50 protein-coding genes and 1 tRNA gene are annotated in these 57,671 nt (G+C 45.0%); 28 read left to right on the top strand and 23 right to left on the bottom strand.

The genetic code is table 11. The features are described 5' to 3' along the window. Window positions 1-170: 170 nt before the first annotated feature. A complete protein-coding gene (locus tag QUA25_RS10615; RefSeq protein ID WP_333037416.1) occupies window positions 171-539 on the top strand; it encodes a Lin0512 family protein in 369 nt (122 codons plus the stop codon). Between the two features lie 461 nt (window positions 540-1,000). Here QUA25_RS10615 and QUA25_RS10610 read toward each other — a convergent pair whose 3' ends face one another. Together QUA25_RS10610 and QUA25_RS10605 are read right to left on the bottom strand one after the other, a co-directional pair. Further along, a complete protein-coding gene (locus tag QUA25_RS10610; RefSeq protein ID WP_333037415.1) occupies window positions 1,001-1,840 on the bottom strand; it encodes a DUF4142 domain-containing protein in 840 nt (279 codons plus the stop codon). 71 nt (window positions 1,841-1,911) lie between these two features. Beyond that, complete coding sequence (locus QUA25_RS10605) at window positions 1,912-2,898, bottom strand: hypothetical protein (protein ID WP_333037414.1); 987 nt, start codon at window positions 2,896-2,898, stop codon at window positions 1,912-1,914. A 1,152-nt stretch (window positions 2,899-4,050) separates the two neighbouring features. On the opposite strand from QUA25_RS10605, the gene QUA25_RS10600 reads away from it, so the two are divergent. Further along, window positions 4,051-4,293, top strand: a complete 243-nt coding sequence (locus QUA25_RS10600) for a ChaB family protein (RefSeq protein WP_333037413.1) — start codon at window positions 4,051-4,053, stop codon at window positions 4,291-4,293. 223 nt (window positions 4,294-4,516) lie between these two features. Here the strand turns inward: QUA25_RS10600 and QUA25_RS10595 are convergent, their stop codons facing one another. Next, window positions 4,517-5,149, bottom strand: a complete 633-nt coding sequence (locus QUA25_RS10595; RefSeq protein WP_333037412.1) for a hypothetical protein — start codon at window positions 5,147-5,149, stop codon at window positions 4,517-4,519. Between the two features lie 248 nt (window positions 5,150-5,397). Here QUA25_RS10595 and QUA25_RS10590 point away from each other — a divergent pair, with 248 nt between their 5' ends. Further along, on the top strand, window positions 5,398-6,117 hold the full coding sequence (locus tag QUA25_RS10590; RefSeq protein ID WP_333037411.1) for an SAM-dependent methyltransferase: 720 nt from the start codon (window positions 5,398-5,400) through the stop codon (window positions 6,115-6,117). A 181-nt stretch (window positions 6,118-6,298) separates the two neighbouring features. On the opposite strand, the gene QUA25_RS10585 is transcribed toward QUA25_RS10590, so the two are convergent. The 4 genes from QUA25_RS10585 to QUA25_RS10570 form a co-directional block, all read right to left on the bottom strand. Continuing rightward, a complete protein-coding gene (locus QUA25_RS10585; protein ID WP_333037410.1) occupies window positions 6,299-7,399 on the bottom strand; it encodes an iron-containing redox enzyme family protein in 1,101 nt (366 codons plus the stop codon). Between the two features lie 172 nt (window positions 7,400-7,571). Beyond that, window positions 7,572-8,186, bottom strand: coding sequence for a rhodanese-like domain-containing protein (locus tag QUA25_RS10580; RefSeq protein WP_333037409.1), 615 nt, complete (start codon window positions 8,184-8,186; stop codon window positions 7,572-7,574). Continuing rightward, a complete protein-coding gene (locus tag QUA25_RS10575) occupies window positions 8,176-8,946 on the bottom strand; it encodes a sterol desaturase family protein (protein WP_333037408.1) in 771 nt (256 codons plus the stop codon). Before QUA25_RS10575 ends, QUA25_RS10580 begins: the two co-directional genes overlap by 11 nt. A 23-nt stretch (window positions 8,947-8,969) precedes the next feature. Beyond that, window positions 8,970-9,605, bottom strand: a complete 636-nt coding sequence (locus QUA25_RS10570) for a type IV pilin-like G/H family protein (protein WP_333037407.1) — start codon at window positions 9,603-9,605, stop codon at window positions 8,970-8,972. 575 nt (window positions 9,606-10,180) lie between these two features. On the opposite strand from QUA25_RS10570, the gene QUA25_RS10565 reads away from it, so the two are divergent. The 3 genes from QUA25_RS10565 (at window position 10,181) to QUA25_RS10560 (ending at window position 11,569) form a co-directional block, all read left to right on the top strand. Next, the gene (locus tag QUA25_RS10565; protein WP_333037406.1) at window positions 10,181-10,375 is read left to right on the top strand and encodes an IS4/Tn5 family transposase DNA-binding protein; all 195 of its coding nucleotides are present in this window, start codon (window positions 10,181-10,183) and stop codon (window positions 10,373-10,375) included. A 17-nt stretch (window positions 10,376-10,392) separates the two neighbouring features. Then, a complete protein-coding gene (locus tag QUA25_RS29455) occupies window positions 10,393-10,602 on the top strand; it encodes a hypothetical protein (protein WP_442923235.1) in 210 nt (69 codons plus the stop codon). Window positions 10,603-10,663: 61 nt separating this feature from the next. Next, window positions 10,664-11,569, top strand: coding sequence for an IS4 family transposase (locus tag QUA25_RS10560; protein ID WP_445242187.1), 906 nt, complete (start codon window positions 10,664-10,666; stop codon window positions 11,567-11,569). Between the two features lie 121 nt (window positions 11,570-11,690). Here the strand turns inward: QUA25_RS10560 and QUA25_RS10555 are convergent, their stop codons facing one another. Then, window positions 11,691-13,493 carry an AAA-like domain-containing protein gene (locus tag QUA25_RS10555; RefSeq protein ID WP_333037405.1) on the bottom strand — a complete coding sequence of 601 codons (1,803 nt, stop codon included), beginning with the start codon at window positions 13,491-13,493 and terminating at the stop codon, window positions 11,691-11,693. A 175-nt stretch (window positions 13,494-13,668) separates the two neighbouring features. Here QUA25_RS10555 and QUA25_RS10550 point away from each other — a divergent pair, with 175 nt between their 5' ends. The 8 genes from QUA25_RS10550 (at window position 13,669) to QUA25_RS10515 (ending at window position 21,384) form a co-directional block, all read left to right on the top strand. Then, the gene (locus QUA25_RS10550) at window positions 13,669-14,214 is read left to right on the top strand and encodes an NfeD family protein (protein ID WP_333037404.1); all 546 of its coding nucleotides are present in this window, start codon (window positions 13,669-13,671) and stop codon (window positions 14,212-14,214) included. Window positions 14,215-14,275: 61 nt separating this feature from the next. Further along, on the top strand, window positions 14,276-14,836 hold the full coding sequence (locus QUA25_RS10545; protein ID WP_333037403.1) for an SPFH domain-containing protein: 561 nt from the start codon (window positions 14,276-14,278) through the stop codon (window positions 14,834-14,836). Between the two features lie 116 nt (window positions 14,837-14,952). Continuing rightward, complete coding sequence (locus QUA25_RS10540; protein ID WP_333037402.1) at window positions 14,953-15,471, top strand: type IV pilin-like G/H family protein; 519 nt, start codon at window positions 14,953-14,955, stop codon at window positions 15,469-15,471. Window positions 15,472-15,578: 107 nt separating this feature from the next. After that, the gene (locus tag QUA25_RS10535) at window positions 15,579-16,106 is read left to right on the top strand and encodes a type IV pilin-like G/H family protein (RefSeq protein ID WP_333037401.1); all 528 of its coding nucleotides are present in this window, start codon (window positions 15,579-15,581) and stop codon (window positions 16,104-16,106) included. Between the two features lie 101 nt (window positions 16,107-16,207). Beyond that, window positions 16,208-16,741, top strand: a complete 534-nt coding sequence (locus tag QUA25_RS10530) for a type IV pilin-like G/H family protein (protein ID WP_333037400.1) — start codon at window positions 16,208-16,210, stop codon at window positions 16,739-16,741. Between the two features lie 107 nt (window positions 16,742-16,848). After that, on the top strand, window positions 16,849-17,376 hold the full coding sequence (locus QUA25_RS10525) for a type IV pilin-like G/H family protein (RefSeq protein WP_333037399.1): 528 nt from the start codon (window positions 16,849-16,851) through the stop codon (window positions 17,374-17,376). Between the two features lie 10 nt (window positions 17,377-17,386). Further along, window positions 17,387-20,200 carry an AAA-like domain-containing protein gene (locus tag QUA25_RS10520; RefSeq protein ID WP_333037398.1) on the top strand — a complete coding sequence of 938 codons (2,814 nt, stop codon included), beginning with the start codon at window positions 17,387-17,389 and terminating at the stop codon, window positions 20,198-20,200. A 125-nt stretch (window positions 20,201-20,325) separates the two neighbouring features. Beyond that, window positions 20,326-21,384, top strand: a complete 1,059-nt coding sequence (locus tag QUA25_RS10515; RefSeq protein ID WP_333037397.1) for a potassium channel protein — start codon at window positions 20,326-20,328, stop codon at window positions 21,382-21,384. 338 nt (window positions 21,385-21,722) lie between these two features. On the opposite strand, the gene QUA25_RS10510 is transcribed toward QUA25_RS10515, so the two are convergent. Both QUA25_RS10510 and pyk read right to left on the bottom strand, forming a co-directional pair. Then, a tRNA-Thr gene (locus QUA25_RS10510) sits at window positions 21,723-21,794 on the bottom strand. 94 nt (window positions 21,795-21,888) lie between these two features. After that, window positions 21,889-23,676 carry a pyruvate kinase gene (gene pyk, locus QUA25_RS10505; RefSeq protein ID WP_333037396.1) on the bottom strand — a complete coding sequence of 596 codons (1,788 nt, stop codon included), beginning with the start codon at window positions 23,674-23,676 and terminating at the stop codon, window positions 21,889-21,891. A 432-nt stretch (window positions 23,677-24,108) separates the two neighbouring features. Here pyk and crtR point away from each other — a divergent pair, with 432 nt between their 5' ends. Further along, on the top strand, window positions 24,109-24,999 hold the full coding sequence (gene crtR / locus QUA25_RS10500) for a beta-carotene hydroxylase (protein WP_333037395.1): 891 nt from the start codon (window positions 24,109-24,111) through the stop codon (window positions 24,997-24,999). A gap of 159 nt (window positions 25,000-25,158) precedes the next feature. Here the strand turns inward: crtR and aroH are convergent, their stop codons facing one another. Next, on the bottom strand, window positions 25,159-25,584 hold the full coding sequence (gene aroH, locus QUA25_RS10495; protein ID WP_445242186.1) for a chorismate mutase: 426 nt from the start codon (window positions 25,582-25,584) through the stop codon (window positions 25,159-25,161). A gap of 239 nt (window positions 25,585-25,823) precedes the next feature. Then, on the bottom strand, window positions 25,824-26,642 hold the full coding sequence (gene sppA / locus QUA25_RS10490) for a signal peptide peptidase SppA (RefSeq protein WP_333037394.1): 819 nt from the start codon (window positions 26,640-26,642) through the stop codon (window positions 25,824-25,826). Window positions 26,643-26,988: 346 nt separating this feature from the next. Here sppA and QUA25_RS10485 point away from each other — a divergent pair, with 346 nt between their 5' ends. Beyond that, window positions 26,989-28,062 carry a DMT family transporter gene (locus QUA25_RS10485; protein ID WP_333037393.1) on the top strand — a complete coding sequence of 358 codons (1,074 nt, stop codon included), beginning with the start codon at window positions 26,989-26,991 and terminating at the stop codon, window positions 28,060-28,062. Between the two features lie 13 nt (window positions 28,063-28,075). Here the strand turns inward: QUA25_RS10485 and QUA25_RS10480 are convergent, their stop codons facing one another. From QUA25_RS10480 to QUA25_RS10465, 4 genes are read right to left on the bottom strand one after another with little or no spacing between them, the layout of a single operon-like run. Next, the gene (locus QUA25_RS10480) at window positions 28,076-28,495 is read right to left on the bottom strand and encodes a PIN domain-containing protein (RefSeq protein WP_333037392.1); all 420 of its coding nucleotides are present in this window, start codon (window positions 28,493-28,495) and stop codon (window positions 28,076-28,078) included. Next, window positions 28,492-28,791 (bottom strand): hypothetical protein, encoded by a 300-nt coding sequence (locus QUA25_RS10475; RefSeq protein ID WP_333037391.1) that lies wholly within the window; start codon window positions 28,789-28,791, stop codon window positions 28,492-28,494. Before QUA25_RS10475 ends, QUA25_RS10480 begins: the two co-directional genes overlap by 4 nt. Window positions 28,792-28,842: 51 nt before the next feature. Next, window positions 28,843-29,514, bottom strand: a complete 672-nt coding sequence (locus QUA25_RS10470) for a phage tail protein (protein WP_333037390.1) — start codon at window positions 29,512-29,514, stop codon at window positions 28,843-28,845. A 1-nt stretch (window position 29,515) separates the two neighbouring features. After that, the gene (locus tag QUA25_RS10465) at window positions 29,516-30,625 is read right to left on the bottom strand and encodes an AAA family ATPase (protein ID WP_333037389.1); all 1,110 of its coding nucleotides are present in this window, start codon (window positions 30,623-30,625) and stop codon (window positions 29,516-29,518) included. A 47-nt stretch (window positions 30,626-30,672) separates the two neighbouring features. On the opposite strand from QUA25_RS10465, the gene QUA25_RS10460 reads away from it, so the two are divergent. The 3 genes from QUA25_RS10460 to QUA25_RS10450 all read left to right on the top strand — a co-directional run bounded on the left by QUA25_RS10460 (window position 30,673) and on the right by QUA25_RS10450 (window position 36,565). Then, entirely contained in the window at window positions 30,673-31,521 is an 849-nt protein-coding gene (locus tag QUA25_RS10460; RefSeq protein WP_333037388.1) for a M20/M25/M40 family metallo-hydrolase, read from the top strand. Window positions 31,522-31,698: 177 nt separating this feature from the next. Next, complete coding sequence (locus QUA25_RS10455; protein ID WP_333037387.1) at window positions 31,699-35,412, top strand: hydantoinase B/oxoprolinase family protein; 3,714 nt, start codon at window positions 31,699-31,701, stop codon at window positions 35,410-35,412. 37 nt (window positions 35,413-35,449) lie between these two features. Next, window positions 35,450-36,565, top strand: coding sequence for a three-Cys-motif partner protein TcmP (locus QUA25_RS10450; protein WP_333037386.1), 1,116 nt, complete (start codon window positions 35,450-35,452; stop codon window positions 36,563-36,565). Here the strand turns inward: QUA25_RS10450 and QUA25_RS10445 are convergent. Continuing rightward, window positions 36,543-37,331 carry a phage Gp37/Gp68 family protein gene (locus QUA25_RS10445; RefSeq protein WP_333037385.1) on the bottom strand — a complete coding sequence of 263 codons (789 nt, stop codon included), beginning with the start codon at window positions 37,329-37,331 and terminating at the stop codon, window positions 36,543-36,545. The genes QUA25_RS10450 and QUA25_RS10445 overlap by 23 nt on opposite strands. A gap of 217 nt (window positions 37,332-37,548) precedes the next feature. Between QUA25_RS10445 and QUA25_RS10440 the strand changes: the two genes are divergently transcribed. After that, the gene (locus tag QUA25_RS10440; protein WP_333037384.1) at window positions 37,549-38,196 is read left to right on the top strand and encodes a sigma-70 family RNA polymerase sigma factor; all 648 of its coding nucleotides are present in this window, start codon (window positions 37,549-37,551) and stop codon (window positions 38,194-38,196) included. A 112-nt stretch (window positions 38,197-38,308) separates the two neighbouring features. Next, window positions 38,309-38,629: a 2Fe-2S iron-sulfur cluster-binding protein gene (locus QUA25_RS10435; RefSeq protein WP_333037383.1), complete on the top strand. Its 321-nt coding sequence runs from the start codon at window positions 38,309-38,311 to the stop codon at window positions 38,627-38,629. Between the two features lie 200 nt (window positions 38,630-38,829). Here QUA25_RS10435 and treS read toward each other — a convergent pair whose 3' ends face one another. Continuing rightward, window positions 38,830-42,210: a maltose alpha-D-glucosyltransferase gene (treS, locus tag QUA25_RS10430; protein ID WP_333037382.1), complete on the bottom strand. Its 3,381-nt coding sequence runs from the start codon at window positions 42,208-42,210 to the stop codon at window positions 38,830-38,832. Window positions 42,211-42,638: 428 nt separating this feature from the next. Between treS and QUA25_RS10425 the strand changes: the two genes are divergently transcribed. Next, on the top strand, window positions 42,639-42,869 hold the full coding sequence (locus QUA25_RS10425) for a photosystem II protein, Psb35-related (RefSeq protein ID WP_333037381.1): 231 nt from the start codon (window positions 42,639-42,641) through the stop codon (window positions 42,867-42,869). 185 nt (window positions 42,870-43,054) lie between these two features. Here the strand turns inward: QUA25_RS10425 and QUA25_RS10420 are convergent, their stop codons facing one another. Continuing rightward, a complete protein-coding gene (locus tag QUA25_RS10420) occupies window positions 43,055-45,994 on the bottom strand; it encodes an AAA family ATPase (RefSeq protein ID WP_333037380.1) in 2,940 nt (979 codons plus the stop codon). Window positions 45,995-46,269: 275 nt separating this feature from the next. On the opposite strand from QUA25_RS10420, the gene QUA25_RS10415 reads away from it, so the two are divergent. The 3 genes from QUA25_RS10415 to QUA25_RS10405 all read left to right on the top strand — a co-directional run bounded on the left by QUA25_RS10415 (window position 46,270) and on the right by QUA25_RS10405 (window position 50,735). Continuing rightward, window positions 46,270-47,688, top strand: a complete 1,419-nt coding sequence (locus tag QUA25_RS10415) for an MBOAT family O-acyltransferase (protein WP_333037379.1) — start codon at window positions 46,270-46,272, stop codon at window positions 47,686-47,688. Between the two features lie 5 nt (window positions 47,689-47,693). After that, window positions 47,694-48,683 (top strand): DUF459 domain-containing protein, encoded by a 990-nt coding sequence (locus QUA25_RS10410; protein WP_333037378.1) that lies wholly within the window; start codon window positions 47,694-47,696, stop codon window positions 48,681-48,683. A gap of 276 nt (window positions 48,684-48,959) precedes the next feature. Beyond that, window positions 48,960-50,735, top strand: a complete 1,776-nt coding sequence (locus tag QUA25_RS10405) for a hypothetical protein (protein WP_333037377.1) — start codon at window positions 48,960-48,962, stop codon at window positions 50,733-50,735. A gap of 94 nt (window positions 50,736-50,829) precedes the next feature. Here QUA25_RS10405 and gloA read toward each other — a convergent pair whose 3' ends face one another. From gloA to QUA25_RS10385, 4 genes are all read right to left on the bottom strand, one after another. Then, window positions 50,830-51,258, bottom strand: a complete 429-nt coding sequence (gloA, locus tag QUA25_RS10400) for a lactoylglutathione lyase (protein ID WP_333037376.1) — start codon at window positions 51,256-51,258, stop codon at window positions 50,830-50,832. A 110-nt stretch (window positions 51,259-51,368) separates the two neighbouring features. After that, entirely contained in the window at window positions 51,369-51,881 is a 513-nt protein-coding gene (locus QUA25_RS10395) for a cupredoxin domain-containing protein (RefSeq protein ID WP_333037375.1), read from the bottom strand. 19 nt (window positions 51,882-51,900) lie between these two features. Beyond that, window positions 51,901-54,156: a heavy metal translocating P-type ATPase gene (locus QUA25_RS10390; RefSeq protein ID WP_333037374.1), complete on the bottom strand. Its 2,256-nt coding sequence runs from the start codon at window positions 54,154-54,156 to the stop codon at window positions 51,901-51,903. Between the two features lie 35 nt (window positions 54,157-54,191). After that, complete coding sequence (locus tag QUA25_RS10385) at window positions 54,192-54,386, bottom strand: heavy-metal-associated domain-containing protein (protein ID WP_333037373.1); 195 nt, start codon at window positions 54,384-54,386, stop codon at window positions 54,192-54,194. A 319-nt stretch (window positions 54,387-54,705) separates the two neighbouring features. Between QUA25_RS10385 and QUA25_RS10380 the strand changes: the two genes are divergently transcribed. The 3 genes from QUA25_RS10380 to QUA25_RS10370 all read left to right on the top strand — a co-directional run. Further along, window positions 54,706-55,428, top strand: coding sequence for a DUF305 domain-containing protein (locus tag QUA25_RS10380; protein ID WP_333037372.1), 723 nt, complete (start codon window positions 54,706-54,708; stop codon window positions 55,426-55,428). 348 nt (window positions 55,429-55,776) lie between these two features. After that, window positions 55,777-55,974: a hypothetical protein gene (locus tag QUA25_RS10375; protein WP_333037371.1), complete on the top strand. Its 198-nt coding sequence runs from the start codon at window positions 55,777-55,779 to the stop codon at window positions 55,972-55,974. A gap of 213 nt (window positions 55,975-56,187) precedes the next feature. Then, the coding region (locus tag QUA25_RS10370; RefSeq protein ID WP_333037370.1) for an efflux RND transporter periplasmic adaptor subunit at window positions 56,188-57,671 on the top strand (1,484 nt) is incomplete at its 3' end.

Below are 57,671 nucleotides of genomic sequence, written 5' to 3'. Positions count from 1 at the left end.
TGCTTACAGTTGGATTTTTTTTAGACTGGTATTATTCTTTTGTTGTTATAGCGATTGATAAAATAATATCAAAAGCCGTCTATTAGGTTGATAATTGTTTGGGGAAAGAGTGCGATCCTCTTCGAGGGCTTCGCTAACGACTACAAACAAAAATCCATCAAGGGGCAACTATGGCACGTAAATGTTTCATCATCGAAATGGGGATGGGGGTAGACCAGCACGGGCAGGAACCGACTGTAGCCTGTGCCAGGGCTGTACGGAATGCGATCGCCCACAATGCTTTGCTGGGGGTCTGGGAAGTGGCGGGTTTGACTGACCCGAATCAGATGATTGTTGAGGTTAAGGTGGCTGTTCCTTACCCGGAACAAGTGCGGGAACAGGAGGTGTTGGCGGTGCTGCCTTTTGGCAGCAAAACTCTGATTGTGGAGCAAGGAGGCATGATTGTGCCAGGAAGGGCGATCGCCTCTCTGAATGATAAAAATGATGAAATGCTAATCGCTGTGGCGGCTGTGAGTGTTTTTGTGGAAACTGAGGGCTAATTAATTTTGTGTAGTTTGAATAAATCGCCCGATCGCACTTGCTTGTTTCCGCGATCGGGCGATCGAACGCCTGTCTGTTAAAAAATGATTAATTTAGACTAAGTTGTAGCGTGTGTCAGAGATATGGCATGAAATATCGTAGAAAATCTGAGGCTTTAAGGCACCCTATAACTTAGTCTGTTCAACGGTAAGGTTTATTTGCGCCTACCTAGTTAATTTTGAAGTTTTAATGGATAATTTTTAAGTGTTCAGACGACCAGGTATGTAAGCAATCCAGCAAAACCCTACGATTAATAACAGCCACGTCGCTGTAATATTGCTGCCCAACAACCTGCGGAGAAAATCTTCCATTGTTCTCAAAAATTATAGAGTTTAAAAGAATCTATTGCTGTTCCCTCTCTGCTCGGCAAAGATAGAGTGCGATTGGCTTTTAGGCGATCGCACTCTACCTCCTGTACCTCCTATTGGGGCTGGCTGGTATCTGCCAACATTTGGTTAACCATTTGCAAGTGCGCCTGAAGGTTCGGCAACTTCTGGGTGGCCCAAGCCTTCAAGTCGGCATCTTGTCCCTGTTGAGATTGAGCCTGAAACAGAGAAATAGCCTGATTGTGGCTCTCGATCATAGCCTGCTTGTAAGCAGTGTCAAAACTTCTACCGGAGAGTCCCGAAAGTCGCTCCATCAAAGCTGTGTTCTGGCTGCTCATTTCGGTTGGCAGTTTTACGCCTTTTTGCGTTGCTACCTGCATCAGTTCTTGATTAGCCTGGGTGTGTTCGTCAACCATTTCTTGCCCGTATTGTTTCACACTAGCACTAGAACCGCGCTGCACTGCCAATCTGCCGAGTTCCACTTCGAGCATACCAAGTTGACCTGCTTGCATGACAAAGTTTCTGTCTTGGCTGCTGAGAGAATTAGGCGAAGTTTCGCCACCTGTTGGAGTGTTGGGAGAACGGCTGGGAGTGTTGTTGATGGGGCTATTTGGAGAACGGCCGGGAGTGTTGTTGCTGGGGGTAGTTGGAGTGTTGGGAGAACGGCCGGGAGTGTTGTTGGTGGGGGTATTTGGAGTGTTGGGAGAACCGCCAGGATTGTTGTTGTTAGGATCTGTAACAGAAGGTCCCGGAGAATTAGGATCGTTTAAGTCGCTATCAGCAAGCTCAAAAACTCGATCGCCCGACTGGTTGAAGCCGTGAGTCTGGCGGTTTAATTCTGCGAATCCCGGCACAGCTATCAAGGAACTAACGCCGGCAATTCCGGCAACTGTTACCAATTTTTTGAACAAACTTTTGCGATTGAGTGAAGTCATGAATTTCTAAGCCTCTAAGTTGTTTTCAAAAGTACATGAAGCGAAGCTATCCCCTAGGGAATCGCCCGAAACTACCGATGGGATGGTGTACTGCCTTTCCGAAACAAGTTGATCAAACCAAAGGCGCCCAAGGCACCCAGCCACCCGAAATTGTTGGGGCTATCGCGCCGAGCACTCAAAACTCCAGAATTAGTATCAGCCGGCGTCGATGTGGTATCGGTTGTACCGGTTGTACCCGTTGTGCCCGTGCCTGTCGTACCGGTTGTACCCGTTGTGCCGGTGCCTGTTGTACCGGTTGTACCCGTTGTGCCCGTGCCCGTCGTATCGGTTGTACCGCTTGTACCCGTGCCAGTCGTACCAGTTGTACCCGTTGTACCCGTTGTACCCGTTGTACCCGTGCCAGTCGTACCGCTTGTACCGCTTGTACCGCTTGTGCCGGTGCCAGTGGTATCGGTTGTACCGCTTGTACCCGTGCCAGTGGTATCGGTTGTACCGCTTGTACCCGTGCCAGTCGTACCCGTTGTACCGCTTGTACCCGTTGTATCGGTGCCAGTCGTACCGCTTGTACCGGTTGTATCGGTGCCACTCGTACCCGTTGTACCGCTTGTACCCGTTGTATCGGTGCCAGTCGTACCAGTTGTACCCGTTGTACCCGTTGTATCGGTGCCAGTCGTACCAGTTGTACCCGTTGTACCGGTTGTATCGGTGCCAGTCGTACCGCTTGTACCCGTTGTGCCCGTGCCAGTCGTACCGCTTGTACCCGTTGTACCCGTGCCAGTCGTACCGCTTGTACCGCTGGTACCGCTTGTACCGATGCCACTCGTACCGCTTGTACCGGTTGTATCCGTGCCAGTCGTACCGGTTGTACCGCTTGTACCCGTGCCAGTTGTACCGGTGCTTGTACCGCTTGTACCGCTTGTACCTGTGCCAGAACCGCCACCAGCACCGCCGCCAGCACCGCCCGACTGGGCTGAAGCAGGCACTGCTAAGGAAACCGTTGCTAAACCTAAAGTACAAGCGCTTGCTAAAACAACTTTCAACAATTTAGAAGATTTCATGGTAATGCTTGCTTTTGCATAGAGTGCTGCGATCGCTTGTGATGCCAAAACCGCAGGGTCAAATTGACAGCGTAACGTGCAAATTTTCTAACCTTCGCTGCGGAATAATGAAGGTAAGGGAACATATTTAGTCCCGTTTCCTGGATTGTTTCCCACGGAAAAATTAGACCGCCGCGTTAACAGTTTATAAGCTATTAGGTATCGTTCAAGTTCGCCATTCATCTTTAGGAATATTTGACAAAATGGCTTTTTATTTCAGGTGGTGGATGAAATTTGATTGAGCGGCCGACTAGCTCAATCAAAATTTGTGTACGGGGGATAAAAAGCGGGTTGATCTGAAAAATTTTGGGTTGAGTAACGAGACATATACGCATCAACCGGGTTTCTGAGACAAGCGGGCGGTTGTTCCTATAAATTTTCTCCGGTGGCTGGTGCTTTGAGAGAGAAATTATTGATTTTCTCACCGTCAATTTTGGGTTGGGCCTACGCCATAGGAGTTAGTTTTAAAATTTTTTGAGCGCTATTTTTCCTTAACTTGCTGCTGGCAATTTGGGCGCTGACAGAATACCGCTCAAACTTTCCCCGAAACTAAATTATCTCAAAACGCCCGATCGACCGTTTTGATTCGCCAAAACACCTGCGACGGCGCAACAGCAGGGCTTTGGACTGGATTTTGACTAGCCTAAAATAGGAAGGCGAACTGAGGGCTATCCAAGTCGAACCCGCACGAGATTACATTAACCAGCGGCGGCGCACTCGTCAGAATTGCTTGAGAGTGCGATCGGCTAAACTCTGATATAGTAAAGCCCACACTATGCCAGATAGCGCTTATTTTCTAACACATTTCACAAGCAGATATCAAGTATGCTGTATCGAATTATTGCCAGAATTGGCTATCTAATGTTCATCGCTTTTTCTAAATTCGCAAGTGAAAAAGCCGAAATCATATTAATGACTGTTTCAGAAAAGAAATTACCCAAACACGGCTGAACCAGCAACGGCAACTCAATTCTATAAGCAGTTCAAAAAAAATAATATTACATCTGTCGTCGGTATGAAAAAAAATGTGGTTTAAAACTGGCTTTTAGAGAGAGGAAAGGAGTGGGTTCTAGTATATAAGATTTAATTTGTGTTTAATAATTAGAGGTCATTATGCCAGAACAACAATTTGATACCTTACCTTCAGAAGCACAAGAACTCCCCCAAGGAGCGAAACAAATTTTTCAGGCCGCTTTTAAGAGCGCTAGTGAAGATGGAATGAGCGCCGATGGTGCTGCTAGCGTTGCTTGGAACAGCGTAAAATCTGAATACGTTCAAGGCGAAGGTGGTACGTGGCATCACAAGGGCGACGATACTAACCAAACCCGCAAATCTGTACAGTCTGGTGGCAATTAGTTATCAGCCATCAGTAATATCGTGTCCGCTAACATAACCCCTATCCGTTGTTTAGTGAGGGCTTCATTCCTCAAATTTTGAGGAGAAGGAAGAATCCTCACTATCAACCAATTGCAGTGACGTTATTCTAGCGGGCATGAGATCATCAGTCATTAGCAATGTACTCATCACTTTTGGTTAATGCTTTACCTTGATACCTGTGGGAATCGCGGTGGTACAGAAGTTAACGCAGTTTGTTAACCGGCTGGGCCATATCCCATTGCAATTCGGCTAAAACGAGCAAGCTAAATACCATTACGGTTCCCGTAAATAGGAAAGACCAACTGCCCGTGAAAGGCAAAATTAAAATCCCCAACAGGTGAAGTAAACTTGCAGCTAAAAGCGCGCGCGATCGCACTGCAAATCCCGTCCCCAAATACCCAATTCCGCTCATTCCCAACCACAGGGGACAGAGATTCGCCAACACTTTTCCCCAACTGAGAAAAATTGCTAAATCGGTTAGCAGCAATCCTAATAACATTAGTATTACCCAACCGTAAAGCACCCAAATCAGGCGTTCTATTTTGACCCAAGAGTATGTCATGCTTACCATTGCGGCTGTACCTACGAGGCTAAGCGCTGACCACAAACCTGCTTGCAGCATCCAACTCACAGAAAAAAATTGTGCTGTCCCGAATATGGGTATCAACAGCAAGCTCCACAGCAAGCAAGTTCGATCGAGACAAGTATAAAATTGCGAATAAAATCGATCTTTGCCAAGGGGAAACTGAACCTGCCACAGCCCTTCTAACTCCTGAACCTCGATGTTAAGCTGTTTCCGGCGCAGAGGCGGAACTGAATAATTAAAAAAGGTCATATCTGACACTATTAAAATTTACAATTATTAGCTTAGGTACTATCTCACCAGCAATCGCTCTAATTGCAATCTGTCAATCGGATTAATCTAGTTAATTGGATAATCTGCCGGCAGTAATAGTTATTAGATCGCACCAGATAACACAGGAAGAGATAGATTGCACAAGTTGATAAAATAGCTCTTGCGACAGATGGCTGGAATATTACTTATTCGATACTTTGAAAATAGTCAACTTTGTTACAGAATTTATGCTCACTTCATCCCATCCTCTGAAACAGGTATTCCACTGCCCGGAAGAATCGGATTTTTACGCGCACTGCTTGGAAAGTTTAGTGTTAAATGCTAGTGACAATTCTCGACTTATCGTAGAGTTTGGTTCAGGAGAGGGAAGTCCAGTTATTAAGTCTTTGTTGAGAAGTGATTTTGATGGGACAATACAGGGATTTGAGCTAAATAATGTAGCTTGGAAAATTGCTCAGTCTCAAATTAAGGAATATCAACTGAGCGAAAAATATACGGTCAACAATTGCTCTTTTTTTGATTCGCCTTTATACGAGTCGGCGGATTGTGTCATCTCAAATCCGCCTTACTTGCCGGCGGTGGATGATAAGATTTACCAGCCGCTGTTGCACGGTGGGAGTGATGGTTCGACAATTGCTAAGAAACTTTTATCTTTGGGCTGCGATGAAGTTTTGCTGATGGTTTCTAGCTATTCTAATCCTGTGGGTTTGATCGATTATGCCTTGGATCGAGGCTACTCGGTTGCGAATTTTGAAATTGCACCTTTAACTTTTGGCTATTATAGTTCGGAACCCAAAGTGAAAAGCGCGATCGCCACTCTCAGAGAACAGGGAATGGCTTTTTATTCGGAAAACATCTATCTGTTGGCTGGAGTTTTGTTTAAGAAGCACCAAAAGTCGCAAAGAGATTTGTCGATCGAGCTAATTCAGTTAATGACAGCATTTTAAAATACAGCGCTGGTAGCGTGCCTCTGAGATGTTGCACCATTGTCAGCAACAGGCAAGATGCCTGTTCCACAAGAAATAAACTCTTTGTGGAACAGGCATCTTGCCTGTTCCTCAAAAGCTTATTGAGAACGGTGCAAGATCTAGGGTGCATCAGTCTCTGACCCACCCTACGATATAGCTGTTAATTGTGTTCTGTGGCTTGGATCGATCGCACCACAGCAGCGCCAGCCCGATCGCCGATCGACTTCTCCTGATCGTACCCCAACACCAGCTCCCAAGCGTCCTGCGGGTATCTATCAACCAGCGGGATCGCCACTTCATCCAACATCCAGCGCCCGTGACGCTCGTCTTCTTTGATGTGCAGTTCCCAATAACCCATCGCAGCGTGCGAGAGGCCTAGACGCTGGGCGGCGGCTAGATAATTGCGGTAAGCGACGGGCCCGGCCACCTCAAAATAAGTTAGTCCGCCGTTGTAGCGCAGAAAATGGCGCTTGCGTTCCGTCAGCAGAAAGTTGTGATTAATGCTTGCGAGCACTTGCCAAGGCACTAAATCGAAGTACGCTTCCGGTTCTGTACTCATCCCGAATTCAGACAGCATTTGAGCAAAAAAGGTCGAGTGCTTGCGGGGGAGGCGACCGCCGCCGTATTCTTCGATCAGCACTCGCGTAAGGGTGCACTGAATTTCGTTGCCGGCACCGCCGAGGATGCGAGAAAGGCGGCTGGCTTCAACTAAACCGTCGAAGGACGCGATCGCCAGCAGGTGTTTGTATCCCTCTTCAGTCATCTGTTCCCGCTGGTAGCGATCGAGCTCAGTTAGCGGAGGATCGACATCGGCGGCGGCGCGATCGCGCAGGGCTTGCTTGACATCCGGCAATTTTTGCAGCGCTGCAACGTCGATTTGTGCGAGTTCCCACTGCTGCCAAGGTTCTTCAATGCGATCGCGCACGGAACGCAAATAGTGCGATCGTTCGTTATTGTAGCGGCGCAAATCGTCGTACCAAAACAAGTTGAGGCGGTTGATACGGTAAAGTACGCGCTGCAAGAAGCGGTGAGCGGCCTCATCGCCCGGTTGCTGTTGGTAAGCTGCTTGAATTGCATAGGCGATCGCGCTTTCAAAATCGCTGACAAGTAACGGTTTTGTCGCCACCGTCTTGTCTAAATCCTCGACTTCTAGCAAATTGACAAATTGGCGATCGGCTGCTTCGTAATTTGGGGGTGCGGGTTGCTTTTTGGGAAGACTCGGCGAGTCTATTTTGGGGAGTAAATCTGCCGTGTTTTGCATGGAATCAACTTATTATGACTTTGATTATTGTGCTGCCTGCCCAAACAGCCAACCGTTGCAGATTGCTGAGGATTCTGGCTAATTACTTTCAACATAGCGAATCAGTCAGCCGTATACACCCTTCCATTGATAGAGATTTGACAGAAATCAATTTAGTCACAACTGCCCCGATTCATTCCGAAAGCAGGGTGACTGACGGAGACTTTATCAAACTCCCCAAAGTAATTGGAGCTAATATCTGGGCATCTTTTTGAGCCGGCACTGCTTGCCGCCACGCTTTGATACCTCCTGAAAGGACAACAACATTCAGGCTAATATCCTTAATCTTATTAGTCTCATTTCCCGCAGATTCTTGGGAATACCGAGCGAGTTTTTCCAACTGTTTGTATGCTTTAACCGATCGCCCTCCTCTGGCACAATAAAGTACAATTAATGGCTGAGGTCGATCTGATTTAACCCTTGCTTTGACAATGGATTGCACCTGCTTGACACCGAACCCTAACTCAATATCAGTTAGGGGAACCAGCGGACTTTCACCGATGCGATCTTCCGCGTATTCTTCGGGCGATCGCACATCGATCAAAATCACTGGTTTCAACTTACCCTGCTGCAATTGAGCAACAGTTACTTGTTTCGTATTTAAACTGGCGATAAAAGTTAGGATGTCCATGTGATGAAATAGGGCAACTGCACCCACAGAAGCAACACTCGTCAAGCCAAAACCCATAATTGCCAGCAAAAGGCGAGAATAGCGATTAATACCTGGTTTTGCATTTTTATCTAGCATTTTTCATCATCCTTGAAAATGGATAGAACATTTGTCCGACATATCCAGCAGGTATAGAATCCGAGATTCCATATTTATGAGGCATTTTTTTTGCTGGCATATAGATAGTGCCAAATAGCAAATCTAACAGTGGCAACTGAACAGCAAAGTTTTTGTTGTTTATTCCGGGAATTTTACTGTGATGCCAGTGATGAAATTGTGGGGTTGCTACGAACCATTTTAAGATACCAAATTTTAATTTAATATTAGAATGAATTAAAAACGCGATCGCCGCCGAGTAAAGAGCATAAACCACTAAACTCTCCTTGGTAAATCCCAACCAGTAAAGAGGCATAATTTTGCAAATCTGAGTAAAGAGTTGCTCACAGGGATGCACCCGCACTGCTGCTAACCAATCCATGTGTTCAATGCTGTGATGGACTGCATGAAATTGCCAAAGCCAGGGTACTTCATGCAGTAGTCTGTGAGCGAAATAATATGCCATATCGGAAACGATAACTGCTTCTGCCAACTGCAACCATACAGGTTGAGAGGCTACTTTGCTTTGCAATTCCGGGTTGAGTAAATTAGTCATTAGCGACAAAATTACGGTCACAATAATAGCCCCGGATCTGCCAATAAAGTGACCTGTAAAAAAATATGTGGCATCGGTTGCCCATCCGAGACGGAATATCTTTTGCTTGTGCAAGGATAAGATTCTTTCGAGGGGAATGAAGATGGCCGCTAAGACGATGAAGCCTTTGACAATTTCAGGTAACATGAGATTCTGATTAATGTCGATATTTACTTAAATACGTCGCTACTACCAGCAGCGCAGACAGGATTACCATTCTGAAGGATAGGAGCAGACGGTTGGGTATTTCCAGGAGAATTTGCTGCACATAGAATGGATACAGTAGTCTTCTCTTTGTTAGCTGCTTGGGAAACAGGTACTAAAAATACAGCCCCGACATAGCTACGAAGATTATTGCTGCGGGCTACAGCATAACTAAACGCAGAATTTTTGGTAGATATGGTTGAATAGTTATAGTTGGTTGTCTGAGTTTTAATGCCGAGGCCTAGGGCATTAACGGAATTGGAAAATGCGCCCTCCTCGGCGTATATTGCTTGTTGACCTTTGTTCATTGAGCTAACATATTGTTTACCTTCTGATTGCTTCGCCTTGCCACCACAACCGACAAAAGAAGGGAGGGCGATCGCACCAACTATTATGCTGCCCAGAGGAAAGTAAATAAAAGTGATCCTCAGTAAGATTCCTACCCATGATTTACGTTTTTTGTCAGGGAGAATATTTTTTTCTGAAGATTCCGCTTTTTTATGGAGTGCATCGAGTTGAGGGTTTGTCTTAAGCTGCATGGTTGTTCTCGATACTGCTTGTTTGTTGAGTGCATCGAGTTGAGGATTTTTTTTAAGCTGCATGGTGGTTGTCCAAATGTGTTAGCAGAGTAGTTTTCAAGTGATTGACATACTCCCCACCGTAAACACATGGGGATTCTAGAGTCAAACAGCGAGTGCAGGCGTAGCTTGTCTAATATCGCCTAATCGAACAGTCGATGCCAAGAAATACAAGCAAGTTATTTTTAGCGTCGTTTTCATCCAGTCCATTGAGTGCGGTGGGGCTTGCAAACCTCGCCTACTGCGCCTTGCTTCTACTCTATTTTTATTAAATCACGTGGCTATTTGAGAACTTGAGTGAGTTCTCATCGACTTCTCATCGACTTTTCATTACTCCGTTCCCGGCAGAAAACTATCTACTTCTTTTCTCCCTCATTTCCCCCAAGGGGCAGGGCGGTTTCATTTTTCGTAGGGCGGTGCCTCCGTGTCCGTGCTCTATCGCTGCAATGCCAATGGATCGCGTCGCTGGGGAGGGGTAGGCACGGGGGCACTACCTTACTTTTCACGGCATCTCTGAAAGGTAGAGTAGGAGGTCATTCTAGGCAAAATGGGGTAGATGGTGATATCATCTGGTTAAAATCAAGTAAAGGCAGGCAAAAATGTTGAAGTGGTGGGAGAAAAATTTTGCAAGTTGTGAATTAGGAGATGAGAGATTAAACAATAGAGCCTATGCAATGGGCCAAGCCCTAAGCCAAGGGTTTGGGAAAGCATTGTCAGAAATATTCTCAAATGCAAACGAGCTAAAAAGAGCTTATGAGTTTTTGCCAACAGCAAAACAAAATTTGACAAAGTAATTAAACCTCACTGTCAAATGACCTGTGAAGCCGTGGAAGAATATGAAGTCGTATTATCCGTAGGAGATACCACCTTTCTAGATTATGGTAGCATTAAAGCCAAACGGGAAGGATATGGACCCACAGGCAACGGTGGCAACGGATTAATTTTACATAGTGCCTTGGCGCTCACCCCCGAACAAGGACAAGTAATGGGGCTGTTATGGCAAAAGCTCTGGAACCCTTGAGCGCAAAGAAAAGCCACCGCAGGATGAAACCGCAGCAGCCAAAAAACAACGACAGCTTTTCGTGCGAAAAGCTGCTCGTCAACGCCGATTTGAAGAAAAAGAGTCTTATCGATGGGTAGAAGCGATGACCGAAGTCGAGCATGAAGTCAGTAATAGTACCCGAATCATTCATGTTTTCGACAGAGAAGGAGATATTACCGAAGTGTTCGATTCTTCACGCCAACTGAAACATACAGGAGTATTAGTACGTGCAGCCCATGACCGTAGTCTAGACCTGAATAGCGAACGTCTGTGGAAAAAGTTGGAATCGCAACCAATCAAATTTGAGCAGGAAATCAAAGTACCAGAAACTGGTAAAAGTCAGGGAAGGATAGCTTCATTGGCAGTGCGCTTCTCTCAAGTTAAACTACGAGTTCCCTATCGCTTTGAGAATCGTGATTCATTACAAGTTTATGCTGTTTATGCAACTGAAATTAATTGCCCAGAAGGCGAAACAGCTTTAGAATGGATGCTTCTAACTACCGAAGTCGTAGAAGATATAGAAACTGCCCTCAAGATGCTGCGTTGGTATACTTACCGTTGGCGCGTGGAAGATTATCATAAAATCTTTAAGTCTGGCTGCAAGTGTGAGCGCTACAGACTTGCTGCTGAGGGTATGAAGCCCTTGTTAGGCTTTTTAAGTGTTTGTGCCGTCGAGCTTTTACAGATTACTTATCTACATCGTAATCAACCTGATTCTCCTGCGGTTGAAATTCTAAGTCCAGTACAAATTCAAGTTTTAAAGGCGAGATTCCCAAAATTTCCGCCTGTGTTAACGGTTGCCTGGGCAGTGGAATCGGTTGCTTATCTTGGAGGCTATCTTGAACATCGGCGTAAATCTCCAATTGGGATTCAAGTCCTCTGGCGAGGTTGGTCAAATTTACGTGATCTGTGCCAGGGCTGGCTTCTTGCTACAAATCATACTTAACGGGAAAAGTAAGGGGCACTACCCCTACAAAATCCTGGTTTTTCTGATAATGAAACTGCCCTAGGGGTGGGGGGGTTCTTCCTTCGTGTCCTTAGCATCTTCGCGGTTTAATAATTCCATATTATTTGCCATTTAGCCGATCGCCAAAATACTCCTGATACAACCGACATCTGGGAATGCAATGATTTCCATCCAATTTCACCAACCCCATACTATTTAACTTAAACCCCAATTCTGACCTCACTCTAACTGGCTGGGAAACACTCACAATCTCTCTCATCGCCTCCATTAATTCCGAATATTTCTCTAAATTCCATAAATGTCGCCGCAAATGATCGCTGTAAATTCCCGCTTCAGTTGCAGATTCTTTCACTAACCGATCTAAAGTCACATCTTGACGTGAAATATGATACATTCCTAGCCGCACTAAATAAGGATTTCCGCCCACTAACCCCATCAAGTCTCCAACTTCATTCCCACTCCAATTCAATCCGTGCCGCTTTGCCAAGTCTTGCACTTGCTGAGAATTAAACTCTGGCAATTCAATCGGTAAACCCACATTAAACGGCGATTTATTCACATCCAGCGGGATATAAACTTCCGTCGAATGCACCACAATCAAACGAAACTTTTTCCAAATATCGCGCCGTTTTGCTTCTTCATGCAAAGCTCGCAATAAGCCAAAAAAATCATCAGCAATTTCCGGGGATTCAAACAGGCGATCGCTCTCATCCAAGCCTAACGTCAGAGGTTTTGAGGATTCTGAAAGCAAATACTGTTCAAAATAAGCCTTGCAGCACTGATTGCTGCCAATCAAATCGGCTAATTCCCAACACTTGGGCAACTGCTCCAGCATTCCTAACTCTTGACCGATGCTAGCACAAAACCACTGCAAAAATGTGTCTGAATTAGCGAATATTTTCCTATTGGCTAGCTGAAAACTCAGCGCTACCGTGCGAGAACCTTGCTGTTCTGCGTGATGCAAAATCCTCGCCATCAAGGAAGTTTTGCCCATTTGTCTGGGTGCTTTTATGCGGATCAGCGCTCCCGGTTGGGCGATCGTCTCGTAACAGCGGGATTCGATCGGAGGGCGATCGATATAAAAACAAGAAGTGAGTTCAACTTGTCCTCCCGGCAATTCTGGCTGCGCTGCTGGCAGGGGTTGAATTATTAACTGTTTGGTGCTAGTAATTACTTTCCACTCTACAGCCAATTCATGGTCGGCAGTTAACGATGTGCGACCTTCTTTGATAATGGTTAAAATTTGTGATAATAACTTAAATGAGTCCCCAATACCGCCCCACAGCCAGGGCTGAATACCTTCTAAATAGCTCAGTAAATCAAAAGAAAGCGGTATATTTAATTCAACGAAAATCGGTAAAATTGCGGGTTTGTGAGCCGTTAAATTGTGCAATTCCTTGGCTAGCTGCACTTGTTCCAATACCATTTCGCTAGCGGCCGATTCTTCGGAAATCAGCAACAGCAAATAATCGCAACGCTTTAAATATGAGGCTGAGTCGCTGCTGTTGTTAATAAAAAAGACTTCGTGGCCTCCCGCACTCAAAGCTTGGTGTAACTGCTGGGGAAGGGTTTTGTGTGAGGTCGATCGGGCGTTGGCGTTAGCGAAGCGATCCGAAGGAAAGCCCTCGAAGACGATCGCCACTTTTGCCCTCACCAGCACTACCTCCTCTGGCTCTGAATTCGCGTCAAAATCGGCTATATCGCGCCATTCCTGGCCCAATCCGCGACAAATTTCGATGAAATTTGCATAATCCACAGGTTTGCCATTCAGAAAATGGCTGACAGTAGATTGCGCCATCCCTAAATCCTCAGCCAGGATTTTCTGACTGGGAAAGCCATTTCTCAGGAGACAGGATTTAACTGCGCGAATGCACTCTTCGCGCACCCTTAGCGATCGTGGCATTGCTTATCACAATCAAAACACTGAAACCATCATAAATGCCAACTGCCCCTTAAGTCGATGAAAAGTCGATGAAAAGTCGATGATTTTTCCAATAACTCAGTCGCCAACTCAAATAGCCACCTGATTAGATTAGAAATAACAAGGTTGAGCTACATCGCAACGAGGTAAAAGCATTGTGCATTCTATCCTAATTTGGTCGCTGGCCTCAGCCACTAATCAACCCGGTTTCGCCTTCACCCCGCCCCTATTCTGGCTGCTGCTGGGAGTTGTGCTTAGTGCGATCGAGCTATTAATCATCAAAACTCAGCCCCAGAAATACAGGTTTTACGTGCTAATGATGGGAGCTTCGGCTTTAATTGAATCCTTTATTTTGTGGAGAGGATCTATAGCATTTCAGTTTAGTTGGGCCAACATAATGTATGAAGATTTTGACTGGCAAATCTTCTACTGGATGGGGATAGCCCTCGCGCTGAGCATCTGGATTCGACCGATTTTTATTGTTCGCAAAAAGTTTGTGATTCCCGAAGCAACCGAAGCGACAACAATCTCCGAAATTTTTCCCGGAGAAACCGGAATGGTGATTTATGAAGGGGCTTCGTGGAAAGCTCGCAATGAAGATTCCCAAGGGGCGATCGCACCCCGACAAAAAGTTTATGTTTTGCGCCGCGAAGGAAACACGCTGATTGTTGTACCTGACAGATTAATTCACATCAACGGCTAAACCTTAGCCGCAACCTCAATTCCTCTTTAGTTCACAGCTTAAAATTACCAGGAGATTCACTATGTATCAGTATTTTTTGATGGTGTTGTTTGCAATCACCGGAGTATCCTTAGCCAGCAGCGTCAAAATCGTCCGTCAAGGAGATGAGGCTTTAGTTGAAATTTTCGGAAAGTACGATCGCAAGAAACTTGAACCTGGTTTGACTTTTTTGATTCCCTTTGTGGAAACAGTTGCCTATAAACAAACTCTGCGCGAGCAAATTTTAAACTTGCCACCGCAAGAATGCACGACGCGCGATCGCCTTGCCATTACCGTTGAATTTATTGTTTACTGGCGAATTATTGACTTAGAAAAAGCTTCCTACAAGGTGCAGAATCTCAAGGAAGCGATGTTAAATATGCTGATTCTTTCAATTCGGACTCACATTGCGACATTATCTCTGGAGGAACTTTACACGGCTCGCCATGAAATCAATAATGCTTTAGTAGAGGAGTTGGATACAGCGACAGATCCTTGGGGTGTGAAGTTTACGAGAGTGGAATTGCGCGATTTTGCGATCGGCAGTAAAGTGGTTCAGCCCACATCCATTGACCGGAAAGAAGTACAAAAGCTGCGAGCTTAGAGATTAGTATTTCCTCGTTTTCCTCGTTACCAGGATCTTCCTGGTAACGCAGTTCCAGAGGCTCGGTTTCGCCGAATTTAATTCGCCTTGTATATACCATTTAAGGAGACAACACCATGACTAAAAATCAAGAATCAATAGTTCGCAATGCAGCTTGTCGCGGTTGCGGATGCTTATTACTTATAACTGGTATTGGAGTAATTAATGGGATAGCTCTGCCATTTTATCTAAATAATACCAATAGAAGCAAGCAGTCGGAAGCAAAACAGTATGTTAGCTCAATGAACAAAGCTCAGCAAGCAGATTTTGCCGAAAAAAGTGTTTTTTCCAGTTCTGTTAATGCTTTGGAACTTGGGATAAAAACGGAGACAACAAATTACAAGTATTCAGTTCGCGCCACAAAGCAAACTGCTTTTAATTATGGAGTCTCCAAGCAACCACAACTTAAGAGTTATGTCGGCGGTGTCTTTCTAGTTCCTGTTAAAGAAGTTGAGCCAAATGCTGCTAAAGATGGAACAACAACAATATCCATATTCTGCCAAGCTGATTCTCCCGGTACAATTAAACCAGCGGAACCCACCTATGAAAATGGTAAAATTGCTTGTGGGAAAGGCACAACACAAGTGCCCAAATAATCTAACTATACGCAATATAATGACAGTCGATTACCAAGATTAAATCGGCCTTCAATTGAGATTTACCGGAGTAAAGTCTTTACTACAAACAGGGAGGATACAAAACTATGAGTCAACAAGATTCTAAATCAGCTAGCCTTTCACCTAATGGTTGCGGATGCTTATTGCTTTTAATGGGCATTGGAGCAATTGGTGCGATCGCTCTGCCATCATTTCTGGGTGGTTGCAAGGGATGTAAATACAAGAAAATGGAAGGGATACAGTATGTTAGATCAATGAGCCGAGGTCAGCAAGCCTATTTTGCCGAAAAAAATGCTTTTTCCAGTTCTGTTAAGGCTTTGGGAATTGGCATTAAAACAGAGACAAAATTTTTCAAGTATTCAATTCGCGCCACTAAGAAAGCTGCATTTAATTATGCAGTAGCAAAGGAAAACGAATTAAAAAGTTATGTCGGCGGTGTTTTTATTGTTCCGCCAAAAAACTTTGTTTCCAATGCTACTAAAGAGGAAATAACTACAACGCTCATATTCTGCGAAACTGATTTTCCCGGTAGCATTCAACCAGCGGAACCCACCTATGAAAATGGTAAAACTGCTTGCGGTAAAGGCACAAGACCAATGGTCTCACCAAACTAACTATACGCAATATAATGACAGTCGATTACAAGATTAAATCGGCTTTCAATTGAGATTTACCGGACTAAAGTCTTTACTACAAACAGGGAGGATACAAAACTATGAGCCAACAAGATTCTAAATCAGCTAGCATTTCACCTAATGGTTGCGGATGCTTATTGCTTTTAATGGGCATTGGAGTCATTGGCGCGATCGCTCTGCCATCATTTCTGGGTGATAGCGCGCATGATAAGTATATGACATCATATATGACATTTCAAGCACAACAGTATGTTAGCTCAGCGAACCGAGGTCAGCAAGCCTATTTTGCAGAAAAAAATGCTTTTTCCAGTTCTATTAAGGCTTTGGGAATTGGCATTGAAACAGAGACAACACATTTCAAGTATTCAATTCGATCCACTAAGAAAGCAGCATTTAATTATGCAGTAGCAAAGGGAAAAAAGTCAAAAAGTTATGTCGGTGGTGTTTTTCTGGTTCCTGCTAAAAAGTTTGAGCCAAATGCTGCTAAAGAGGAAAGAACTACAACGTCCATATTGTGCGAAGCTGATTCTCCCGGTATAATTAAACCAGCGGAACCCACCTATGAAAATGGGAAAATTGCTTGTGGTAAAGGCACAAAACAATGGTCCCAATAATTTAACTATACGCAAGATAATGACAGTAAATTACTAATATTAAATCGGCATTAAATTGAGATTTACAGGACTAAAATTTTTACTACAAACAGAGAGGATACAAAACTATGAGTCAACAAATTTCTCAATCAGCTATCATTGAATCTAATGGTTGTCGATGGTTAGTGAGTTTAATGGTGATGGGAGTATTAGCTTCGCTAGTTGTGCGACCCTTTCAGGTTAAGCTTAGGAACAACAAGCAATGGGAACCCAGAATGTATATTAGCTTAATCAACAAACGTCAGCAAGCCTATTTTGCCGAAAAAAGTGTTTTTAGCACTTCTGTTAAGGCTTTAGGAATTCGCATTATTGAAACCGAGACAAAAAATTACAAATATTCCCACCATACAACAAAAAAAGCAACATTTAATTATGGAGTCTCAAAGCATAAAGATATTAAAAGCTTTGTCGGTGGAGTTTTTGTAATTCCTGCTACAAAACTTGAGTTAAGTCCTTCTAAAAATAAAATAACGACCACATCTATATTGTGCCGATCTGATTCTCCTGGTACAATTAAACCACCAGAACCCACCAATCAAAATGGTAAGATTGCTTGTGCTACAGGCACCATAGAACTGAGACAAAGTTATCACTAGAGGCAATATAATGACAGTCGATTACCAATATCAAATCGGCGGCAGTCTCCCGCAAAATGCACCTACTTATGTAGTGCGACAAGCTGACTCTGAACTTTATCAAGCCCTCAAAGCCGGAGAGTTTTGTTACGTGCTCAACTCCCGACAAATGGGCAAATCCAGTTTGCTAGTGCGAACTGTACAAAAACTCTCCGCTGATGGCATTGCTTGTGCTACGATAGACCTTTCGGACATTGGCAACCAGCAAGTCTCTCTAGATAAGTGGTACGGCGGCGTCGCTTACAAGCTATTGTGCAGTTTCAACCTGTTTAACCCCGTCGAGTTTATGACTTGGTGGCGGGAGAGAGAGTTGATGCCGCCGGTGCAGCGCTTAGGAGAGTTAATTGAAGAGTTGCTGCTGGTCAAAATTTCTCAAAACCTGGTCATTTTTATTGATGAAATTGATAGCGTTCTGAGTTTCCAAGAACCGCTAGACGATTTTTTTGCATTAATTAGATGTTGCTACAATAAACGCGCTCACAATTCAGAATACCAGCGCATTACATTTGCTTTGCTGGGAGTAGCTACGCCATCGGATTTAATTAGCGATGCAACCCGCACGCCCTTTAATATCGGTTTACCTATTGAATTGCACGGTTTTAACTTACAGGAAGCTCTGCCTTTAGCCAAGGGATTTGAGGGAAAAGTAGACAATCCTCAAGAGGTTTTAAAAGAGATTTTGGACTGGACTGGAGGGCAGCCATTTCTGACTCAAAAGCTTTGCAAGCTGATTCTGCACCATGTAAAAAGCTTAGTTTCGGATTCAATTATATCAGATTCAAACGATGAAATCAAAACAGAAATTATTACTACAAATCAATTATTAATTAGCGAAATCGTGCAATCTCATATTATTGATAATTGGGAATCATCCGATGAACCGGTACACATCAAAACAATTCGCGATCGCCTTCTCAGAAGTCAGCACCGCGCCAGTAGGTTATTAGGGCTATATCAAAAAATCTTGCCACTTTCAGAACCCCCCGATTGTAGGGGCGATGCCCCCGTGCCCGCCCTGGTAGGAGGAATTTGGGCGGATGATACTCCCGAACAAACAGAATTGCGGCTGAGCGGATTAGTAGTAAAACGAGCCGGAAAATTAACCGTATCCAACCGCATTTACGCCGCTATATTCAGCCATGACTGGATAGAAAAAGCGCTCGGCGACTTGCGCCCCTATGCTGAATCCATAACAGCATGGATAGCTACAAATTGTCAAGACGAATCTCGCTTGTTGCGCGGTCAAGCACTGGAAGATGCCCGACAGTGGGCGGCAAATAAAAGCTTGAGCACCCAAGATTATCAATTTTTAGGTGCGAGTCAAGAAGCTGAGTTTGCCAAGTTCCGCTATCAAGAAAAACAGCATCAAGCTGAAATAGAACAACTGCGTCGCGAAAAAAAGTTACTAGAGGAACTAAGCGAAGCACAAAAGCAGAAAAAAGCGATTGCAGTTAAACTTTGGCGCGAGCAACAACTGAGAGTGCAAACAGTTACAGGAGCCGCAGTCCTATTAATATCAATCCTGATAGTAGCTTTTTGGGTAAAACCGTCCATCGAAGAAAGAAACAACAAAATTCTCACTCTCAGTTTGCTATCAGAAACGCTATTTGCTGCGGATAAAAAAGAGGAAGCTCTGCTAGAAAGCATCAGAGCTGTTACAGAAATGAAACGATCGCTCGGAGTCAGCTCAGATATTCAGATGCGAGTGGCGATCGCCCTCGAACAGGCAGTTTACAACTTTCGGGAACGCCGCCGCTTGCAGACTCAAGCCAGTACCCTTGCTTTCGCGAGTTTCAGTCCCGACAGTCAAACGATTGTGACTGCTACGGATGATAATTATATCAAACTTTGGCAAACTAATGGAACTTTGCAAGCAACATTAACAGGGCATACGGATAAAATTATTAGGGCTATCTTCAATCCTAGCAGTCAGATTATTGTCTCAGCAAGCGACGACCAAACTGTAAAAATTTGGCAAAAAAATGGCACATTGATCCACAATTTAAAAGGACATAGCGCTCAAATAACAAGCGTATCTTTGAGTCCCGATGGTAATATTATTGCTTCTGCCAGTGCCGATGGCACTGTTAAACTCTGGAAAATCAGCGGTGAAGAATTGTCAACTTTTCAAGTGGATCGAGGTTGGATAACCAGCTCGAGTTTTAGCCCAGACGGTCAGATAATTGCTGCGGCTGGTACTGATGGCACTGTTAAACTTTGGAGTTTGAGAAAGGTTACGGAAAAGTTGCAAAAACAGCAGTCAATCGAAGCCAGCACCGATATCAAATTGCTCCGAACTTTACAGATGGAAAGTGATAAAATTATGAGTGTTACTTTCAGTCCAGACGGAGCAATGCTGGCGGCTGCAAGTGCTGGGGGAACTGCGAGAATTTGGAGCAAAGACGGCACACCGCTAAGTATTTTAAAGCATACAAGTGGAGTGACAAATATCAGCTTTAGTCCAGACAGCCAAATTTTGCTATCTGCAAGCACAGACAAAATGCTGAGGCTGTGGAACATTGACGGTACGTTGCTCAAAACTTTAAAAGGTAACAAGGATGCTGTTTGGAGTGCGAGTTTTAGTCCAGACGGCAAAGCGATCGCTAGTGCTAGTGCTGACGGTACGGTGATGCTGTGGAATTTTAATCTTGACGATTTATTGCAGCAGGGTTGTAATGGAGTCCGCAATTATTTGCAGACAAATCCGATCGCAAATCAAAACAATCGCCACCTCTGCGACGGGATTGGAGATCAGTCGGAACTCACGCAAAAAAAACCGGGTTAAGAGTCAAAATGTTGAGTTTGGTAGCAAAGTATCTAGGCAGAAACTGGCTTTTTGACCGCCCCTGCGTCTAGGGCTGATATGGTTAAAATTGGTAGCAGCTAATAGGTAATAGGTCAGCCCGATCGGTGTATTCAACTCTAGAACAAAAGTACCAGCGCTTGCAAAAAGACTTAAGAAACGGAGTCATCTCCCTTGGGGGCATTGTATGCACGGGTACTCTCTGGTATTGGCAGATGGAAAAATGGCCTTTGCTAGATGCCGCTTACATGACAGTCTTTACCCTAGCAACTGTGGGCTACGGTGAACTTCACCCCCTCGGCCAACGCGGGCGAATGTTTACTATATGCCTGATTTTGATGGGCGTGATTGTGATAGGTTTCATCGTCAACCGCTTTACAGAAGCGCTGATTGAAGGATATTTTCAAGAAGGAGCAAGAATTAGGCAGCAGCGACGATTGGTAGATTCTTTGATCGGGCATTACATTCTCTGCGGTTTTGGGCGCACTGGCCGCCAAATTGCCTTGGAATTTCAGGCCGAATATATCTCTTTTGTGGTGATAGATTCGGCTGTGCAGTCGGTTGAGGCAGCTTTGGCGCTGGGGTACACGGCTGTCCAAGGAGACGCGACTCTGGACGAAACTTTGGTGAATGTGGGGATCGATCGCGCAATTTGCATAGTAGCAGCTTTGCCTTCGGATGCCGAGAATTTATATACTGTCATGTCGGCGAAAACTCTGAATCCGAAGGTACGGGCGATCGCCCGCGCCACTACAGAAGAAGCCGTAAAGAAGTTGCAGCGGGGCGGCGCCGATGCCGTAGTATCCCCCTACATTACCGGGGGAAAGCGGATGGCGGCGGCTGCTTTGCGGCCTCAAGTTATGGATTTTTTAGACGGTGTTTTGACGGGCACCGACAGTTCTTTTTACATGGAGGAATTTTTGGTCGATCCCAATAGTTGTGTCTACGTCGGGCAAACTTTGAGAAATGCCAAGTTGCGATCGCAGTCGGGGGCCTTGGTTTTAGCAGTGCGGCGCGCTGGCGGGACTTTGATTGTCGGGCCTACCGGAGAAACTGCGATCGAAGGAGGAGATATGCTGATTTGTTTGGGAACTGCTGAACAACTGCGAACTCTCAATCAAATCCTCAGTCCCCTGAGTTTTCGCCTCCCCCGGCCCCCGAACTAATACCAGGTCATGTTTCTAGTCAGGAATGCAAGTCCTCTCTCGATCAATGCTTCCCAGAAAAAATATTGACTGTTGACTGTTAACTGTTGACTGTTGACGGGCGGGTCGAAAAACTCAATGGTTGAGTGTTAAATGTTGACTCGATTTTATTATTCCGATGCAACCGGAAACGATATGAATTTAAAAAATTCACAATCTCCACCACACAAGGAATTAGGGCAAATAAAAATGCTCTCGGCAAAGTAGCCGAGAGCATTTTTGAGCAGTTAAACTGCGTTTTGATCACAGTTTGATCTCACTCATAGACTAAAGCGTAGACAAAAATCGCTGAAACCCAAAGCCGATGGTGGGATTTGAACCCACGACCGTTCGATTACGAATCGAATACTCTACCCCTGAGCTACATCGGCACAGACAATTTTGAATTATAGCACAACCTAAGCGAAAAAAGCAAGGAGTTGTAGAAGTTAATTCAAAACTCCACAACTCCTAGCTCACCAACAGTTAAACGGTCACTTCCGCGTCAGTTGAGCCGCCTCTGGCCCCGGAATAAACTAAACCCCGCTGCATATCGAGCGTCAGCATAGTTCCGTCGCGAATTACGCGCGTGGCATTCTTTACGCCCACCATCACCGGCACGCCCAAGCGCAAACCGATAATCGCGGCGTGAGAAGTCAAACTGTCCTCCTCCGTCACCACACCGGCTGCTTTCCGAATCATCTCGACAAAAGCGACGCTTGTGTGTTCGACTACCAAAATTTCTCCAGCGTGGAAATTGCCTACATCCGCAGCAGTGCGAGCAACCCTGGCCATGCCACTCACCGATCCCAAACCCACACCGGTGCCTTTGCCTAAAACTGCTGTCACTACTTCAACTTTGATCAAATCCGTCGATCCGGCAACCCCTTGCAGAGTACCGGCGGTCATCACCACTAAATCTCCGTCGGACACTAACTCTTTTTCCTGGGCGACAGTCATGGCAGAGTGAAATGTCTGGCCGGTGGAGGGCAAATCCAACACCAGCAAGGGTTTTACTCCCCATACCAATTGCAGTTGTCGGGCTACGTCTACGTGAGGAGTAACTGCCAAAATCGGAGTTTTGGGTCGGAACTTCGAGACATTTCGGGCTGTGGCGCCGGTTTTGGTCAGCGTCATGATGGCTGCGGCGTTCAACTGTTCGGAGATTTGGCTGACAGCTTGGCTGATGCCGTTGGGGATCGATCGACCAATATCTTCTACATTCCTAATATTCCGTTTAATTCCTTCCCTCTCCATCCGCACCGCAATTCTCGCCATCGTCGCCACCGCTTCGACGGGGAACTTGCCGACAGCAGTTTCATTGGACAGCATCACTGCATCAGTTCCGTCAAGAATCGCGTTGGCCACGTCGGAAATCTCGGCGCGGGTGGGACGGGGATTGTTGACCATGCTGTCGAGCATCTGGGTAGCGGTAATTACCGGAATGCCCAGGCGGTTGGAGGTAGCAATCAGGCGCTTTTGCAAAATCGGCACGTCTTCGGCGGGTAGTTCCACTCCCAAATCGCCGCGGGCGACCATCACGCCGTTGCAAAGCGTGAGAATTTCCTCCATTTGTTCGATCGCCTCGTGCTTTTCGATCTTGGCAATCACCGGTACTTGCTTGCCAGCACTGGCAATCAACTCTTTAATTTCGAGCACATCTTGGGGATTCCGCACAAAGCTCAGGGCTACCCAATCGACACCTTGGTCGAGGCCGAACATTAAATCTTTGCGGTCTTTATCAGTCAGCGCTTTAATTGACAGGTAAACTCCCGGAAAATTCACACCTTTGTTGTTGGAAAGCGGCCCGCCGACTACGACGCGGCAGTACAATTCCCGCGCCGCGCGGTCTACTTTTTCGACCAGCATTTCCACTTTGCCGTCGTCGAGCAGAATCACTGCTCCCTCTGGAACTTCGTCTGCTAGGGGGTCGTAGGTGACGGAAGAAATGAGTTCGGTGCCGGGAACCTGGCGGCTGGTGAGAATGAAAGGATCGCCGTTTTTGACGACTATAGAGCCTGTCTCAAAGCGCCCTAAACGAATTTTCGGGCCTTGGAGGTCTTGGAGGATGGCAACCGGCTGGTTCAGTTCAAAGGACGTTTGCCGGATTAAGCGAATGCTGCGCTGGTGGTCTTCTTCTGTTCCGTGGGAAAAGTTGAGTCGCAAAGTTGTGGCACCGGCTTCTATAAGCTGGCGCAGCACTTGTGGGTCAGAAGTTGCTGGGCCAATGGTGGCGACGATTTTAGTCCGGCGTAGGGCTTTTGGCAATTGCATCAGCGGTGTTCTGGGGAAGCAGGTGGATTTCTTGTTTAAATTTCGGCTAACGTTTCATCTTTGCACTACAAGCAATGACGCTAGTCTCAAGTCTTAAAAATTTTGATAGTGGTCAAAAAAGCAGGTATTGAACAATATATAGAATATCTGACTTTTTACCGATCGGTAATTTTTTCTTCGAGAGCGCTCTTTTTTGCAAATTTTTCCGCTCTCAGGCTTGACATAAATACAAACATACCCATTGATTTTGTTTCTTCTGCTGAGTTCTTGTGGCTACTCTAGCACTGGTATCCTTGTACAACAGCAATACTTTTTTGCTTGTGCAGACGCTAGTGTCTGGCGATCGGACAGAGTTCTTTCATAAAACTTTACTATTGTCCGGCTTGTATCTTATACTACGCAAGAGTGAAATATTAAGGAGTCTTAACAAAGATGTCGGAGGCAGGACGGCCGCTGACAGTGCCGAAAGAGTTTCTGAGTCCTCCCGGTGACTTTAATCCGACACTGCTGCTATTTTTGAGTGCAGTAGCGATTCTCGTGATTTCTAACTTGGGTTTCTGGTGTTGGGGATGGCCGCAGTGGTGCTGTTTTACGCTGAACGTGTTGGCTTTGCACATGGCTGGGACTGTGATTCACGATGCGTCTCATAATGCAGCCCATCGCGATCGCACGATCAATGCTATTTTGGGACACGGTAGCGCGCTGATGTTGGGTTTTGCTTTCCCGGTGTTTACGCGGGTACATATGCAGCATCACGCCCACGTTAATGACCCAGATAACGATCCAGACCATTATGTTTCGACCGGCGGGCCTTTGTGGTTGATTGCTGCGAGGTTTTTTTACCACGAGATTTTCTTTTTTAAGCGCAAACTGTGGCGGAAATACGAATTATTGGAATGGTTTCTCAGTCGTTTGTTTGTGATCGCGATCGTGTATATCTCGATTCAATACGGCCATTTAGATTACGTCCTGAATTTTTGGTTTTCTCCGGCTTTGGTGGTGGGGTTGGCCTTGGGGTTATTTTTTGATTATTTGCCGCACCGTCCGTTTCACGAGCGCGATCGTTGGAAAAATGCCAGAGTATATCCTAGTCCTATTCTAAATATCTTGATTTTGGGGCAGAATTATCATCTGATTCATCACTTGTGGCCTTCTATTCCTTGGTACAATTACAAGCCTGCTTATGAGGCTGTGAAGCCGCTGTTGGATGAGAAGGGTTCCCCTCAAAGTTTGGGAATATTGGAAGGGAAAAAGGACTTTTGGAGTTTTATATATGACATTTTTTTAGGGATTAGGCTGCATCACAAGAAAGCGTCTGATTGACAAAAAACCCGGTTTCTTTGAGAGGCCGGGGTTTTTTTTATAATAAAAGCTTTTGATCGTATATCCCCAGGGCAGGTTTTGTACTTTATCAAGTCCCGTAAAAAATAAACCCACCTGTAATGGTGAGTTAACTTTTAAATCAAGCCCAAAGTGAATCTATTATTTTTCCCCAGCCCCCATAACCGCTAAATTCCTATCAGGGCGCAAATTTTGAGCTCCCCGCAAATAAGGATGATAAATTTCAGTATGTGCCGGCCAATTGACGTGAATTAAAAACCGAATGCAGCGTTCCAAAGCACCTTCAACGTGCATTTGCTGTACGTCCAACAAAGGAACATTGCACCAGTGAGAACGTTCGCGGGCGATCGCGGCCGGAAACACAGCATCTAAATCGCGAGTAGCAGAAAACGTAGCACTAATAATTAATTCTGGATTTATATCATTTTTTGCTTCTAATTCATCTAACAATTCTCTCACCGCTTCTCGAATTGCTTCCACCGAATTCTCGCTGGCAGTTGTTGCCCCGCGAATCGCCCGCACTTGCCACTCCACGCAAATTTCCTCCATATTTTTGTTATTAGTCATTAGTCATTAGTCATTAGTCCTACTAAATTAGGCTTAAATACCCACTTTATTTCTTAGCCCCCGCTTGAGTGGAGTTCGTTTGTGTAGTTTGACCTCAAACTCGTAGGCGAAGCCAGCGCGAAGCGCTTATGACGGGCGAAGCACCACATTTGAGTTTGAGGTCAACAGATTTCAATCGCCCAATCATCCAGGGAGTAACTAATGACTACTGACTCCTGACCAATGACTAATTTATTTAATCACGGGCGATACATCCACAGCGGCAAACCGCTAGTAGAAAGCTCGAATTCCAGCAAATTATTGTAAGCTGAAAGCCCAGATATATCCAGACTACTCCCCAAGACGCGATTTAGGAAAGGTTTTTGTTTTTCTAGCGTGCAAGACTCGGTTTTTTCCGGGTCGAGGCCTGCGAGTTCGGCTGCAAGGCGACGAGCGTCCTCTTCTGTTCCCAGTCGATCAACCAAACCCAATTCTAAGGCTTGCTGACCGGTAAAAACCCGACCGTCGGCAAAACTTTTCACTTTCTCAACACCCAAGTTCCGGGCTTCGGCAACCGTTTCCACGAATTGCTGGTAGCTGGTGTCGATCAAGTCTTGCAGAATTTGCTGTTCAGGATCTGTCAATTCGCGATCGAATGCCAAGATATCTTTATATGGCCCCGATTTAATCACCTGAAAAGAAACGCCTACTTTTTCTAACAGCCGTTCTAAATTGTTGCCCCGGATAATCACGCCAATGCTGCCGGTAATTGTACCGGGATTGGCAACGATATGCTCGGCTCCCATGCCGATGTAAACTCCGCCAGAAGCTGAAATATTGCCAAAACTGGCAACAATTTTGACTTTTTCGCGCAAACGCTTGAGTGCGCTGTAAATTTCCTGGGAATCGCCGACAGTGCCGCCGGGGCTGTCTATCCGCAGCAGCAAGGCGGGAAATTTGCGTTCTTCAACGGTTTTGAGAGCTTCTAGGACTCGTTTGCGGGTTTCTCCGGCAATGGCTCCGGTGATTTCGATACGGGCTATTTGTTTGCGGTAGCGGGGCTTGAATGGCCAAATCATGGGCAGTGTACAGGCAATGTTACGAAATTTTGTAGCTAACTTCTTATAGTGTGCCTTATTCATCGGGGTAGATGTTGTGCCTGTGTTCGCAACAGGCAAGGTGCCTGTTGCACAAGAAAATTCTCGATTGTGGAACAGGCATCTTGCCTGTTCATAATTGCCACAACAGGCAAGATGCCTGTTCCACCTTGATTTTCTTGTGGAACAGGCATCTTGCCTGTTCATAATTGCCGAGGTTGGTGCGATCGCATTTAACTCAACACCAATATATAATTGTAAAAATTGCTTAACAAATCTACATCATTCTCGTGAGAGCCACTCTCATCAATTATTTGGAGTCTCCGCCATGCAGTTAAAACTTACCGATTCAAAATTGCCTTTTGCCCCGCTGTTGCTAATTGCGCCGTTTTTCCTGTGGGGAACCGCGATGGTAGCGATGAAGGGGGTGATGCCGCACACAACGCCGCTGTTTGTGGCTGTCGTGCGTTTGATACCTGCGGGTGCGTTGGTGCTGCTGGCGGCGGCATTCATGGGAAAAGCGCAGCCGCAGGGTTGGAAAGCTTGGCTGTGGATTTCGCTGTTTGCTTTGGTTGACGCTACTTTGTTTCAAGGCTTTTTAGCCGAAGGTTTGGCGAGAACCGGTGCCGGCTTGGGTTCGGTGATGATTGATTCTCAACCGCTAGCTGTGGCGATTTTGTGTTTGTGGTTGTTTCAAGAAAAAATTGGTTTTTGGGGCTGGTTGGGATTAGTGATTGGCGTTGTCGGCATCAGTTTAATTGGGTTACCGGATGGCTGGATTGTGGGGCTTTTTCATCCTGAAAACGCGCAGGTTTCGGCGGGTATCGAACAGTTGTTTCAGGGTGGAGAATGGTTGATGCTGTTGGCTGCTTTGTCGATGGCTGTGGGTACGGTTTTGGTGCGCTGGGTTTGCCGATATGTTGACCCCGTGGTGGCGACTGGTTGGCACATGATTTTGGGCGGTTTGCCGCTGTTGGCAATTTCGGCTGTAACTGAGTCCGAACAGTTTGTGAATATCGATTTTTCCGGCTGGATGGCGTTAGGTTATTCTACCGTGTTCGGAAGTGCGATCGCCTACGGTTTGTTCTTTTATTTTGCTTCTACCGGCAGTCTAACCAGTTTAAGTTCTCTTACCTTTCTGACGCCAGTTTTTGCTTTGCTATTCGGCAATTTATTCTTGGGCGAAGTGCTGAATCCGCTGCAATCGATGGGAGTTGGGCTGACTTTGGTGAGTATTTATTTGATCAACCAGCGCGATACTTTGGGTGAGAAATTGCGAAAAGTGCGATCGGGCCAAGCAAATTCTCAGGAGGAAGCAGCGGGGTTGTTAGAGTCTTCTGAGTTGAATTCGGTGGAGTTGCCGGTGCAGGTGCGGGTAGGCGAAATGGAATCGGAAGTTTAATGCTTTGATAAATTTAGGGAGAATTGGTTAATTCTTGAATTAACTGATTTGGAGTTACAATCCTAGGAGTAGTAACCGGAAAATCTCGCGGGTTGCGGGTAACAATGGCATCAATCCGATGGATTGCAGCAGTGCTGTACTGAATCGCATCTTCAAAATCCTTGAAGTTGCAAGTTAATGCCATTGAAATAACAGAGTTATCTACTGTTCCTACTTGACAAAATGTGGCTAACTGCCGCAAAAACTCAAGTGTCCAATCGCGACCTTTGTCTCGGCGAATGATATAGTAAAGGTCGCTAAAAGTTGAGGCAGAAACATAGCCTTGAATTTGGCCTTCTTCAACAAAAGTTAAAATGCGATCGCTCTCGGCAAAGAAAGGTTCTCGATCCAGCGCAACATCTACTATTATGTTGGTGTCTATCAAGACTTTCACAGGTTATGTTTCTCCTTTAAATATTCCCATTTTGCTTGTTTGTCTGGATCGTCAAAATCCAGCGGTTCCGGTACAGCATCTCGATCGAATAAACCTTGAAATGCCTTCACCCTAGTTTTAAACTTTTTTTTAGGTGTTTCAGGTGCGATCGCACTTTCTGAAGCGCTGGCTTGTTTAACCGTGTCAGCTAGCTGCAAGACGATGATTTCCACGTCTCCCGGTGGCATATTCACGGGTTCAACAACTACCAAGTTGCCAGTTGCATCGATTTTACCTCTAAGTTTGTATGCTTGCATGGTAATCTCCGATAACTATGTTTCTATTATATGACATAATAACTTGCTTCATTACCAATCCTCTTCATCACCAATCTTAATGTCTCTGCTTTGAATCTCTTCTATAAAAATTTTAAAACTGGGATTTTCTGCGTAATGCTTGATCAAAACTTTAGGCTTGCTATATTGTTCGGAAATTACTCGATAATATTTAGGATTTTTAGCATCGATCCTAAACTTGTGTTTTTTCTCAACTTGCAGATTTAAAGTATCGAGACAGTTTTTAACTTTAGATTTTTTCTTTTTGTCGGTATAATACAGTGGAAGCAACCAACACTCTATAGAATGTACAGAGATTGCAAATATAATTTTTTGTTGATATTTGCTGTAAAAGTCATCGCCACTTGCACCCCTAAACTTTTCAATAACTTTTTCAATTAACTGCTGAGGAGTAAATTCACCGTTTTCATCTTGCTTGGGGATATTATAATCTTCTGAAACATCCGTATCTATTTGGATAATGATATAGTCAATAAATTGCAATGCTTCTTGAAAATCTCTTGACTTACAATAATCAAAAACTAGAGTCCAGCCGCCGTATTTGGATTTATTCTCATTGTCTTTATCTCTTTCTGGTTGAAGTTGTCTAATATCTAAATCAGGACTATTGAAATATCCAGCTAAAATATTCTCAATAACAATCTGGTCAGTAAGTCCCTCTGTAACCAATCCAAAACTAATCATATTAAAAATTTTTAGGAAGTCCGCCGATATAGCCCCTCAAAAACGCCTCTGATAATTTTACAGGTTCTTGTCCCTCTAGAGGTTCAGGTTTTAGAATGCGTCTAGCTTTAGTATGCCCTAATTGGTTGCGGTAGATCACAAACAGCCGCTGTTGATCATCATCTAAATCTAAACCGTCCAAAACTGCCGGGTTGTGGGTTGTGAATATAACTTGTTTGTCGTGTTTTTTTGCTAATTCGACTAATTCTTGCATTAATCTGCGACACAATCTGGGGTTGAGGGAAGCGTCAATGTTATCTATTGCAAAAAAATTAGGCGTGATATGGCTAATAAATAAAGCGAAGTAAAAAAGCAAAAATAAAAAGCCTTCATTAGAACTTCTTTGGTCAAAGTAAGTTAAATCCTGGTCTAAGTATCTATCTTTAATTTGGAGAGAGTTTTGAAGATTTGATAAATTTGGAGGAGCTTCAAAATCTTGAAACCAATCTATCAGTTGCAGCTTTTTTTTGATGTCCTTAAGCTGCTCTTGGTTATCATCAGAATTCAAAAATTTTAAAAGTTTAAACAAACCTTCTCCATTAATCCCTAATGGTTGAATTTGGCCTTCTTTTTCAAAAGTTCGTAAAGCTTGGTTTTCAGGAGAGTAAATTATAAATTTTTTTAGACCAACTATTTGAGAAGCCTGACGTTTAAAAATTTTATTTTTTTCTATATTGGTGCCAGTATAATAACTTATAAAATCGTAAACTGGACTATAAGAAATATAATACTTGGTGTCATTAACCCACTGAGAATAGGGAGAGTTATCATTTTGTAAACGAAACTTAAATTCTTGTCCATCATTCCATCTTAAGTCAATTTTGATATCTTTAACCAAATTTTCCATTTCAAAGGCCGATCGCATTAATTGAGGTTCTGTCACTCTGATGCCCCGAGAAGCTAAAAACTCGTTATCCAGCTTGTCATCAGCCGCCGCAGAAGCCAGGGCGATCGCCTCTAAGATATTACTCTTGCCGCAGCCATTTTCACCAATCAATACGGTGACTCGTCCTAATTCTAGCTTCAGCTTTTGAATGGACTTATAATTTTCGATTCTGACTTCTCCAATCATAATTCAATCCCATATAATCTTAGTGTACTCATTGTATCTCCGATCGCATGAATCTCAAAGAACGCTTGCACAGCCATCTGATTCAAATTGTACGCGATCGCAATCCATACCTCGCATCCGAAGGACATTTTTATGCCCAGCAATACATCCGCGAACAGTTGGCACAGTGGGGAACTGTAGAAATTGACGATTTTGCGGTGCGGGGCCGAATTCATCACAATTTTATCTTGGATTTACCCCCCTCCGATCCAGCGGTTAAGAAGCGGTTGCCACCGATCGTAATTGGTGCTCATTACGATACTGTACCCGGATCGCCTGGGGCCGATGATAATGCTACTGGTGTGGCTGTTTTGCTGGAACTCGCAAGGGATATCGCATCTGGGCCGCTCAAATATCCAGTGCAATTAGTCGCCTTTGATATGGAAGAATACGGTTGTTTGGGAAGCCGTCATCATGCAGCTAAATACAAGCAACAGCAAAAGTCAATCCGGTTAATGATTTCTTTGGAAATGTTGGGTTATTGCAACCACAATCCTAATTCTCAAAGCTACCCCGCTGGCTTGAAATATTTTTATCCAAATAGTGGTAATTTTATTGCTTTAATTGGCAATTTGCGGACGGTTCCCTATTTGATTAATTTGAGTGGCAAAATTCGCAAATCTGGTCAGCCCTGCGAGTGGCTGCCGGTGCCGAATCGAGGTTTAATTGTGCCGGATACTCGCCGCAGCGATCATGTTCCTTTTTGGGATAATGGTTATCCGGCTATTATGGTGACTGATACTGCTAATATGCGAAATCCGCATTATCATCGAGAAAGTGATAGGATTGAGACTTTGGATTTAGGTTTTCTGGCTGGTGTTTGTCAGGGATTGGTTGAGGCTATTCGATATATATAGCAGTTTTATTTTAACGAACTGCGAAGGCGCAAAGGCCGTGAAGGAAGAAAGAAGAAGAGAAAAGAGAAAGTGATATGATTTTTATGAGTATAAGGTTAGGAATTTTATGAATTGACTTTTAGATGTTTTTGTTAAATAATTCTCAATTATTCACATAACAAAATTTAGGAAAAATATATGAAGGCGGATTTTCCCGATCGCACTCGCTGGCAATTTTGGATCGATCGCGGTGGCACTTTTACCGATATTGTCGCCAACAGCCCCGACGGTAAATTAGTCATTCACAAGCTGCTGTCGGAAAACCCGGAACGCTACACCGACGCCGCAGTCCAAGGAATTCGCGATATTTTGAGAATTCCCGCCGACGCAGCGATACCCGCCGCCGAAATTGAAGCGATTAAAATGGGGACGACGGTGGCGACAAATGCTTTGCTGGAACGAAAGGGCGATCGCACAATTCTGTTAATTACTAAAGGTTTCGGCGATGCGCTGAGAATTGGCTATCAAAACCGCCCGAATATTTTCGCGCGTCACATTATTTTGCCCCAGATGCTGTACGATCGAGTTATTGAAGTTGCCGAACGCTACAGCGCTCAAGGTGAGGAGTTAACTGCTGTCAATCCCGAGTTTATCCCGTCTTTGCAGCAAGCATACGATGAGGGAATTCGCAGTTGTGCGATCGTATTCATGCACGGCTACCGCTACTCGGAACACGAACAACAAGTGGCTAAAATAGCGAAAGAAATTGGCTTTACTCAAATTTCAGTATCTCACGAAGTTAGCCCGCTGATGAAACTGGTTTCGCGGGGAGATACTGCGGTTGTCGATGCTTATTTATCTCCGATTTTGCGGCGTTATGTCGAACAAGTAATTAGTCAATTAAGAGAGGCAGATCCCGGGGACGAGGGATTATTAATGCCCAATCCCCAATGCCCAATGCCCAATGCCCAATCCCCCAAATTAATGTTTATGCAATCGAATGGCGGCTTAGTGGACGCGGCACAATTTCAAGGAAAAAACAGTATTTTATCCGGGCCTGCTGGGGGAATTGTCGGTGCAGTTCAAACGAGCAAAAAGGCAGGTTTTGATAAAATTATTACCTTTGATATGGGCGGAACTTCGACAGATGTTGCCCATTTTAACGGCGAATACGAACGCGAATTTGAGACGGAAATTGCTGGGGTGAGATTGCGATCGCCCGTGATGGCAATTCACACTGTAGCAGCCGGCGGCGGTTCAATTGTGTTTTTTGACGGGGCTCGCTACCGCGTCGGGCCGGAGTCTGCAGGGGCCAATCCTGGGCCCGCTTGCTATCGCAAAGGCGGCCCCTTGACGGTGACTGATTGCAATGTGATGTTGGGGAAAATTCAACCGGATTTTTTCCCGAAAGTATTTGGATTGAATGGCGATTTGCCGATCGCCCCTGACGCAGTAAAGCAAAAATTTGGGCAATTAGCGGCGGAAATTGGGGGCGAGAGGACGGCCGAAGAGGTGGCGGAGGGTTTTTTGGCGATCGCGGTGGAAAAGATGGCAAATGCTGTCAAAAAAATCTCGCTTCAGCGCGGTTACGATGTTTCGGAGTATACATTGTGCTGTTTCGGCGGTGCGGGCGGCCAACACGCTTGCGCGATCGCCGATGCTTTGGGGATGAAACGGGTGTTTATTCACCCTTATGCGGGTGTGTTGTCGGCTTACGGTATGGGTTTGGCTGATGTGCGGGCTATTCGGGAAAGGGCGATCGAGCAACAATTAAATGCAGAATTATTAGCTGATTTGCATCATATTTTGACTGCATTGGAGGCTGATGGAAAGAGGGAATTGAACCGCAGAGGCGCAGAGAACACAGAGAATGAGTCCGAGGTTTTAGTTGTTAGGAAGCTGCGCTTAAAATATCAGGGAAGTGACTCGGTTTTGGCGGTAGATTTTGCTGACAATATTGAGGTCATGCAGGCTGAATTTGAAGCAGCCCACCGACAGCGTTACAGTTTTATTATGCCAGAAAAACCGCTGATTGTGGAAGCGGTTTCGGTGGAAGTTGTAGAAAGAATGGATGTGCCGGAAGCATCCACAATTTCCCCCTCTGGTGGCACGGGCATCTTGCCTGTGCAACCAATTTCAACGGTGCAAACCTATGTTGCTGGCGGGTGGCGGGCAACGCCTGTTTATCAGAGAGACGATTTGCGATCGGGCGACTGCATAGAAGGCCCTGCTATGATTGTTGAAGCTACGGGAACTAATATCATAGAACCGGGCTGGGAAGCGGAAATCACCGAAAATAATGATTTAATTTTGAACCGCAGATGCACGCAGATGGACGCAGATAATATCCGCGTTCATTCGCGTTTATCTGCGGTTAAATCCGATCCGGTTTTGCTGGAAATTTTTAATAATTTGTTTCGGGCGATCGCCGAACAAATGGGCGTCACATTGCAAAACACAAGTTCCTCAGTCAACATCAAAGAACGCCTCGACTTTTCCTGTGCAATTTTCGACAAAAACGGGCAATTAGTTGCCAACGCCCCGCACATTCCCGTACATCTAGGCTCGATGAGCGAAAGCGTTGAAGCTTTAATTTTAGCACAAGGCAATGCGATTCTACCGGGCAATGTTTATGTTTCTAACAATCCCTACAACGGCGGCACACACTTACCAGATATCACCGTTATTACTCCAGTATTCGATCGTGATTCCTCCCTTCCTTTGTTTTATGTGGCCTCGCGGGGACACCACGCCGACATCGGCGGCATCACTCCCGGTTCCATGCCTCCTAACAGTACAACAGTAACTGAAGAAGGTGTATTGCTTGACAATTTCCTGTTAGTAAGCGAGGGCAATTTTAGAGAAAAAGAATTACTTGATCTTCTGACTGCGGGGAATTTTTCTGTTCGCAATTCCGCTCAAAATATAGCCGATTTGCAAGCACAAATTGCTGCTAACAAGCGCGGCGCCGAAGAACTTCTCAAGATGGTAGAACATTATGGATTAGAGACTGTGCAAGCTTATATGGGCTTCGTACAAGACAATGCTGAAGAGTCGGTACGCAGGGTAATTGATGTGTTGCAAGATGGCGAGTTTACTTATCCGATGGATAGTGGCGGACAAATTAAGGTAGCGATTACAATTGACAAATCTGCGCGCAGTGCAAAAATAGATTTTACTGGCACTTCTGCTCAACAATCCAACAATTTTAATGCTCCCGCTGCGGTGTGCAAAGCTGCTGTTTTGTATGTTTTCCGCACCTTGGTAGATGACGATATCCCTCTAAATGCGGGCTGTTTGAAACCTCTCGAAATTATCAATCCCGAAGGCTGTATGCTGAATCCTCGCTATCCAGCGGCGGTAGTTGCCGGAAATGTGGAAACATCGCAGAATATTACCGATGCTGTGTATTGTGCTTTGGGAGTGATGGCTGCTTCTCAGGGAACTATGAATAATTTTACCTTTGGAAATCAGCGCTATCAATATTATGAAACTATTTGCGGCGGTTCGGGCGCTGGTGCAGATTTTGACGGTACTGATGCGGTGCAAACTCACATGACTAATTCGCGTTTAACCGATCCTGAAGTATTAGAATGGCGCTTTCCGGTGTTGTTGGAAAGTTTTGCAATTCGGGCTAATAGTGGGGGGAATGGATCTCATCGCGGCGGTAATGGAGTTGTGCGGCGAGTGCGGTTTCGGGAGGGGATGACGGCGGGAATTTTATCGGGGAGGCGGGTGATTTCTCCTTGCGGTTTGAATGGGGGTGAAGCGGGGAAAGTTGGACAGAATTATGTTGAAACAGTGGATGGTAAAGTTGAGGAATTGGGAAGTACGGCGACTGTGGAAATGCAGTCCGGGGATGTGTTTGTCATTGAGACTCCTGGGGGCGGAGGATATGGTACTATTATGTAGCCGCACTAAAATGAACTAGAGTGTAGAGATAACAATCATGGCTGACAGTTCTTTTTTTGATGAGTCCCGAGATAATTCTTTAGTGAAATCAGAAATAGTTGCTAAATACTTTTGGGCCTGGGCAAAGGTAATTATACCAAGAGCCAAGCAATGGAATAGTAATATTGCCTATATTGATTTGTTCTCTGGGCCAGGTCGTTATCAAGACGGTTCTAAGTCTACTCCACTACTTATCTTGGAACGTGCTATTGCTGATCCAGATATGTCACAAATGCTAGTAACCCTGTTTAACGATAAAGACTCCAATAATACTCACTCTCTCCAACAGGCTATAGCAGCCATCCCCGACATAGGTAGATTACAACATGAACCAAAAGTTTTAAATAAGGAGGTTGGAGAAGAAATCGTCCAAGAAGTTCGACAAATTAATAATATTCCTACACTCTTTTTTATTGATCCTTGGGGTTACAAAGGCTTGTCACTTCGGCTAATTGGTTCACTCATCATTAGTTGGGGATGCGATTGCATATTTTTCTTCAACTACAACCGGATTAATATGGGGTTGAATAATGCAGCAGTAGAGTCCCATATGAACGCCCTTTTTGGTAAACAACGAGCAGATAATGTGAGAGAACAGCTTGAGGCGAAGCAACCAGAGGAGCGAGAGTTAATAATTGTGGAAGCTATCTGTCAGGCATTGAAAGAAATAGGTGGTTCATATGTACTACCCTTTGGGTTCAAAAATGAGAGTGGCAATCGGACTAGCCATCACCTGATTTTTGTATCAAAGAATGTATTGGGTTATTCAATTATGAAAGGTGTCATGGCTGGAGAAAGCTCTAGTTTTAAACAAGGTGTTCCGTCTTTAGAGTATAATCCAGCGCCACCCAAGTATCCTTTGCTATATGAACTTTACCGACCTCTTGATGAGCTTGAAAATATGCTTATGGATGAATTTGCAGGTCAGACATTAACTAGAGTAGACATTTATAATCGGCACCACGTTGGCAAGCGCTACATTGAGAAAAACTACAGGGAGGTTTTGCTTAAAATGGAGGCGGAGGGAAAAATTATTACCGATCCACCTGTTAATAAAAGAAGAAAAAATACACTGGCAGAGACGGTAAAAATCACATTTCCAGCAAAGCAGTAACACCTACGTTGTTGATTTTTCGATTGGGTTCCAGTGTGTGCTGTTTGCACTTTGTTAAATGCCGCTCCAACACATCGGGCATCTCATCCCAAATTTTCCCATCCAACAGTCTCCCAGCAGCTTTAGGTGTTCTACCTCCCCATTGCTTGAAGAAAAACGCTACTCCAGCATCCTGACATTGATCCCGAATACTTTGTGCCCATTCGACTTGCATAGGACGGTGTTTTTGCCCCGACTCTCCCCCAACTATTACCCAGTGAATTCCTGTTAAATCAAGCTGTAACTGCCCTAAAAGTGGTTCGCAGGATAAAAAGCGTACCTTTGCATCCACTTGTCGCAAATAATCCACGCGATGAACATAGTTTTGATTTTCAACGGACACCCCCATCCAAATATTATCAGACCAATCAAGTTGAGGAGCTAAGTCTAATAAACGCTCATGTCGCTTCGTAAGGATTTGATAAATGTGGTGAGGAGTCTCACGCATTACCTCAAAGACTTGTTTCAGAAACTCAAGAGAGACATCTTCATGGAACAAATCGCTCATTGAGTTAACAAAAATGCGACTCGGCTTTCGCCAACTCTTAGGTTCGTTCAAGCGCTTTGGGTATTCCGTTAAAGTAAACCCGTTAGGGAAATTAGTATGAAACCGTTTTGTTAATGCTTCAGCATAACAATGCGTACAACCTGGACTGACTTTATCGCAGCCCGTCGTTGGATTCCACGTTCGGTCAGTCCATTCGATACCAGTATTAATGCTAGACATACAAAGAATTTACCCTTTAAACAACCTTTGTAGGTGACGGTGAACAAATAAAATTCGCTCTACTAATTGAGGTTTATTCACCGTCACCTACAACTTAATTATATAATTAATTTGACTTTATTATCAACATATTTTTTAAGCACTTGCATCAAATGTATATCGTGTTGTAGAATCGGGCTGCACCCGCATTTATTCTCCAAGCCTTTCCATAACAATTGTGCAAACACCTAATTTTTCAGAACTCAACCATCCTGTGGTCAAATCCCTGTTCCATCACAGCGACCAGGAATTATTGACTCTGTTTCAAAACCATCCCGATCAGGGTCGCTTCTTCACGGCGATTTTTTGCCGCTACGCTCAAATTGTACACTCGCTGATTCGCCATTCCGTGCGATCGCCCGTACAAGGCGATTACCTGTTTGCCCACACTTGGCTGCACATCTATCACGAACTCCGAGGCCTCGATTTACGCCGCGAAACCCAAGAGTCTGATGGCGGAAATCTCAGTCTCCAAAACTGGCTGATTAATGTCACCGCAGTGTGCATAAATCAAGCTGAATTGCCCCCTGTTGAGTCGATTCACTACTCTTTGCAATCGGCTCCGCCTCCGCTGTGGTGTTACGTCAAACAAGCCTTGGAATTGTTAGCGCCGCTGCCGCGTTTAGTGGTGTTGATGGCTCAGACTTTCCGCTGGAGCGAAACTCGAATAGCAGCTTATTTGCAAGCAGAAGGCGAAGCTATTTCGCCGGCTCAGGTAAAGGCTTTGCTGCAAAAAGGATATCAAAGTTTAGAATCCAACTTGCCGGAGGATATTCGGGCTATTTATCTAGAGGAAAATCTCGATTATCAAGAAGCACTTGTCTAGATATACACGATATAAATCCGCTCTTTCTAGTTGTAGGGGCGGGTTTTACCCGAAATATTTGGTAGGACTAACAGCATCGTAAACCCGCCCTTTTGCGAGGAATAAGGAAAAAATGGCAGTTTATCAAGTTCGGTTGGTGAATGAGGCTCTCGCGCTCGATCGCACGATCGCAGTACCAGACGACCAGTATATCTTAGATATCGCAGAAGATGCCGGCATCCGCTTGCCGAATGGATGCAAGCAAGGAGAGTGTTCTGCTTGCGTTGTCAAACTGCTGAGCGGTGAAATTGACCAAAGCGAACAAAAGTTTTTGAATCCGTCAGAATTGCAAGCTGGCTACGCTGTTACTTGTGTGGCTTACCCGCTTTCTGACTGCACTTTGTTAACGCATCAAGAACAAGTTTTGTATCAAGCCGCTCTTTATTTTAAGTAATACGAAATCGGTTTTTTACCATCTTTTATTCTAGTCTGGGGTTGCACGAAATTTATTTGTATAGGAGCGAATTATATTCGCCGATAAAATCGTTATCAAAGCAGATTTCTGTCATGTAAGGTGGGTGACTCTCCAGCATCTCGCTGCCACTTGAGTGGCTAGAAAGCCACCCACCCTAATGAGTATGGATAAACCCGCCCTTATAAATTCAGCAATTGTACAATCCGCTGAAGCGGAATTTCCGCCAAATCCAAGCGGTAATTAAGTTCGTAGGCTAGCTCGCCAACCGCTTTTTCCAAAATGTAAGCATCCAGCAAAACTTGTAGTTCCGGTATAGATTTGGGCAAGAAATCTGCATCGGCTGCTGTTGCCAAATAGCTCTTAACAAAAGTGAGGCTGACCCAGCGGTGCCAAACGTTTGCCCACTGCTGCATCTCCGGGAGATTTTCAGGGCGAATCATGCCACTTTCTACTTCATTGCGGAGTGCCAAAGTAACAGCGTAACTTATAGATTGCAGCATTCCCGCAACATCTCGCAGGGGCGACCTCTTCATCCGCCGCTCGTTTAATGGTCGATCGCGTTCTCCTCCGAAATCAATAATTACGAAGTCTTTGCCTGTATAAAGAACTTGCCCGAAATGAAAGTCTCCGTGACAGCGAATTCTATCGGTCGTGATTCTCAAGTTCAAAATAGACTTGAAACGTTCCATGAGCAAATCTTCGCGGTTGAGCAGCTTTTGCGCCGATTTTTGTATTTCGGGCGGCAGTTTGGACATCCGTTTTTTCAGCTCCAGCAAAGTTCTTCCGGCCAGATTTCTCATGTATTGATAAATGGAACGCTGGTAAAAGGAGGTGAAGTTTTCTGGGGCAAAAGCGGGATTTTCTGTGTCAGCAGCTAAAGCGAGGTGAAGTTCGGCTGTCCGCTGACCTAAAAGTTCGGCTGATGCTAAGTAAGAGCCGATGAGTTCGCGAGCTAATGCCGGAATTTCTAGCGATAAATCGGCTACTAGCGAGTTTTGCTGCCGCTGCGATCCGGTCAAAGCGTTCGGTAAATAATTTTCGGGGGCGGTAGATAAATTCTCGCCGGAATGCTTTGCTTCTACTGTCATTACTCGCTCGAAATAGTCGCGCAGCGTGTCTAATGTATAAGACCAAGCATCTACGCTGTCGGGGATTAATTTTTGTAGGATTCCGACTGTAAGGACTTGTTTTGCTGGTGTGTGATATTCCAATGCTCCAGCAATTGGAGCGTAGTGTTGGATCGAGTTGCGCTCTGTTAAAAAGCGTCCGATCTCTAATTCGGGGTTGATTCCTTCCTCGACTTTTCGCAATATTTTCAGGACGAAGCGATCGCCGTAACCTGCGGATGTATTGCTTTGTTCTTTTTTGAACAGGTGAGGGTCGAGGTGGGATAAATCTTCTTCTGAGCTGAATGCAGTGTCGGCTATTCCTAGTAGTTGGCCACCAGTACCTCTGTAACTGCGAGAAGTGGCGATCGCCCCCAGCAGCGCGCTCAGAAAACCTTTGTCCCCCGCAGCGTCAAATAGTACCCCGACTTCCTTGTTGGTTTCTGGGAAGTGGAGGCGCGCGATCGCCCGATCGTCCACATCGCCTTTAATCTCTTCCCAACCTAAAGGCAAAACGTAAGTTTCCGGCATACCTTCAGTATAATTCAACTGCAAAAACAGAATGTAAACTTGAGATTGCTCTCCCGCACTATCTTTACATTCAATCGGTACAATCTCACTTATTTCTAATGATTGAATTGTCCGAGCTGTACCGCTAAACCAGCGATGGCGCCGCAGGTATCCCGGCAAAATATTAAGCAGCATATCGCTTAACTGACTTGTAGCAAAAGCAGTTTTCCAATTGCCTATCACCGCCAAAGTAGGCAAGTCTGTGGGAACACCGTGCAGCGCCAAATCTTCATGTTTAACAGTAAGAGTAAACCAGTAAAACGTGTGAGGACTCAAGCACAAAAAGTAAGGATCTTCGCCAACAGCAGGAAACTCCGTGCGGCCGAAAATCTCCACCGGAACAGCACCTTTAAAGGGCGCAAGGTCTAATTCTGCCGTCTGGACGAAGCGCGACAAATTAGCCACTACGAGGATGTGTTCGTCTTGATAAGTGCGTACAAAAGCTAAAACTTTGCGGTTTTCCGGGTAGAGAAACTCGCAAGTTCCGCGGCCGAATGCTTGGAAGCGCTGCCTAATTGCAATCAGGCGTTTCATCCACCACCAAAGAGAACTCGGATTCGCCCGCTGCGCGTCCACGTTAACAGATTCGTAGTGATATTCAGGGTCAACAATTGGCGGTGCATACAGTCGCTGCGGGTTAGCACGGCTAAAACCGGCATTGCGATCGCCACTCCACTGCATCGGAGTTCTCACCCCGTTGCGATCGCCCAAATAGATATTGTCTCCCATGCCAATTTCATCGCCGTAGTAAAGCACCGGCGTACCCGGAAGAGACAGCAGCAAAGCATTCATCAACTCAATGCGGCGGCGGTTATTTCCCATCAAAGGAGCCAAGCGGCGGCGGATACCCAAATTAATTCTCGCCTGAGTGTCTTGAGCGTAAACCCGATACATATAATCTCGGTCTTCATCACTCACCATTTCCAGCGTCAATTCATCGTGATTCCGCAAAAACAAAGCCCACTGACAGTTATTGGGAATCTGCGGAGTTTGCTGGAGAATGTCGCTAATTGGGAAGCTATCTTCCATATACAAAGCCATAAATAAACGCGGCATCAGCGGAAAATGAAAGTTCATGTGACATTCATCCCCAGCAGCGTAATATTCAACCGCATCCTCCGGCCACTGATTCGCCTCAGCAAGCAGCATCCGGTTCGGGAATTTCTCATCTACGTGCTTCCGCAAGTGCTTGAGGAATACGTGAGTTTCTGGCAGGTTTTCGCAGTTAGTACCTTCGCGCTCATAGAGGTAAGGCACCGCATCCATTCGCAGTCCGTCTACTCCCAGTGCCAACCAGAAATCCACCACATCTAAGATGGCTTGGCGCACGGCCGGATTGTCGTAATTCAAATCGGGTTGGTGGGAATAAAAACGGTGCCAGTAATAAGCTTTTGCTACGGCATCCCAAGCCCAATTAGAGGTTTCAAAATCTTTGAAAATAATCCGAGCATCTTGATATTTTTCCGGCGTGTCGCTCCACACATAAAAATCTCTTTCGTTACTTCCTTTCGGGGCGCGGCGCGCTCGCTGAAACCAAGCGTGCTGATCGGAAGTGTGGTTGACAATTAACTCAATAATGACTCGAATTCCGCGTTGGTGCGCTGCTTCTAAAAGGTCTTTAAAATCCTCTAATGTGCCGTAAATCGGGTTGACGGTAGTATAGTGAGATGTGTCGTAGCCGTCGTCTCGGAGCGGCGAGGGAAAAAATGGTAATACCCAAATTGCTGTTACTCCCAAGTTTTGCAGGTAATCCAGTTTTTCTGTCAGCCCTCTAAAGTCGCCGATGCCGTCTGCATTGCTGTCGGCAAAAGCCCGAACTGGTACTTCGTAAATAATCGCGTCTTTGAACCACAACGGGTCGTCATTTAACATTGAGTTTGGCATGATTTGTAGCGATGATTGGTAATTGGTAATTTGTACTTAAAATTTGGTAATTGGGATTTGTTAGTTCCCATCCAAACTGATAAATCATAACTTATAATTTGGCCGCTATTCCTCATGCCAGCCGCAGACTTTTAATCGTAATTTATTAACGCAAAACTTATAATTTCTTAACTATAAAATTTCAACAATCTGTTTGCTATTTCGGATACAGTTCACAATCCGGGTACTGTGCTAGCTACCGATGCGCGGTAGTGCCCACCATAGATACTCTCGCTCTCTCTGCTTCTTCCCCTCTGGCGCTGCCGTCAAAGGTGCGGTATTTACTACCTGCCGGACGGTTGCCACGACATTACAGTACCTTGACGTTTATTACTAATTTTCGTTACATTAGTTTACATAAAGCAACAAAAGTTAAGGAAAAAGCAAATATGGCTATTGTAATCTCTCTTTTAATCGTCGGTTGGGTCGCAGCAGCATTAATTGGCACTCAAGCATATTTCCTCGGGGAACAGTCAAAGCCCATCCACGAGCGGAATTGGAACGATGAATCTTTTGAAAAATTGGCTGTAGCAATCACAGCAACAGAGATGGATTACAGCGTTCGCGTTCCTGCCTATAGCATGGATGCCTATGGTAGCCGCACCATCTCGAATTCTTGATATCAAGTAACAGGTTTCACCATTTTCAATAACAGGCAGGATGCCTGTTCCACAAGAGAATTGATGGTTTGTGGAACAGGCATCTTGCCTGTTCCTAATTTTCAATAACAGGGCGGATGCCTGTTCCACAAGAAGACTTATTATTTGTGGAACAGGCATCCTGCCTGTTCCTAGCTGTTCGGCAACTACAAACTATTACCGACTAGCGCTGGGCGAGAATCTTTTTTGCGAAACTGCAAAGTGTTATTTTCGCAGTCGATCGCAATTGTATCGCCCTCGACAAACGCATTTTCCAGAATCTTGTTGGCCAGCGGGTTTTCCAGCTCCCGCTGGATGGCACGTTTTAAGGGACGAGCGCCGTAAACCGGGTCGTAACCGACATCTGTGATATGGTTTTTCGCAGCATCCGACAGTTCCAAAGTGATTTTTTGCTCTGCCAACAAACGCTCGATCCGCTTCACTTGAATGCTGACTATTTGCCGCAGTTCGACCTTGCTCAAAGTGTGGAACAAAATTATCTCGTCCACCCGATTGAGAAATTCGGGCCGAAAGTGCGATCGCAGGGCTGTCATTACCCGTTTTAACATCTGTTCGTACTCTTGGTCTGTCTCCCGTTCTTGAGTCAATAAATTTTCATTTTCACTCTTGTTTTCACTCTTGGTTACACTATCAACATCAACTCGCTGGGCCGACACCTCGACAGTACCGTCGGCAGCCACTTTATAATCTGTCTTTTGACTTGACAAATCTTTCGTTTCCTGCTTCCGACTAGCAGGTTTTTTGACGGTTTTTTCCTTCTTAGTAAACACGTCTAAAATGTGGTCGCTGCCGATATTGCTAGTCATCACAATTACAGTATTTCTAAAGTCAACCACTCGACCTTGAGAATCGGTAATTCTGCCGTCATCCAACACTTGCAGCAAAATGTTAAATACGTCCGGGTGCGCTTTTTCCACTTCGTCAAACAGCACTACCGAATAAGGATGTCTCCGCACTGCTTCCGAAAGTTGTCCCCCTTCATCGTAACCGACATATCCGGGGGGAGCTCCTACCAACCGAGAAACGCTGTGCTTCTCCATGTATTCCGACATATCGATGCGGACGATCGCATCATCGCTGTCAAACAAAAACTCCGCCAACGCCCGCGCTAACTCAGTTTTGCCGACGCCTGTGGGGCCCATAAACAAGAAAGAGCCGATCGGTCTGCCGGGGTCTTTCATGCCCGCCCTAGCGCGCCGAATTGCCGCCGCCACGGCTGTTACAGCTTCCTCTTGACCGATGACTTTTTGGTGCAAGTGTTTTTCCAATTGCAGCAATTTTTGGCGTTCTGATTCTAACAACCGGTTAACCGGAATGCCCGTCCATTTAGCGACAATTTCCGCAATATCGCCCTCAGTAACTTTTTCGCGCAGCAGGGAAGAACCTTGAGCTTGCTGTTTCAAAAGTTCCGCTTCTTTCGCTTCGCGATCGCGCACCGCAGTTTCCAACTTGCCGTACTTTAACTGTGCGGCTTTATTCAAATCGTAAGCCCTTTCTGCTTGTTCGATTTGCACTCGCAGTTGGTCTTCTTCTGCTTTCAATTTATTGATTGCATCCAACAACTGCTTTTCGCCCAACCACTGAGAGGACAATTTTTCCTGCTTGACTTTTAAGATGTCAATCTCAGATGTGATGCGTTCGACGCGGAAGCCGAGCCCAGGGGCGAGAGCACCTTTTCCTTCGCCTTCGATCGACAATTTTTCCATTTCCAACTGCATCACCCGGCGGTCGATGCCTTCCAATTCCACAGGTTTAGAGGTAATCTCCATTTTCAAGTGGGCGGCCGCTTCATCTACCAGGTCGATCGCCTTGTCCGGCAAAAAGCGATCGGAAATATAGCGGAAAGACAGAGTTGCAGCAGCTACCAGGGCCGAATCAGTAATTTTTACCCCGTGGTGGCGTTCGTAACGGTCTTTCAATCCGCGCAAAATCGAAACAGTATCTTCAACACTGGGTTCGCCGACAAATACTTGTTGAAAGCGGCGTTCTAGGGCTGGATCTTTTTCAATATTCTTGCGGAATTCGTCGAGAGTTGTAGCGCCGATGCAGCGCAATTCGCCTCTCGCCAACATTGGTTTTAACAAATTTCCCGCATCCATTCCCGAACCGGAACTGCCACCGCCGCCAGTTCCGACAACCGTGTGCAATTCGTCAATAAATAGGACAATTTGTCCGTCGGAATCGATGACTTCCCGGAGTACAGACCGCAATCGTTCTTCAAATTCGCCCCGGAATTTTGCCCCAGCAATTAAACTGCCCATGTCGAGGCTAAATAGCTGGCGATTTTTCAAAGATTCCGGTACGTCGCCGTTGACAATTCGCTGGGCTAAACCTTCGGCGATCGCAGTTTTTCCGACTCCGGGATCGCCAATTAACACCGGATTGTTTTTTTGACGGCGAGAAAGAACTTGTACCACGCGGCGGATTTCCTCGTCGCGGCCGATTACTGGGTCGAGTTTGCCGGCTTTGGCGGCTTCTGTCAAATCGCGGCCGTACTTGCTAAGGGCGTCGGAGTTAGCTTCGCCATCTTGATCTTGGGCTTTAGCGCTGCTGCGGCTGCCTTTCCCTGTTTCGGAATTTTTTTCTTGGGCTTTAGCAGTGGCGCGGAAAGATTTGATTGCTTCTTCGAGTTTTGGTCGATCGAGCGTACCGGCTGGGGGTTTGCGATCGTAACCGGGGCGGCCCGGCGGGCCGTCGCCTTTTGTCAGCAACCTGCGGCCGACTCGTTCGTCTTCTACTAAGCCAATTAATAAATGTTCAACGGCGATAAAATTATCTTGCCAAGTCGCCCTGGTGGCCTCGGCAACATCTAACATAACTTCTAAGCCGCGACCGAGGTATAGTTGGTCAGCGTTGGCAACTCTGGGCTGTCGTTTGGCAAAAGCATCTAACTGCTGGGCCAAGCGGGGGGCATCGACTCCAGCTTTGCTGAGAATGCTGTTTGCCTGGCCTTGCTGTTCGAGAAGGGCGATGGCTAAATGTTCAACCTCTAGCTGCTGATTGGCAAAGCGGCGGGCTACATCCTGGGATTTGACAATGGCTTCCCAGGCTTGATCTGTAAATTTGCTAGGGTCTGTTGGCTGCACGTTGGTTCCTCGCAATCAAGGGGATTCCTGTTGTTATCCGTTAATACATCGTCTCACAACCATCATAATCTTTAAACAGGATTATGAATTTATGAGTGCGGTTAACTAGGGCGGAAGTTGTGGCCTAATTGACCTCTTACAAAAGCTTACAGTCCGCTATCCACCCCGAAATTTGGTGCGCTCAGACCGACTCTAGCGATTCCCTTCGGGATAGGTTGGCTGGCCGTACTTATAAAAATATTGCCACAAACAAGATTTTTTATCGGCTGAGACTTATGCTATTTCCCACTTACCAATTTCTAGTTTTTTTCCTAATTATTTTTAGCCTGATCGTCTCTGTGAAACCCCAAGTCAATTTGTATAAAATTTTCTTGTTAATTTCAAGTTTATTATTTTATTCCTTTTGGAGTTTCGACTTTCTCTTGCTCCTCGTTTTCTCTACAGCCTCTAACTATATCATTCTCCGGGTTCTCTGCAACAACAATAAGTATAAAAAAATTGCTTTAATCTCGGGCTTAGTTTTCAACATTGCCTATCTCGGCATCTTTAAATATTGCAACTTCTTTGTAACTTCTTTATTTGAGATACTGAACCAGCTACAAATTCCAGCCAGCTTTCCAGTTTTGCAAATAATTGCCCCCGTCGGCGTGTCTTTCTACACTTTTAGAATGATTTCTCATTTGATCGACTGCTACCAGCAAAAAATACCCTGTCCAAAATTTATAGAGTATGCCGCCTACATTACCTACTTTCCGCAAATTGCCTCTGGGCCAATCTCGCGAGCTCGCGAATTTTATTTGCAGCTAAATTCACGGAAAAAATACGACTATCAAATTGAAGAAGTTATAGTTTTGATTTTGTCTGGACTCTTCAAAAAATATACTTTATCGAGCTTTTTGTTTAACTTCACTGACTTACCATTCAAAGTACCCCAGCAGTACAGCAGCATCGATTTAATCCTCGCGGCAATTTCCTATTCCTGTTTAATTTATGTAGATTTCAGCGGCTATTCGGATTTAGCCAACGGTATCTCCTGTTTGCTGGGTTTCAAACCAATTGCCAACTTTAATATGCCATACCGATCACTCAGTCTGCAAGAATTTTGGAAAAGGTGGCACATCAGTCTTTCCGAGTGGCTGAGGGATTACGTTTACTTTCCCTTGGGCGGTAACAAATACGGCAAGTTGAGGAAGTACCTAAATCTATTTTTAACAATGGCGATCGGTGGATTTTGGCACGGCGCAGGTTTAAACTTTATTTTCTGGGGAGCAATTCACGGTTTAGGATTAATTGTCAACCATTTATGTAAAGATCTCCCCCAAGCTATCCACTTTAAATTAGACTATGCCTTTCCCAGATTTGCTAAATTTTGCAGTTGGCTGCTAACATTTACTTTTGTTACTTGTAGCTGGGTATTTTTTGGCACTCCCAACTGGGAAACTGCGGTGAGTTTTTTTGAAGGAATTTTCCATCCTGCAGTCACAAGTTTTCAATTTAACTTTTGGCAATTGTATTTAGTAATTGCAGTTATTGGCGCGCTCAACTTGTGGGGCGATCGCATCGCGAAACTATTGCAAACCGTATTGTCATTAAAAAACATTTTCTTTCGGGTTGTCTTAGTTTCACTGCTCGTGTATACTATCTTGATGTTGGGACCAAGTACCGTCGCGCCTTTTATTTACTTTAATTTCTAAGAAATATGAAAGACCGGGAATTTTTGCTGATTGTTACTTCTGTAATTCTCACTTTAATATTTTCAAACTTATCATTATTTCTGAAAAGCTTTGCTTCAACTCCTTTCGCCAGTGCAGAAATTAAAGAAGCAGCGCGCCAGATCGAAATAGACGGTTTCCGAAAATCAGAACAAGATTTTTGGAGCAAAATTAAAGATATTAACTTCGACAGCCTCCCCAAAGAACCAGAAATTTCTTCTGTCCAAACCGAAACAAAAGCGCCCGTTGAACCCCCAAAGTCTGCTACAGCTAAAAAACCAACCCCAGCTAAAAAAACAACCCCAGCTAAACCTAAACTGACCCGACCTTATCGCAGATTTTTATTTATTGGAGATTCCGTAATGTTCGACTTAGGAATTCAACTCCAGTACACTCTTAAGAAAAAATACAATATCGCCGATACGAAAATTGACTACAAGGTAGCGACCGGATTAAATCGGATAGATTATTATGATTGGTATGCTAGAACTCGCCAAGTTATTAATAATTACCAGCCGGATGTAGTGATTGTTTTGTTTGGAGCAAATGACCGTCAAAATATCATTGATTCTCAAGGAAAAGGTCGGGCTGTTATGACAAAAGAATGGCAAAAAGCTTATCAAGAAAGAGTTGAAAGATATGCCAATTTACTTGATTCGTCATCGGTGAGAAAAGTGTATTGGGTCGGTCAATCGATGCCTAACAAATCTTCGTATCTCCAAGCTTTTCCCATCATGAACGATATTTATAAAAATGCCAGCAAATCTTCAGCCAAAATCGAATTTGTTTCTACTTGGGACACTTTTGCACCCGGAGGAAGATTTGTTCCAGTAGTTGCTAATAAATCGGGTAAGCGAGGCTATGTAAAAAATAATGACGGCTTGCACTTTACATCCCACGGAGCTCAAATTATCAGCGACTTACTCGTTGACCAAATGGTAAGCGACAAAATATTAAAAGCTCCGACAAAGAAATGACTATAGTAGGTTGGGTTTCGTTGCCCAACCTAAAATTTGGACATTTCACCAATTATTGCAAAATAATATATTTAGTTCGGGACGCACATTGGCCTTGATTAACTAGGTTTATAGGGAAAATCTAGGCTTGAGTTATAATAAATTTACTCGTGAAACCGGGTTTATAACTCCCTATGCGTTCAGGACTAATATTGACAAAAAGCCACAGTAAATGTAATGCTGAATTCAGCATCCAACAACGGCCTCCATATCTAGCAATTGTCATGGCGACAAATTATGACGAGCAATATGTGGAAACTCGATCGCACTAACATCCCTGAGTCAATGGGGTGCAGCGGCAGAGCGCTAATCTTCACTCTCACTAAATATACTCAACCTTGGCAAAGAATAAACCTAGTTAAAAAAATCCTGCAACAGTGCGGCATCGAGCCTTTTGCTGAAGTTTTGGGCGTACCCAACAGCGGAATATTCAGAGAAAATATACCGGAATCCCTCAGAAAACCGCATCCGAATTTGCTGTTTCGCGCTTTGGCAATTCAGGCATTTGGGAAGGTGGGAGAGGGGCTGATATCAAGTGAGAGAAAGGCTAAAGCAAGTAATTTTAGCAAAAATCTGCTGGCGGCGTTAGAACAGGAAGCGCGAGGGGGATCGACTCCTTTAATTCGGTGGTCTGCGGCTGTTAGTATTAAGTCAATTTGGTTGGATGAAGCAGGGCAACAACAAGGCAAGGAAGGTGCTGTCAATGTCACAATCAATGCAGAGGAAATTGAGGGACGGGTTGTAGAAGAGCAAATTCAACTATTAGCAAGCAACAAATTTGCTTTGGGCGACAGCCGCAGAAATGACAGCCACAAGGAATATGATAATTGTCTCGATTTTTGGGTGTACGGCCCTAGCTGGCTGCTGCCGAGCCTGCCAATGAATGGCGACGAATATCTATTTTGGATTGATCGAGTATTTGCTGCGATCGCACTTACGGGCCCGTACAAATTGAGTGCCGACAACGATGCAGCGGTAACAAACTTTTTGGAAGTGGCAGAAAATAATTTTAATGACTTGGAATTCTCCAAAATACTTGCCAAAATTTTTGAGTTTCTGCACCACCCGGAAGCGAGAGTTAAAAATCTAGCTACAATTATTTTAGAACCTTACAAAGACAAGATTGACCGAAAATCGGCGCAGATTCTGACAGCGCTCCTATATAAATTTAATGTAAAATATCAGCCTTTAGAATCCCTTACTATTCCCGAAATCGAGGAGTACAAAGCGTCACTATATTTCGGTAAAATGGAAATTGACGACTTGTATTGTGAGGCTTTGGCGCTGTGCGGCGATCGGGATGTCGAACTCGCAAGTTTCTTGTCCGCTAAACAAAGGGAATACCAACATACTCTAGAGGAGCATATCAACAATCTCAGCAAGTTAGTTAAGTCAATCATAAATTGCCAGAGCTTGTTAGATGCTAATAGAGAACTTTTGTATTTGACTGTAGATCGGCTGGAAAAATGGGATTACACTCTAGACAATAAACTGGCGGCGCACCGCAAAAAAATTCAAAACCTGAGCTTGGATAAAAGTACCTCCGAGCAGTGCATAAACCTCGACAATGAACTCAATCATATCAGAGATTCTTTGCAGTATACGTTGTATGAAGTCACATCAAATATTAACAGTCAAATTAGAGAGTTAGAACTTTCGGCATCCAAAAATAGCAAGACGGCAACAGATATGTTTAGGTGGACGTGGCTATTGTTCGCGGTGGGGTTTTCAGTAGGGTGGTTTTTTTATTTATTAAATTTAGTGATTAACTGGATATTCGCGGTCAGCTACACCAGCGAATTTCTAGTTTATTGGACTATTTTATTTAGTATAATGGTGGTATTTTTATTAGTATTAGCTGTATTCTTTTCGGCGCTCGCTGCTTTTGACCAGCGCCGAGAATCTAAATTAATTCCTCAATTTGATAGCTTAAGCCAAATAGGGAGCAGTTTTTCTATATTGTGGCAAAAAATATATTTGCAGCAGTTTTTACCGTCGGTGCGATCGAATTAAAAGTTTCAGTTGACAGTTGTGGGTACGACTGTTGTCAAAAGGAAAACGGAAGAGGGAAGATAGTTTTTCCTTCCCCTTCCCCCTCTTAAGAAAGTTAGGATGCGGTTGTTGCTGCTACTTTCTGGGTGTTGCTACCTTGATTTTCCTGTTGAATTAACTCAACTTTATATCCATCTGGGTCTTGCACAAAAGCGATGACTGTTGAACCGTGCTTCATCGGGCCGGGTTCGCGACTAACTTTACCGCCGCGAGCTTTAATTTCATCGCAAGTACCGTAAATGTCGTCAACGCCGATCGCAATATGACCGTAAGCATCCCCCAAATTGTACTCTGTGACGCCCCAGTTGTATGTTAATTCCAAAACTGTAGTGTCTGATTCGTCGCCGTAGCCAACAAAAGCCAGAGTAAATTTACCGTCTGGATAGTCCTTTTTTCGCAGCAATTTCATGCCCAGAACCTCGGTGTAAAATTTGAGGGACTCTTCCAGGTTGCCGACTCGGAGCATCGTGTGTAGTAGTTGCATTTAGCTCACTCCAAATTTTTTAAGCTTTCATCTATTTTAGCGATTTCTTGCTGAAAAAACTCGCGCCTCAACCGTCGCAATTGCCGCAGGTTGACAACTGTCTATTTGATTTAGCTTTGTACTTCCACCACACCCCTAAACATATTCATGCCGCAAGTAAATAGGTATCGTCCAGGTTTTTGAGGGGTGAATTCAACAGCCGTTACCTGATTTAGAGGTAATTCTCGCACAATGTGAAAATCTGGTAACAACACTTTTTCCAGACAACTGTTGGGGTCGCGCCTCAAGAAATTGAGCCTGACTAATTGACCGACTTTCACAACTACAGTGGCCGGCTCATAACCCCCATCTACAGTAATAGTCAACTCTTGTATCCCCTGAATAGATTCAGCTTGCCACCCTTTAGCTTTACTGAACAAAAACCACCACAATTCCAAACCAATTAATGTTAAACCACCTATTGTGACGCCAACTTTTAAACCTAGTGGCTGTTCAATGCTGCGGAATTGAGTCGTAGAAGTAGAATGCTGGACGGACATTTCGGAAGCTTGAACTCCCGATGCAATTCCCATCACAAGTCCTAAACTCGCGAGACGGCCCCAAATTTGACGATGGTGTAACATTTTTCTAATTCCTCCAAATTTAGGCAATAGATTTGGCTTGAAAATTCCGCAAACGCAAAGCATTAGTAATTACAGAGACTGAACTGAAAGCCATTGCTGCACCAGCGATAATTGGATTTAGCAGCCAGCCAAACATGGGGAACAAAATGCCCGCCGCGATCGGTATTCCAGCGATGTTGTAAATAAACGCAAAAAACAGATTTTCGCGGATGTTCCGCATGGTGGCGCGGGAAAGTTTAATTGCTGTAACTATGCCTTGCAAATCTCCTGAAATTAAGGTAATGTCGCTGGCTGCGATCGCCACATCGGTGCCGGTGCCGATCGCAATTCCCACGTCTGCTAAGGCCAAAGCCGGCGCGTCGTTAATTCCGTCTCCCACCATCGCGACAATTTTTCCTCCCCGTTGCAGGGCTTGGATTTGAGCTGCTTTTTGGTCGGGTCTAACTTCGGCAAAAACGCGAGTAATGCCCACGGATTGGGCGATCGACTCCGCAGTCGCGCGGTTGTCCCCCGTCAGCATCGCTACCTCCAAACCGAGCTTTTGAAGTGCTTTCACCGCCTGCGCTGACGACGGTTTGAGGGCATCCGCAATGCCCAGAATTGCCTCTATTTTGCCTTCTACAGCCATCCAAACAACCGTTTTGCTCGCAGCTTCCAAAGCTCTGGCGCGCAGTTCCAGATATTCAGTATCGCAGCCTAGTTCCTGCATCCACCTCAGCGTTCCCAGGGCGATCGACTTTCCGGCTACAACTCCGCGAACACCACTCCCTGCGATCGCCTCAAAATCCTTAACATCCGTCAAATTAACCTCTTGAGATTGAGCGTACCTCACAACAGCTTCCCCCAAAGGATGCTCGGAATTGCGCTCGACAGACGCCGCCAATTGCAGCAACTTTAACTCATTGCTGTTCGCCGTTCCCCTAATTGTCACAAAATCAGTTACAGTCGGCTTGCCTTCGGTGAGGGTTCCAGTTTTATCTAACACGATAATTTGGATTTTATGAGCCAATTCTAAACTCTCGGCTCCTTTAATTAAAATCCCGTTTTCTGCACCTTTACCAGTTCCCACCATCACAGCAGTCGGAGTCGCCAAACCCAAAGCACACGGACAGGCAATAATCAGCACTTCCACCATTGTTACGGTTGCAAAAGTGATGTTTCCAGTGGCGTTAAACCAGATAATAAAAGTAGCTATAGCGACGGCAATTACTGCGGGTACAAACCAACCAGTTACTTGGTCTGCTAACTTTTGAATCGGTGCTTTTGAACCCTGTGCGTCCTGCACCATCTTGACAATTTGAGCTAAAAATGTATCTTTGCCAACTCTTGTCGCCCGAAACTTGAAGCTGCCAGTTTTATTAATTGTGGCTCCGATAACTTCGTCGCCAAGCTGCTTTTTCACAGGCAAACTTTCTCCCGTAACCATTGCTTCGTCTACCGTCGAAGCACCCTCAATTACCTCTCCATCTACGGGGATTTGCTCTCCCGGCCGCACCTGCACGATGTCGCCAATTTCCACTTGGGCGATCGGCACTTCCAACTCTTCCCCGTTGCGAATTATCCGAGCAGTTTTTGCTTGCAAACCCATGAGTTTGCGAATGGCCTCCGAAGTCTCTCCCTTCGCGCGATTTTCTAGGGTTTTCCCCAACAAAATTAAGGCGATAACGCTAGCGGCTACTTCGTAGTAAACACTAGGAGTCAAACCTTGGGCAGTGAAGAAACCGGGAAAAAAGGTCACAAATACAGAATAAAAGTAAGCAGCACTCGTACCCAAAGCAATCAGGGTATCCATTGTTGCTACGCGCCGTTTTAGGGATTTCCAAGCTCCCACATAAAACGATTTCCCGCACCAGAATTGTACTGGTGATGTCAGGACTAATTGCAGCCAAAAATTGTGCAGCCATGCGGGAATAAATGGCAGATGCAAGCCGGTCATCGCTGGAATAGCGCCCACAACTAGCAGGATGCTGATGATACCTGCTGTCCAGAGTTTCCGCTGCAAGTTTTGAGATTCAGATTTGCGATCTGCTTGTTCGGAATCATCCTCTGTCGCCGCCATTTCTGGAAGTGGCAAAGCTTGGTATCCCGCATCATCAACCGCCGATTGAATTGTTTCTAAGTTGGTTTGCTGGGAGTCGTATTGGATGGTTGCTTGTTCCATCCCAAAATTGACATGACACTCAATTACGCCGGGAACAGATTGAATGGCTTGTTCGATAGATGAAGCACAAGAAGCACAACTCATGCCCCGCAATTTAAGTGTGAGATTGTCCATATATGCCATCCTCAATGAGACTTTACCCTTTGTCTTTAAATAGTTGGATAGCCCGCCGATGCGATCGCTTTCCTAACTTCACTTTCTGACTTAGCGGTTTGAATCGTGACCAATTTTGTCTTGAGATCGGCCTCAACCTTTGAGGCTGAGTCAATGGCTTGGACTGCTTTTGTTATTGTATTCGCACAAGCAGAACAAGCCATCTTAGGAACTTTTAGCTGTAAAGTCATAGTTTGAACCTCAGCAGAAACTACTCTGCTCAATAAATGAATTAACTCCATTGTAAAGTCTCCAGTTCACTGGAGAGTCAAGAGGAATTGCGAAATAAATCAGAAATTATCAAAAAAGTGGTTTGACACGCTACCCATAGGGGTAAGGCGCGCACTGTGCACCCTACATAATTCGGTTGTCAGTCCTGTACATCTTAAATTTGAGTTCGATAGACGGTACAGCAATAATTCTTTACAATTCCGAGGCAAAAATTTCATCCTAATTTCATTTATATGTGGAAAGCTGAAGATAAATGGCCGTTTTAAGGATATAAAATCGATGAAACCAATTTCATTAAAAACAGGCTTTGCAGCCCTGATATTGACCGCCACAGCCGCTTTAACCAGCGGAGTGCTTGCAGCTTGTTCAAAAGCCCCTTCCAGCGAAGCTCAAGCCCCAAATGTTACGGCTGCAACCGAAGCAAACAACAAGCAAAACGTGGCCCAAGGCGGTGGCATGAATCATGGCATGAATCATGGCACGAATCACGATATGTCAATGGATTTAGGCCCTGCTGATGCCGATTACGATTTGCGGTTTATTGATGGCATGACAGTACACCATCAAGGTGCTGTAAAAATGGCTCAAGATGTGCTTAAACAATCCAAACGCCCGGAAATGAAAAAACTTGCCACTGATATAATTGCTGCTCAAAACCGCGAAATCAATCAAATGAAAGAGTGGCGAAAAACTTGGTATCCCAAAGCCAGCAGTACGCCGATGGCTTATCACGCTCCAATGGGTCACATGATGGCAATGACTCCCGAACAAATGCAAAGCATGATGATGAGCATGGATTTAGGGGCCGCTGACGACCAATTTGACTTGCGATTTATCAATGCGATGATTCCTCACCACGAAGGAGCTTTAGTGATGGCTGAAGATGCTTTGAAGAAGTCAAAACGCCCGGAAATGAAGAAATTGTCTCAAGAAATTCTGACTTCGCAAAAGCAAGAAATTGAGCAAATGAAACAGTGGCGGCAAACTTGGTATAAACAGTAATTTAGCTCACCTCAACAAAACGTGACCCAAATCCCCAAAATGAGTGACCTTAATCACAGTAGCTCAATAGTTAAGAAAATACTTGCTTCACAAAAGCAAGAAATTGAGCAAATGAAAAAGTCGCGACAACCTTGGTAGACAAAGTAATGTAGCTCGACTGTGGCTGTCAGCATTTGTCTGACTCCACCTCAGTTCCCTGAGAGTACCTACACCTACTGTAGATAATTGAACCGCCTTACCTCTAAAGTAGTAGAAAGTTACGTAAAAATACTGTAGACAATTGCTCAGCCCTACCTCTAAAGTAATAGAGAGGTCAGCAAAAAGCTATATACATAGAGAGGGTAGTTTATGATATTGAATACCTTGGAATTAAACAGCACTTATAAATCAAATGCAGCCGTAGATGAGCTACGGAGCGAATTGACAAAAGAAATTGCAGCGCCAGCAGAGATAAAAAAACCGGAAAAAAATCTACAGCAAAATCGCTTGTCATTAGGCGAAACTTATCTTCGTATTTTAGAATCTGGTGGGCATCTGGGCTGCTGATTCAAAATTTTATTCTAATTTCATCCTAATTTCATTTGACCGTGAAATACTAGGTTGAGTAGAGCATTTCTAGCTCTTGGTCATTGCTTAGCGGTCGCTTCTTGGAAAATGCTAATAAGTAACTTTACTTAAGGGGTATCACTTACTTACCTTGGCAAAATACCAACTGCTAAACCTGTGGCACTCAACCTGATTTCAAGGACAATGCCAACGATGATATTCCACAAATATGCTCAGTGTTCGGCAATTATTAGCAGCTTGTCGGGAAGTTTGCTCAGCCTAATTTTGCTAAGTTCTCCTGCCGCTGTTTTTGCCCACGCTGGCCACGGAGATGAATTTCAGCATAGCGACGAAGCAACTGAAACTCCTACTGCTATTTCTGTCGATGCCGCAACAGCAAAACGATTAGGAATTAAAGTTTCCCCTGCCGCTCGCCAGCGACTAGATATCGGCATCAAAACCACAGGACAAATTGAAACTTTACCCAACGAAAAAGTAGAAGTTACGGCTCCTGTTGCTGGGAAAGTAATAGAGTTGCTGGTTAAGCCTGGGGACAAAGTATCAAAAGGCCAACCCGTTGCGGTGTTATCGAGTTCAGAATTAGGACAGTTGCGGGTTGAATCTCTCTCGAAACGTGCCGAAGCTGAGGCAGATTTGCAGCAAGCGGAAGGCGATCTCAAACTAGCACGAGAAAATTACGATCGCCAACTTCAAATATCCGCAGCAGAAATCGCCCAAGCCAAAACCCAATTGACAGCGGTAACTAAGCAGTACCAACAAGAACAAGAATTAGTAAACAAGCGTTCTGTGGTGCAAGCCGCTAAAGAAAACTATCAGCGTCAAGTTGAAATAGCGCAAGCAGAAATAGCGCGGGCAGAAACAGAATTAACTGTTGCTAAAGAACAGTTCGATCGCGACAAAGAATTAGTGGCATCTGGGGCGATCGCGCGGCGCACAATGCTGGAATCGCAAGCCCACTTCGCCGAAGCAAAAGCCGCTGTTGCTAAGGCAAAAAGCCGTCCTGAAGTTATCAAAGCCGAAACCGAAATTAAACAAGCCGAAGTAGACCTCCCTATGCGGGAATTGCGGGAATCTCAAGGCAGAGTAGCAGAAGCAAAAGCTCAACTTACCAGAGCTCAGAGCCGCCGGGAAGTCCTAGAAGCCGAGAACCAACTCAAACGCGGCAAAACTGCCGTCGAAGTCGCTCAGTCGCGCATTCGCTTGGCTGACGCAGCCTATCAAGCGCGGCTCCAACAATTAGGAACTGTTGCCAACGATCGAGGACTCGTTACCGTAGTTGCTCCGATTTCGGGGACGGTAGCCGATCGCGAAATCACCCCAGGCGAGTCAGTAAACGCTGAAAAACCGTTGATGAGTCTCTTAAATGACAGCCGCGTTTTTGCCACAGCCAATATTTACGAAAAAGACCTGAATAAAGTAAAACCGGGTCAGGAAGTCAGGGTAAAAGTCGCTAATTTACCCGATCGCATTTTTAAAGGAAAAATTACCTTTATTGGCTCATCCGTGTCAGGAGAAACGCGGGTTGTGCTGGTAAAAGCAGAAGTAGATAATATTAACGGCGAATTAAAGCCCGGACTGTTTGCTGAGTTGGAAATTTTCACCGACAAAACAGCAACAAATATTTTAGCAATTCCGAGTGCAGCGGTAGTGGATGTTAGCGGTAAAAAAACCGTTTA

It is taken from the genome of Microcoleus sp. Pol17C6 (assembly GCF_036701145.1).
In the GTDB taxonomy this organism is placed as follows: Bacteria; Cyanobacteriota; Cyanobacteriia; order Cyanobacteriales; family Microcoleaceae; genus Microcoleus.
This window is presented reverse-complemented; position numbering and strand designations above follow the sequence as displayed.

What these genes read in the sequence shown, in the direction of transcription:
- QUA25_RS10615 (WP_333037416.1), top strand. Translation starts at nt 171, where the DNA reads ATGGCACGTAAATGTTTCATCATCGAAATGGGGATGGGGGTAGACCAG.
- QUA25_RS10610 (WP_333037415.1), bottom strand. Translation starts at nt 1,840, where the DNA reads ATGACTTCACTCAATCGCAAAAGTTTGTTCAAAAAATTGGTAACAGTT.
- QUA25_RS10605 (WP_333037414.1), bottom strand. Translation starts at nt 2,898, where the DNA reads ATGAAATCTTCTAAATTGTTGAAAGTTGTTTTAGCAAGCGCTTGTACT.
- QUA25_RS10600 (WP_333037413.1), top strand. Translation starts at nt 4,051, where the DNA reads ATGCCAGAACAACAATTTGATACCTTACCTTCAGAAGCACAAGAACTC.
- QUA25_RS10595 (WP_333037412.1), bottom strand. Translation starts at nt 5,149, where the DNA reads ATGACCTTTTTTAATTATTCAGTTCCGCCTCTGCGCCGGAAACAGCTT.
- QUA25_RS10590 (WP_333037411.1), top strand. Translation starts at nt 5,398, where the DNA reads ATGCTCACTTCATCCCATCCTCTGAAACAGGTATTCCACTGCCCGGAA.
- QUA25_RS10585 (WP_333037410.1), bottom strand. Translation starts at nt 7,399, where the DNA reads ATGCAAAACACGGCAGATTTACTCCCCAAAATAGACTCGCCGAGTCTT.
- QUA25_RS10580 (WP_333037409.1), bottom strand. Translation starts at nt 8,186, where the DNA reads ATGCTAGATAAAAATGCAAAACCAGGTATTAATCGCTATTCTCGCCTT.
- QUA25_RS10575 (WP_333037408.1), bottom strand. Translation starts at nt 8,946, where the DNA reads ATGTTACCTGAAATTGTCAAAGGCTTCATCGTCTTAGCGGCCATCTTC.
- QUA25_RS10570 (WP_333037407.1), bottom strand. Translation starts at nt 9,605, where the DNA reads ATGCAGCTTAAAAAAAATCCTCAACTCGATGCACTCAACAAACAAGCA.
- QUA25_RS10565 (WP_333037406.1), top strand. Translation starts at nt 10,181, where the DNA reads ATGTTGAAGTGGTGGGAGAAAAATTTTGCAAGTTGTGAATTAGGAGAT.
- QUA25_RS29455 (WP_442923235.1), top strand. Translation starts at nt 10,393, where the DNA reads ATGACCTGTGAAGCCGTGGAAGAATATGAAGTCGTATTATCCGTAGGA.
- QUA25_RS10555 (WP_333037405.1), bottom strand. Translation starts at nt 13,493, where the DNA reads ATGCCACGATCGCTAAGGGTGCGCGAAGAGTGCATTCGCGCAGTTAAA.
- QUA25_RS10545 (WP_333037403.1), top strand. Translation starts at nt 14,276, where the DNA reads ATGTATCAGTATTTTTTGATGGTGTTGTTTGCAATCACCGGAGTATCC.
- QUA25_RS10540 (WP_333037402.1), top strand. Translation starts at nt 14,953, where the DNA reads ATGACTAAAAATCAAGAATCAATAGTTCGCAATGCAGCTTGTCGCGGT.
- QUA25_RS10535 (WP_333037401.1), top strand. Translation starts at nt 15,579, where the DNA reads ATGAGTCAACAAGATTCTAAATCAGCTAGCCTTTCACCTAATGGTTGC.
- QUA25_RS10530 (WP_333037400.1), top strand. Translation starts at nt 16,208, where the DNA reads ATGAGCCAACAAGATTCTAAATCAGCTAGCATTTCACCTAATGGTTGC.
- QUA25_RS10525 (WP_333037399.1), top strand. Translation starts at nt 16,849, where the DNA reads ATGAGTCAACAAATTTCTCAATCAGCTATCATTGAATCTAATGGTTGT.
- QUA25_RS10520 (WP_333037398.1), top strand. Translation starts at nt 17,387, where the DNA reads ATGACAGTCGATTACCAATATCAAATCGGCGGCAGTCTCCCGCAAAAT.
- pyk (WP_333037396.1), bottom strand. Translation starts at nt 23,676, where the DNA reads ATGCAATTGCCAAAAGCCCTACGCCGGACTAAAATCGTCGCCACCATT.
- crtR (WP_333037395.1), top strand. Translation starts at nt 24,109, where the DNA reads ATGTCGGAGGCAGGACGGCCGCTGACAGTGCCGAAAGAGTTTCTGAGT.
- aroH (WP_445242186.1), bottom strand. Translation starts at nt 25,584, where the DNA reads ATGACTAATAACAAAAATATGGAGGAAATTTGCGTGGAGTGGCAAGTG.
- sppA (WP_333037394.1), bottom strand. Translation starts at nt 26,642, where the DNA reads ATGATTTGGCCATTCAAGCCCCGCTACCGCAAACAAATAGCCCGTATC.
- QUA25_RS10485 (WP_333037393.1), top strand. Translation starts at nt 26,989, where the DNA reads ATGCAGTTAAAACTTACCGATTCAAAATTGCCTTTTGCCCCGCTGTTG.
- QUA25_RS10475 (WP_333037391.1), bottom strand. Translation starts at nt 28,791, where the DNA reads ATGCAAGCATACAAACTTAGAGGTAAAATCGATGCAACTGGCAACTTG.
- QUA25_RS10470 (WP_333037390.1), bottom strand. Translation starts at nt 29,514, where the DNA reads ATGATTAGTTTTGGATTGGTTACAGAGGGACTTACTGACCAGATTGTT.
- QUA25_RS10465 (WP_333037389.1), bottom strand. Translation starts at nt 30,625, where the DNA reads ATGATTGGAGAAGTCAGAATCGAAAATTATAAGTCCATTCAAAAGCTG.
- QUA25_RS10460 (WP_333037388.1), top strand. Translation starts at nt 30,673, where the DNA reads ATGAATCTCAAAGAACGCTTGCACAGCCATCTGATTCAAATTGTACGC.
- QUA25_RS10455 (WP_333037387.1), top strand. Translation starts at nt 31,699, where the DNA reads ATGAAGGCGGATTTTCCCGATCGCACTCGCTGGCAATTTTGGATCGAT.
- QUA25_RS10450 (WP_333037386.1), top strand. Translation starts at nt 35,450, where the DNA reads ATGGCTGACAGTTCTTTTTTTGATGAGTCCCGAGATAATTCTTTAGTG.
- QUA25_RS10445 (WP_333037385.1), bottom strand. Translation starts at nt 37,331, where the DNA reads ATGTCTAGCATTAATACTGGTATCGAATGGACTGACCGAACGTGGAAT.
- QUA25_RS10435 (WP_333037383.1), top strand. Translation starts at nt 38,309, where the DNA reads ATGGCAGTTTATCAAGTTCGGTTGGTGAATGAGGCTCTCGCGCTCGAT.
- treS (WP_333037382.1), bottom strand. Translation starts at nt 42,210, where the DNA reads ATGCCAAACTCAATGTTAAATGACGACCCGTTGTGGTTCAAAGACGCG.
- QUA25_RS10425 (WP_333037381.1), top strand. Translation starts at nt 42,639, where the DNA reads ATGGCTATTGTAATCTCTCTTTTAATCGTCGGTTGGGTCGCAGCAGCA.
- QUA25_RS10415 (WP_333037379.1), top strand. Translation starts at nt 46,270, where the DNA reads ATGCTATTTCCCACTTACCAATTTCTAGTTTTTTTCCTAATTATTTTT.
- QUA25_RS10410 (WP_333037378.1), top strand. Translation starts at nt 47,694, where the DNA reads ATGAAAGACCGGGAATTTTTGCTGATTGTTACTTCTGTAATTCTCACT.
- QUA25_RS10405 (WP_333037377.1), top strand. Translation starts at nt 48,960, where the DNA reads ATGACGAGCAATATGTGGAAACTCGATCGCACTAACATCCCTGAGTCA.
- gloA (WP_333037376.1), bottom strand. Translation starts at nt 51,258, where the DNA reads ATGCAACTACTACACACGATGCTCCGAGTCGGCAACCTGGAAGAGTCC.
- QUA25_RS10395 (WP_333037375.1), bottom strand. Translation starts at nt 51,881, where the DNA reads ATGTTACACCATCGTCAAATTTGGGGCCGTCTCGCGAGTTTAGGACTT.
- QUA25_RS10390 (WP_333037374.1), bottom strand. Translation starts at nt 54,156, where the DNA reads ATGGACAATCTCACACTTAAATTGCGGGGCATGAGTTGTGCTTCTTGT.
- QUA25_RS10385 (WP_333037373.1), bottom strand. Translation starts at nt 54,386, where the DNA reads ATGACTTTACAGCTAAAAGTTCCTAAGATGGCTTGTTCTGCTTGTGCG.
- QUA25_RS10380 (WP_333037372.1), top strand. Translation starts at nt 54,706, where the DNA reads ATGAAACCAATTTCATTAAAAACAGGCTTTGCAGCCCTGATATTGACC.
- QUA25_RS10375 (WP_333037371.1), top strand. Translation starts at nt 55,777, where the DNA reads ATGATATTGAATACCTTGGAATTAAACAGCACTTATAAATCAAATGCA.